The following is a 56,074-nucleotide window of genomic DNA, read 5'->3' as shown; positions in this document are numbered from 1 at the left end:
AGAAATCGCGGTGAAGCTCGGGCTCTCGGTGCATACCGTCAATGCCTATCTCGGCTCAGCGACGATCAAGCTCGATTCCGTCAATCGCATTCAGGCGATCGCAAAAGCCATACGGCTCGGCTATATCCATTGATGGCGGACGGGGCTTTTCCCGTCCTGCTAGTCTGGCCGCCTTAGGCCAGCTGATTGCGGCGTCTCTGCCAGAATGATGTGGCCGCGTCGCTTGTTTCGCGTTTTTTAACAGTTGCTAACTAAAACTGTCTTAGTTTTGGCTTTGGGGAACTGTTTCATGCATAACCGGCTCTTTAAGTCCGTTGCGGGCAAGGTCGTCGCGCTGACGATCGGCCTGATCATGCTCAGCATCGCGGCAGTTGGTTTTTCCACCTACATGCGGTTGAAGGATAATATCATCACGACCGCGTTGCGCGATACCCGCAGCGCAATGCGTGGCATGGCGATCCTCTACGAGATGAAGGTCGGTGGCGTCGCCCTCGATATGGGCGACGGAGAGCTGAAGAGTGTCAGCCGCGCCAGTATCGGGACACTACGCGATAACGACCTTGTCGACCGCACGGCGGCTGGAAACGGCGGCATCGCCACCGTTTTTGAAACCAAGGCCAACGAATACGTCCGTATCACCACCAATCTGAAAAATGAAAAGGGTGAAAGGGCGGTAGGCACCAAGCTTGCTGCCGATCATCCCGCTTTCGAAAAGGTTTCCAAGGGCGAAGCCTACTTCGGCGCGGCCACGCTTTTCGGCACCAGTTACATGACCGGTTACATGCCGGTTCTCAACAAGACCGGAACCACCGTCGGTATTCTTTTCGTGGGCGTTCCCATGGCCGTCTACGAAGCCCAGATCTACGGCCTGCGCGACCTGTTGCTGATCTGCGGCGCGCTCGCCATGGTCGGCGTGGGGCTGCTCGCCTATTTTGTCATCCGGCGCACCCTGCAGCCGTTGAGCAAGCTGACCGATGCGGTGAAGTCGCTTTCGGATGGCAATCTCGACACGCCGATCCCCTATGCCACCAATATCAACGAATTCGGTAACATCGCTCGCGCTCTGGTGATATTCCGCGAGAATGCGCTTGAAAAACTCGCAATCGAGGGCAAAAGCGCCGAGGAACGTTCCGTGGCGGAATCGGAACGTCACCGCAACGATACCGAGAAGCAGGAACTGGACAGCCAGATCGAATTCGCTGTCGGCGAGATCGCGTCCGGTCTCGGCAGGCTTTCGCGTGGCGATCTGAGCCGCACGATCGAGACGCCGTTTGCCGGTCGTCTGGATCGGCTGCGCACGGATTTCAACGAATCCCTTCTCAACCTGCGCGATGCGCTGGGGCAAATCCGCGAGCGCACCCTCATCATCCAGCATAGCGGTTTTGAAATCGAACAATCATCGGTCGATCTGTCGAAGCGCACGGAAAATCAGGCGGCCTCGCTGGAAGAGACCGCAGCCGCCGTCGAGGAAATCACCGCGACGGTCAGATCTTCGGCCGAGCGGGCGCGGGAGGCCAATGAGGCCGTCCGCATCACCAAGCAGAGCGCCGACAGTTCCGGTTCGGTCGTCAGCAACGCCGTTGACGCCATGAACCGCATCGAAGGCGCCTCGCGCAAGATCGAGCAGATCATCGAGGTCATCGACGATATCGCCTTCCAGACCAATCTTCTCGCCCTGAATGCCGGCATCGAGGCGGCGCGTGCGGGCGAGGCGGGCAAGGGTTTTGCCGTCGTGGCGCAGGAAGTGCGCGAGCTTGCCCAGCGCTCGGCCGAAGCAGCCCGCGAAATCAAGCAGCTCATCAACCAGTCGACGCACGAGGTCAGTTCCGGATCGAAGCTGGTACAGGAGGCGGGCACTGTCCTTTCCGCCATCAGCCATCAGATCGTCGCCGTCAGCCAGCATGTCGAAACCATTGCGACGGCGACGCAGGACCAGTCCTCCGCGCTTCACAATGTCAATAGTTCCGTCAACCAGATGGACCAAATGACCCAGCAGAATGCCGCACTTGCCGAACAGTCGAGCGCGGCCAGCAGGGTGCTGTCAGGCGAAGTGGAGGCGTTGCTCGATCTGGTTCAGCGTTTTCAGATGGAGCAGAACTCTGCGACCGGCAGGGAACGACTGAACCGCGCGGCCTGACATCTAGATTTTGAAAGTCAAAAAGCTCCCGGATCGCAAGGTCCGGGAGTTTTTTATTCCGCTGCCGCGCGGACCGTGCTGGATATCTGGTTGATGTAGGCGCGTAGCGCCGCCGGCTTGACCGGCTTGTGCTGGACGGAAATCCCGTATTTCTCCGCATCGCTGCGCACTTCCGGGCTGCGGTCTGCCGTCACAAGCAGGGCCGGGATCGACTTGCCGAAAAATGTCCTGATCAGGCGGATGGCGCTGATCCCGTCGCCATCGTCCAGATGGTAATCGGCAATGATGATATCAGGCGCCGCCGACATGCTGAGGAACGGTTCTTCCAATGCTGCCACGGAACCTGCGGGCAAGACCTCGCAACCCCATCCCGTCAGCAAGAGCGTCATGCCCTCGAGGATTTTCGGTTCGTTGTCGATGCAGAGTACCCTGACACCCTGGAGGCGGTCGCTCGCCGCCGGATTGGTGATCCCGCCGCCGGCCTTGGCGGAGGCCAACCGGTCCGCTTCGCGTGGCAGATGGATGCGGAATGTCGTGCCCTTTCCGGGTGTGGAAATCAGCTGCACCGGATGGTGCAGCATGCGGGACAGCCGGTCGACGATGGAGAGACCAAGCCCGAGGCCGGAGGCTGTCTTCGCCCCTTCGTCCAGCCGGGCGAATTCCTTGAAGACCGTGCGGAATTTGGATGCGGGAATGCCGATGCCGGAATCCGTCACCTGAATGACGACCTCGCCGCCCCGGCGGCGTGCGCCGACGACGACCTTGCCCTTCAACGTATATTTGATGGCGTTGGAGACGAGGTTTTGTATCAGCCGCCGCAACAGGTTGGGGTCCGAGCGCACCGTCAGGGAGGTGGGCATGACCACGAGGTCGAGGTTCTTTTCCTGCGCCATGGGCGCGAAGTCGGTCTCGATGCGTTTCAGCAGCTCGTTCAGCGGCACCGACGTCATGCGCGCCTTCATCGAACCCGTGTCGAGGCGGGAAATATCCAGCACCGCGCCGAGAATAGTCTCGACCGACTCGAGTGCTGAATCGATGTTCTGCACGAGATCGCTTTCTCCCGACGCGCCAAGCCGTTCAACCAGCGAGGAAGAATAGAGCCGGGCGGCATTCAGCGGCTGGAGAATATCGTGACCGGCGGCGGCGAAAAACCGTGTCTTGCCGATATTCGCCTCGTCGGCGGATGCCCTTGCCTCCGCCAGTTCGCGGTTGACGCGGGTAAGCTCGACGGTTCGTTCCGCCACGCGCTGTTCCAGCGTTTCGTTAGCCTGTTTCAGCGCCTGGTCGCTCGCCACCCTCTGCGTGATATCGGTGAAGGTGGCGACGATGCCCTTGTCCGGCATGGTGTTGGAGCGCACTTCGATGATGCGCTCGCCGCCGCCAAGCACCAGTGAGAAAGGCAGGTCCATGGTGAGGAAACTGGTGATCAGCTGCTCCGTGTCGCCCGCCGGCATGTCGCCACGCTCCTGCAACATGGTGACGATATCCGTCAGCGGCACTCCCACCTGCCCGAATTGCTCGGGCAGATCGAGAAGGGTGCGGAAGCGCCGGTTCCAGATCGTCAGCTGCTGCGAACTGTCGAAAACGGCGATGCCCTGGTCCATTTGCGCCAGCGCCGTTTGCAGCATGTCCTGATTATATTGCAGGGCTTCGCTTGCCTGATCGAGCAGCCATGCGGTGTCTGCGCTGGTGTCTTCCGCCTTCTGAAGAATGATCGAAAGCACAAGCCGGGCGGAGGAGGAGCCGATGGCGCTGCCCAGCAATTGTTCGGAGAAATGAATGAGCGCCATATCGGCGGGCTGATCGTCGTTGAGCTTTCTGCCCGCCGTCTTTTCATAGGTCGCCAATGAGCGCAGCATCCGCTCCTCGCCGAGATAACGGGCGATCGCGCTTTTGAGATCGCCGACGCTGACCCGGGTTTTCCAGCCGCGTGTGGCGAATTGCGATTTCGAATGGCGCTTTACGAAAATGCCGGACTGGATGCGCTCCACCGGCCGAGGATTGCGCGAGAGCGAGCCGAGCACAAAGGCCGTGCTGTTGACGAGCAGGCTGAGGATGACCGCATTCACGAAAGGATCGGCATCCGGCCCATTGAAGACCGTGCTGCCGGAAAACAGGAAGCCGAGAATGTTTGCAGCGACCTCGGAATTATCAGGCCCGCCGAAGCTCGGCAGAAACAACAGATAGGCCCAGACGAAAAAGCCCGAACTCAGGCCGGCGATCGCGCCGCGGGCATTGGCCCGCCGCCAGAACAGCCCGCCGAAAAGGGCAGGGGCCATCTGGGCGATGGCGGCGAATGCCAACAGGCCGATAGAAGCGAGCCCCGTGGCGCTGTCGGCGGCGCGGTAATAACCGTAGCCCAGAAGCATCACCGCGAAAATCGCCGTTCTGCGGATATTGAGCAGCGTTTTGGCGAAGTTGTCCCGGTGCGGCGAGCGGTTCAACAGCTTCTGCCGCAGGAAGATCGGCATGACGATGTCGTTGGAAATCATGATCGACAGCGCGACGGAGGCGACGATAACCATCGCGGTCGCCGCCGAAAATCCACCGATGAAGGTGATCAGTGACACCACCGGCATCTGGTGCGCGAGCGGCAGTTGCAGCACGTAGAGATCGGCATCGCCATTTGCGCCGAGGGTGAGAATGCCGGCAAGCGCGATCGGCAACACGAAGATGTTGATCGCGATGAGATAAAGCGGCAGCAGGAACCCGGCCATGCGCAGCTCTTCCGGCGTCCGGTTTTCAACCACGGTGACGTGGAACTGGCGCGGCAAAAGGATGATGGCGAAGCCGGACAGCAGGGTCATCACGATCCAGCGACTGATGGGCGTATGATAGGATATGGCCCGCATCGCCTGTTCATTGCCGGAGGCGAGCTGCCACAAATGCGAGGGGCCGTCGAAGAGGACGAACAGGACGTAAAAGCCGACGGTGCACATGGCGACCAGCTTGACGAGCGATTCCATCGAGATCGCCAGAATAAGCCCGTCCTGATGTTCGGTGGCGTCGGTATGACGGGTGCCGAACATCACGGCGAAGCCCGCCATGACAATGGTGACGATGAGCGGCAGATCGAGGAAATAGAGATTGCCGCTACCGATGCCATAATCGCCCGGATCGACCATCGTCGCCACCGAGCTGGAAACGGCCTTCAATTGCAGGGCGATATAGGGAATGGCGCCGACGAGTGCGATGATGGCGACGATCATCGCCACGGTGGAGTTCTTGCCGTAGCGGGCGGCGATGAAATCCGCAACCGATGTCAGCTTTTCGGTTTTGGCAAGCTCCACGATGCGGCGAATGATCGGCATGCCGATGGTGAAGGCGAGGATCGGCCCGGTATAGATGCCGAGGAACTCCAGCCCCCTGTCGGCCGCAAGCCCGACGCCGCCGAAATAGGTCCAGGAGGTGCAATAGATCGCCAGGCTGAGCGCATAGACGAACGGCCGTCCCTTTTTCGGGGCGTTTCTTTTCCGGCTGTTCCTGTCCCCATAGCTTGCAACCGCAAACAGCAGCAGGACATAGGCGAAGGCCGAACCGAATATGATCCACCCAGGAAGCACGCATCCTCCCCATGCAACAATCCTCGAAAACGAGCATAGGCGAATTCCGGGCTGTTGAGAATGAGCGCGGTCTGATCATAAAGTTCAAGACGAGCGTGCAAAAAAGCTAATAAATGCAATCTTGACGAATTCCAAATGGGGCGGGGAACCTATATGGTTGAGCGCGTAGGGACAGTCACATAGCTTCAGCTCGTGAAGCGGGAGAGGGACCATCTAATGCTTAACGAATTTAAAACGTTCATTGCCCGTGGCAATGTCATGGATCTGGCCGTGGGTGTTATTATCGGAGCGGCGTTCAGCAAGATCGTCGATTCCGTCGTCAACGATCTTATCATGCCGATCGTCGGCGCGATTTTCGGCGGGTTCGATTTCTCGAATTACTTCCTGCCTCTGAGTTCCAGTGTCACTGCCGGATCGCTCGCCGCCGCCCGCGATCAGGGCGCCGTCTTCGCTTACGGTAGCTTTCTGACGGTTCTCATCAACTTCCTCATTCTCGCCTGGATCATTTTCCTGATGGTCAAGGGCGTCAACAAGCTTCGCGCCTCGGTCGAGCGCAACAAGGCCGAGGAAAAGTCGGAAGCGGCTCCGCCGCCGGAAGACGTCAAGCTTCTCACCGAAATCCGCGATCTGCTCAAGACGCGTTAAAACTGGGATTTCCCGGCCCGAGTTCGCGATCTCCTGGCCGGGGATCCATCCATAAAGAAAATCCATGACTGCCTCACGGAATATCATGCATATCGCCCGTTCGATGCGATAAGAAGACACCAAACGGAGTGTCTTTAATGTCCATTTTGAACAGTCTGAGCGCACGCTCTCTGGCGGCTCCCGAGAGCGGCATTGTCGAAGTTGTGAATTATGCCCGGGGACGGGATAATCTTCTGCCGCTTTGGGTCGGCGAAGGCGATCTGCCGAGCCCGGACTTCATCAACAAGGCTGCCATCGACGGGCTCAACAATGGCGAGACCTTCTATACCTGGCAACGCGGCATTCCAGAATTGCGCCAGGCGCTCAGCGGCTATTACGAACGTCACTTCGCGGCCTCGCTGTCGCCGGAACATTTCTACGTGACGGGTTCCGGCATGCAGGCGATCGCGCTTGCCGTGCAGGCGCTGACCTCGCCGGGTGACGAGATGGTGTATCTCACGCCAACCTGGCCCAATATCGTCGCAGCCATCGGCGTGGCGGGCGCGAAGGCGGTTGCAGTCGGCATCGATTTCCGCGATGGCCGCTGGGATCTCGACATCGGCAAGCTGGAAAGTGCGATTACCGGCAAGACGAAGGCGCTCTTCATTAATACGCCCTCCAATCCGACCGGCTGGACGGCCACGCGCGACAATCTTCGCGATGTTCTGGCGCTCGCCCGCAAACACGATCTGTGGATCGTGGCGGACGAGATTTATGCGCTTTATCACTATGCCGGCACTCGCGCTCCGTCGTTCCTCGACATCATGGAGCCGGACGACAAGATCGTTTTTGCCAATTCCTTCTCGAAAAACTGGTCCATGACCGGCTGGCGTGTCGGCTGGCTTGTCGCGCCGCCGGCTATCGGTCAGGTCATCGAGAACCTCATTCAATATTCCACCTCCGGCGTGGCGCAGTTCATGCAGCGCGGCGCGGTGGCGGCCCTCGATCACGGCGACGGTTTCATTCGCGAAAACTATGAGCGCGCCTTGACGTCCCGCGATATTCTCTGTGACACGCTGATCGCCACGAACCGTGTGGAAACGCTGAAGCCGGACGGCGCCCTTTATGCTTTCCTCAAGGTGGACGGCGTGACGGACAGCCGCGCCACGGCGCTGGATATCGTCGACAAGACCGGCGTAGGCCTCGCGCCAGGCACTGCCTTTGGTACAGGGGGAGAGCTGTTTCTGCGCGCCTGCTTCCTGCGCAACCCGAAACAGATCGAAGACGCGGCCGATCGGCTGGCATCTTACATTCTCGGTAGATAAAATCTTCGCCCTGCCGCGCCGCATATCTTGCCGCGGCAGGTGCAAATCTGCCCCAAAAGTCACGACCAACCGCTAAAACTACAACCCCACGGCGTACCCATCGACTGGCGCGCATTTCTATGCTATGCGCTGATTGTTCCTTTTATGAGAACATTTTCATCTAATAAATAAAAAGCACTTCATTGCGCTAACCAATCGTAAGCCACCTTTTAAGAGGGCTGAGGGCGTGGTGGCGTATTTTCTGTGCAAGTAATCAATGATGAAGAATTATTGGCTTTGATGGACCGAACAAAAACAAACAGGGAAGTGGTGTCATGGCTATTCTGGTCACCGGTGGGGCCGGCTATATAGGAAGCCACATGGTGTGGGCTTTGCTCGATGCCGGGGAAGAGGTCGTCGTTGTCGACCGGCTTTCGACGGGATCACGCTGGGCCGTCGCGCCGGCGGCGCGTTTCTATCTCGGCGACGTGGCGGATCGCGCATTGCTCGGCCAGATTTTCGAAGAAAACCAGATCGAGACCATTTTTCATTTCGCCGGTTCCGTCAGCGTTCCTGAATCGATCAGCCAGCCGCTTGAATATTACGAAAACAACACCGGCACGACCCGCGCCCTCGTTGCGGCTGCGGTCGGCCATGGTATCAGCAACTTCATCTTCTCTTCGACGGCCGCGGTCTACGGGAACCAACCCTTTGATGGCCCGGTTCCTGAAACGGCGATCCTCAGCCCCGAAAATCCCTACGGCCTGTCGAAGCTCGCTTCTGAAATCATGTTGCGCGATGTCGTGCAGGCGCATGATTTCAACTATGTGGCGCTGCGTTATTTCAACGTCGCCGGAGCCGACCTGCAGGGCCGTGCCGGGCCTTCCCCCACGGGAGTGGCGAACCTCGTCAAGGTGGCCTGCGAAGCGGCAACCGGCCGGCGCGACAAGGTAGAGGTTTACGGAACGGATTACCCCACGGCGGATGGCACCGGCGTTCGCGACTATATCCATGTCAGCGATCTGATCGACGCGCATATGCTCGCCATGTCGCATCTGCGCGCCGGTGGCGGCACCCGCACGCTGAATTGCGGTTATGGCGTCGGTTATTCGGTGCTGGACGTCTTGCACGCGGTACAGCGGGAATCGGCACGCGAGTTCCCGATCATCCATTGCCCACGTCGCCCGGGCGATATTGCCGCCATGGTGGCGGATTCCACGCGTATCCAGTTGGAGCTGGGCTGGCGTCCGCGCTTCAACGATCTGGCGACCATCGTTCGCACTGCGTTCCAGTGGGAAGCCAAACGCGAAACCCGGTCAAGTGACATGATCCCACCGCTCCGGGGCAAACTGGCAGCGACAGGTTAAGTCGCCTTTTGCATCAACGGATGCGGCTCTACCTGACGGAAGGGTAGTGGACCGGCCGATCCGAAACGGCGGCGGCTGGAAGCCATTTCTCGCTGTCGAAAAAGCTGCGTGTCAGCTTCAGCCCCGGCAATTGTTTCGTTGTGAGTAAAATCACGTTCAGCCGATGCGGCGCGGTCGGCTCCGGCTTTATGGAGACCGAAATACCGAAGTGCTGTGCCTGATAGGGCTTCATCCTGCGCGCCGGCTCAAGCATGCTGGCAAGATCGGCCCAGCGGGTTTGCTCGACGATCAGCGCCAATGCATCCTCGAGCTTCGTCAGAATAACAGTCCCGTCCGGCGTCTCAGGCGCAACCGCCTTCATCCTGATGGAGCGAACCTCGCCGGACGCCTCACCTCTGATGTCAAGGAAGAGCGATGCCCGTTCGGCAGCACTCGCCGTATCCCCCACCACAAGATCGGCCATGCATTCGAAGTTGCGGATGTTCGCCGGGCTGGCGTGCCAGCCCTGCGGGTTGGAAAAACCCTGGGTGATAAAGCGGTCGCAGAGGTCCTTGCCGGAAAGAACGAAGTCGCGTGCGAAGGATGCCCGGTCGCCGCCTTGCTCGAATTTCAGCAGATGCGGCGGTAGATCGAGCTTTTGGGCGACAAGCTTTTGCCGCTTGACGGGCTTTATCCGCGTCGGCGGCTCGGCGGGACGCATGGAGGGGGCGAGGTCGAGGTAGGTCAGCAGGCTTTTGAGGTGCTTTTTGTCATTGGCAAGCAGCACCGTCGTCAATACGGCAACGCAAACGGCAAGCACCGCAAACAGCAGCGCGCCTGGGCTTACTCTTTTTTGCAGGCTTGCGTCCATCGGGGAACCCTAATGGCTGCCGGGGGAGGGGCGTCAACCGGTTTTTGATATGGCTTTTCGGGCTGGTACCCGGTGAATATATATTACGAACGGAAACTTTGAAAAATATTATGCAATCCACCGCCGGAATTTCCGGCGGCGCGGCGTTATTCGGAGGAATTTTCGTCCATGTTCTGCCCGTCGGCGCTGCTTTCATCGTCGGCGACGGGAATGGCGTAGGAGCCGTTCAGCCAGCGGGCGAGATCGAGCGAGCGGCAGCGATCCGAACAGAAGGGATAGTCATCCCGCGTCGATGGCTTCCCGCATTCCGGGCATGGTTGCGATTTGCGAAGCGGCGTGACATTTCCAGCGCCTTCGGTGGACGGTTTTGCCATGGTCTATCCTTCGAGCCAGCCCGAGGTCACCTCAAATCCTTCACCGGACAGAAGCGACATGGTCTCATAAAGCGGCAGGCCGACGACATTGGTGTAGGAGCCGGTCAATTTCTGCACGAATGAACCGGCAATGCCCTGAATGCCGTAAGCGCCTGCTTTACCGCGCCATTGCCCGGACGCGATATAGGCGTCGATCTCGCGCGTGGAGAGGCGCTTGAAGCGCACCTTGGTTTCCACAATCTTCTGGCGGATCTTGCCGCCGGGTGTCACAAGGCAGATGCCGGTATAGACCCAATGACTGCGCCCCGACAGAAGATGCAACGCTGCGGAAGCCTCTTCGGTATATTCCGCCTTGCCCACGATGCGGCGACCCACGGCCACCACCGTGTCGGAACCGAGAACATAGGCGTCCTTCCACGTCTGCTCGCTCTTCAGCGCTGCATGCGCAGCCTCGGCCTTCTGCTGCGACAGGCGACGGCACAGCGTACGTGGATGTTCCAGCCTTGCGGGCGTCTCGTCGATATCCATCGGCATCAGGCGTGCCGGCTCGATACCGATCTGATGCAACAATTCCAGGCGCCGCGGCGATCCGGATGCCAGAACGAGCTTTTGTTTTGAGTTTGTCATTGCGCTGCCCGGGGCGTCCGATGCCGAAAACGGATTACTTGAAGCGATAGGTGATGCGGCCTTTGCTCAGGTCGTAAGGCGTCATTTCAACCAGCACCTTGTCGCCCGCCAGAACGCGGATACGATTCTTGCGCATGCGGCCCGCCGTGTGGGCGATGATTTCATGTTCGTTCTCAAGCTTCACGCGGAATGTTGCGTTCGGCAGCAATTCGGTTACGATGCCCGGGAATTCAAGGACTTCTTCTTTTGTCATGTAAGGGTTTTCTTCCTGTTGATAGTGCCGGACATGTCATATCCGGGAAAATTGCGCGGAAACTACACAATCCCGGCACATTTGTGAACCTCTAAAGCATCGGCTTGAAAATCACTATCGATTTTCATGGGCGGAGGCAGGTTTCATTCTTTTGAAAGCGTATCCGCCACCGGCTGCGGCCGTCCCGGCAGGCGTTCGGCAATCAGTTTCGCAAGATGGTCCCGCACCTCGCGATAGGCATTAAGGATCTGCTCCCGCGTGCCGGTGATCACCGTCGGGTCCATGGTCGGCCAATAGACCACGTCGAACGAGTTCGAGCGCGTCAGTTCCAGCGCGGCGTGATGGGCTTCAGGCGTCAATGTAATGATCAGATCGAAAAAATCATCCTCGATCTCGTCCAGCGTGCGCGGTTTGTGCTTGCCGAGCGAAAATCCCTGTTCTTCCAGCACCGCATCCACGAAGGGGTCTCGCTCTCCTGCCCGAACGCCTGCGGACTGGATGTAGATGCCGGGCGCCACCAGCCGTTTGGCGATGACCTCCGCCATCGGGGAACGGATGGAATTCATGCCGCACATGAAGAGGACCGATTTGGGGGCCCGTCCCTCGTTTGGAGCCGCGGCGGGATCTCTCATCTCTAACCCCGCCAATAAAGCACGCAGACAAGGGTGAAGAGGCGGCGCGCGGTGTCGAAATCCACTTTGATCTTGCCGGATAGCCGGTCCATCAAAGTTTGCGAGCCGTCATTGTGAATACCGCGCCGGCCCATGTCGATCGCCTCGATCTGGCTTGGGGTGGAGGAGCGTATCGCCTCGTAATAGCTTTCGCAGATCAGGAAATAATCCTTGATGATACGGCGGAACGGCGTCAGCGACAGAATATGGGTCGAGACATCCTTCTCGTCCTCGGTTTTTATCGAAAAAACCAGCTTGGCATCGACCAGCGATATGTGCAGCCGGTATGGACCGCCCTCATGACCAACCGGCTCGAACGTGTTTTCCTCGATCAGGTCGAAGATGGCCACGGCGCGTTCATGCTCCACGTCGGGCGTGGACCGGCCGATGCTATCGTCCAGAACCACGTCGCAGAGCCGGAAATCGCCTGAAGCCATCTCTTAACTTTCCGGATTGAGGCGAATGGCGACCGAGCGCGCATGCGCGTCCAGCCCCTCCGAACGGGCAAGGGTGATCGCCGCCGGCGCAAGCTGGCGCAGCTGCTCGGGGCCAAGGCGCAGGATAGATGTGCGCTTGACAAAATCCAGCACCGAAAGGCCGGAAGAGAAGCGTGCCGACCGCGCCGTCGGAAGAACGTGGTTGGAGCCGCCGACATAGTCGCCGATTACTTCCGGCGTATGGCGTCCGACGAAGATCGCGCCTGCATTGCGGATATGCGCCATCAGTGCGTCCGGATCGTCAACGGCGAGTTCCAGATGTTCGGCCGCAATGCGGTTTGCCAGCGGAATGGCATCGGTAAGCTTTTCGACCAGAATGATCGCGCCGAAATCAGCCCAGCTCGCTGCCGCAGTCTCGGACCGCGACAGTCGCTTCAACTGCCGCTCAACCGCCGCTTCCACCGCCTTGCCCAGTTCGGCATTGTCGGTGATCAGGATGGATTGCGCCCCACGGTCATGTTCCGCCTGCGCGAGAAGATCAGCGGCCAGCCAGTCCGGGTCGTTGTCCCTGTCGGCAATCACCAGCACTTCCGACGGGCCGGCAATCATGTCGATGCCGACAGTGCCGAAGACCTGCCGTTTCGCGGCCGCCACATAGGCATTGCCGGGGCCGACGATCTTGGCGACGGGGATGATCGTTTCCGTGCCGTAAGCGAGTGCCGCCACCGCCTGCGCGCCGCCGATGCGATAGATCTCCTCGACGCCTGCGATGCGCGCGGCGGCAAGAACGGCGGGATTTATCACGCCGCCATTGGCCGGCACGACCATGACGATGCGCTCGACGCCGGCGACCTTGGCCGGCACGGCGTTCATCAAAACGGAGCTTGGGTAGCTGGCGGTGCCGCCCGGCACATAGAGGCCAACGGCTTCGATCGCCGTCCAGCGCGAGCCTAAGCCCACGCCGATCTCGTCCTCGTAGATATCGTCCTTCGGCATTTGCCGCGCATGGTGTTTTTCGATGCGCCGCGCTGCGAATTCGAGGGCGTCGATCACGGTCTTGTCCACGGCCGCGACAGCGGCGTCGATCTCCTCCGCTGTCACCCGCATCGAGACCTTCGAGAAATCGAGACCGTCGAATTTCAGGGAGTAATGGGCAAGGGCCGCATCGCCGCGATGGCGGACATCGTTGATGATGTCGCGAACGGTCGCGTTGACGTCTTCGGAAACTTCTCTCTTGGTCGTCAGGAAGGCAGCGAATTTCTGTTCGAAATCAGCCGATGCCCGCTCCAGCCAGATTGCCACGCCATTACCCTCTCATTTTCCCCGCAGGCGATCCCGCGAGGTGCACGAACTCACCGCAGAAACAAATGCGGCTCTGGTATGTGGCATAAATCGAAACAGTGACGAAAGGCAACCGTTGCGATGGCGTGGAGAGCTTATTCGCTGTCCGGATGCTGCGGTTTGGCGGCGGTTTCCCAGGCGCCGCTCACATCGGTCAGCTGCGCTTCGATGCATTCGACGTCGAGCGCGATGGCGCCTCCGCCCGAAAGCGTCAGTTCGACAGCTCCGTCAGGCCCTTCGCCGTTCTGCACGAAGCGGATGGCGAGAAGCGAAAGTACCTGCTCCCTGTCATCGCGGTTGATGCCGTGTGAACGGACGGCCGAGACCCGCTTCAGAAAAACGACGCTGCGGCAACGCTCCGGCGGCAGGCTCTTCTTCTCGGTGCTCTCCCAGACGAAACGGTTGGCGGAAAGCGAGAATTGCCCGTGTTTCGGCTCGAAGGCAACGTCCTTCAGCTTGAAGACGCTGTCCTGCATATGCGTCGAAATGACGGAGAGATCTTCAGTGTCCAGCGCGAGCAATTTCAGGCCGCTCATCATTTTCTTCCTTTTCCTTGGGCCGCAGGCCGGCATGTCCAATTTCCTTGTATTGGAAATAGGCAGTCGCGGCCTGCTCTGCAACGGGGAGAAAACGAATGAGCGGTGATGAAGGGATCAATCGCTGACGCGTTCGACCAGCGCACCGCAGCGGGTGAGCTTTTCTTCAAGGCGTTCGAAGCCGCGATCGAGATGGTAGACGCGCGAAACCATGGTTTCGCCTTCCGCCACCAGGCCCGCAATGACCAGCGACACCGAGGCGCGCAGATCGGTCGCCATGACCGGCGCACCCTTCAGGCGGGTGACGCCTTCGATACGGGCCATCTGGCCGGAGAGCGAAATCTTCGCGCCGAGACGGGCCAGTTCCTGCACATGCATGAAACGGTTTTCGAAAATGGTTTCGGTGATGTGGGAGACGCCCTGCGACCGGGTCATCAGCGCCATGAACTGCGCCTGAAGATCGGTGGGGAAGCCGGGGAAGGGCTCGGTGACGATATCGACCGGCTGGATGCCGTTGCCGTTGCGTACGACCCGAAGGCCGGTCTCCGTGTCATTAATGGTCACGCCTGCAAGCCGCAGCGTGTCCAGCGCATTGTCCAGCAGCGAGGCGCGCGTGCCTTCCAGCACCACGTCACCGCCGGCCATCGCTACTGCCATGGCATAGGTGCCTGTTTCGATACGATCCGGCAAAACTCGGTGGCGCGCGCCGGAGAGCGAGGTGACGCCCTCGATGGTGATGGTGGAGGTGCCGGCACCCTCGATCTTCGCACCCATGGCAATCAGGCAGTGCGCCAAATCGACGACTTCCGGTTCGCGGGCGGCGTTGTGAATGACGGTGGTGCCTCTGGCAAGGCTCGCGGCCATCAGCATCACATGCGTCGCGCCGACGGATACTTTCGGGAAAGTGTAAACCGCGCCGATCAGGCCGCCCTTGGGGGCCGAGGCGTTGATGTAGCCGCCATCGATCTCCATCGTTGCGCCGAGCGCCTGCAGGCCCTCGATGAACAGGTCTACCGGACGTGTGCCGATGGCGCAGCCGCCGGGCAGGGAAACGCGGGCACGGCCTTCACGGGCCAGCAGCGGGCCGATGACCCAGAAGCTCGCACGCATCTTGGAAACCAGTTCGTAAGGTGCTGTAGTGTCCACAATGGTGCGGCAGGTGAAGTGCACGGTGCGGGAATAGGCTTCGCCCTGGCTTTCGCGGCGGCCGTTGACGGAAATATCGACGCCGTGGTTGCCGAGAATACGGATGAGCTGCTCCACATCCGCCAGATGCGGTACGTTTTCAAGCGTCAGCGTATCGCTGGTCAGAAGCGAAGCGATCATCAACGGCAGAGCGGCGTTTTTTGCGCCTGAGATGGGGATGATGCCGTTGAGCTTGTTGCCACCCGTAATTCTGATGCGATCCATGCGTCCCTACGGGCCTGTGCCCGCCTTTCTTTATCTGCCTTGCGGAAATGCGCGTCCTTAGACGAGTTTCCGTGGCGTTTCAATTTTATGCTGGTGAATTCTCTATGAGGATGATTCGTCCGTTTTTGCGGCAGGCAGGCCAATCGTGTCATCCGCATCGCCGGCGCGGCGCGCACGAACCTGCTGTTTACGCTTCATGAGGTTTTCACGAAGCTTCTTCGCCGCCCGCGCTTTCCGCTCCGCCTCGCGCTGCCGCGCCTTTTCGCCGGGGCCGGCCTGCGCGTTGCCGTTTGCGGCCGCGGCGGACGGTTCTGCGGAAGCGCCCGCGGAAACCGCTGCCTTTGCCTGTTTGTCATGATGTTCGTTCATAAATTCAGCAATATCCGAAAAATATGTTTTTCAACAGGGGGCACGCTTTTTTGCCCCGCTTGATGAAGAATATCGTTTTGCGGCTTGCGCTCGTCAAAAACCTATGGCAATAGGCCGCCACGCTTGATGCTGAAGCCAACGCTTCGGTACCGGACGCTGCTATAGCTCAGGGGTAGAGCACTCCCTTGGTAAGGGAGAGGCCGAGAGTTCAAATCTCTCTAGCAGCACCATTTCCCCTAATAAAATTAAATGTTTACGCGACGCCCGCAGCGGGCGGGCATTGCTCACGCAGCATGTAATGTCGATGCGCGTTTTCGGCCACGCCGCACGGGCGTCGGCAAAGGTGGAAACCGCGCCTCTTGCGAAGCGCGGTTTCCATTTCCGAATATTCTGTTGCTGCCAGAGCGGGACGAAACCGCCCGTAGCCAACGGGCGCCGCTTACTGGCGGAATAGCGACAGGATATTCTCGGAGCTGGTATTGGCGATGGAGAGCGACTGGATGCCCAGTTGCTGCTGTGTCTGAAGAGCCTTGAGCTTGGTGGATTCTTCGTTCATGTCCGCATCGACGAGGCGGCCGATGCCCTTGTCGATGGAGTCGGTCAGCTTCGAGATGAAGTCTTCCTGCAGTCCTATACGCATTTTGATAGAGCCGAGGGCGGATGATGCGCTGCTCAGCGCTTGAAACGCAGTTTCAACATCTGTCAGCAGATTGCCGATCGTGTAGGTTGGCGGCGTCGCAGCATCGAAAAGCTTGAGATCGATGTCCCATACGGAAATGCCCGAGGCCGTTCCGGACTGTCCAATGATGCCCTTTGTCGTATCCAGTGTCGCGGGTGTGCCGGTTAACCCGAAAATCACATTGGCGGATTCAGTTGCTGTCGTCGTGTCGACAAGGGTGTAGTCCGTTTTTGTAACGCTGACGGAACCGCTACCGTCACGGGTAAAGCCGGAAACGACGGTCTTGGGGCCAGTACCCAGCAGCCAGTTCTCTCCGCTGAAAGAAGCGCCCTGTGCGATCGATTCTAGCTGTTTTTTAAGTTGGTCAATTTCTTCCTGGATCTTGGTCTTATCGACACCTTCTTCGGTTGCGGCAACGATTTTCGACTTGATTTCCTTGACGACTTCGACGGCGCTTTCCATTGCGGAATAGGCGACATCGATCTTCGCCGCACCAAGACCCAGTGCGTCCTGAACTGCGGAAAGGGCCATGTTGTCGGAACGCATCGTTGTTGCGATCGACCAATAAGCGGCGTTGTCGGAGGCCGACTTGACGCGCAATCCCGAAGAGACTCTGGATTGTGTATCTTCGAGCTGGCCGCTGATGGCGCGCAATGTTTGAAGTGCCGACATGGCGGCGGTGTTTGTCAGAATGCTTGTCATAGTTGCCCCTCTGAGCTGGCTAAATGGGAAGGGACATTCCGGGATCGCCGGAAACGACTGCGCGGCGTGATGCCTGTTAACCTCTTTTTCGTCTTGGTTAACGAGTCGTTTCGATGGCCTGATTTAGGGGTGATTTGGTTAATGAACTCTTAATCAAAATCTCTGAACGTCGCGGGCAAGGTCCAAAACAAAAAAACCGCGCCTTTCGGCGCGGTTGATCTTTTCGGCTGAAGCTTCTGATTAACGGAAGAGCGTCAGGATGCTTTCGGAATTGCTGTTGGCAATCGAGAGAGCCTGAACACCGAGCTGTTGCTGCGTCTGCAGGGCCTTGAGGCGGGTAGACTCTTCGTTCATGTCAGCGTCAACGAGGCGGCCGATACCCTTTTCAATGGAGTCGGACAGCTTGGAAGCGAAGTCTTCCTGCAGGCCGATACGCATGGAGAGCGAACCGAGCTTGGCTGCTGCGCTGGTCATGGCCTTCAGCGCGTTTTCAACAAGCGTCAGGGCTTCGGCCATGTTGGTGGCGCGGTCTGCCGCTGCATAGGCGTTGATGTCCAGCGTGAAGACGGACTGGACAGGAACTGTCGTGAACGTTCCGGTCGTGCCGAGAATACCGTCGGCGCTGGGGACGCCTGCGCCGGATACGGCGCCAAACAGCACGTTGCCGGTGGCGGTGTCATCAAGGGCGTATTTCGTAGTCGTAACGGTAACGGCACCACCGCTGGAGCGAACGAAGCCAGCGACAACCGACTTATCAGGGTCCGTGCCGGGCGTTGTCGCGCCGAGCGTCGAAGCGCCAACGAGCCAGTTTTCGCCGTAGAAGGATGCGCCCTGCGCGATCGATACCAGCTGATTCTGAAGCTGATCGATTTCTTCCTGAACCTTGGTGCGGTCGACGCCTTCTTCGGTTGCCGTAACCAGCTTCGCCTTGATTTCCTTGACGACTTCGATCGCCGATTCCATACCGGCAGAAGCGGTGTCTACCTTAGCGGCACCGAGGCCGAGGGCGTCGGAAACGGAGGAAAGGGCCATGTTGTCGGAGCGCATCGTGGTTGCGATCGACCAGTAAGCAGCATTGTCAGCGGCTTCGCCAACGCGAAGGCCGGAGGAAACGCGTGCCTGGGTGGATTCCATGCTCTGGCCGATGGAGCGCAGGGTCTGGAGCGCAGACATTGCTGCGACATTGGTAATTATGCTCGTCATAGTAGTGTGCCCCTTGAATGGCTGATTAAAGAAGGGACATTCCGGTTTCACCGGGAACGGCGCACAGCATCATGCCTGCTAACTGGCTGATTTTTAACGTTAGCTCGCCGTTTCGATGAGCATTAGGTAACGCGGGTTTGGTTAATGAATCGATAAATGGAGAAAGAAATTCAGTCTCGGCAAAATTAAAAATGCAACTCTCGCGCGCACGCGCGCGTAACCCCGAAAGTTTAAAAAAAAGATAAGGCCGCACCCGTTTCCGGATGCGGCCTCATGGATGCATTCAGTCCGATTCAGCCTTTCGGACGGTTATGCTTTCTATCCCAATCTGCGCTCGGTCAGCCCCCGATTGTTTATGGGAAGAAATGTGTCCCCCAGCCCCGAAGGGCTATGAGAAGTTCAGCTCTTAGCGGAAGAGCGACAGGATGCTCTGCGAGTCGTTGTTGGCGATCGACAGGGCCTGGATTGCCAGCTGCTGCTGCGTCTGCAGAGCCTTCAGCTTGGTGGACTCTTCGTTCATGTCAGCGTCTACGAGACGGCCAATGCCCTTTTCGAGAGCATCACCCAGCTTGTCGGCGAAGCTCTGCTGCAGGTCGATGCGGGAAGAAATCGAACCAAGGTTGGATGCAGATGTCTGCATTGCCTTGAGAGCCGTTTCCACGGTGGTCAGGTCGGCGGCAAGGTCGGTAGACGTTGTAACATTGATCGCGATGGTGTTTGCCAGCAGGCCGCCCGTGCCGGCGCCCGTTGCCGGGTCGACGCTGGCGAAAAGCGGAGCAGTGGTGTAGCTGGCGGTCGTAACCTTGACGCCGGCCGTATCACGGACGAAGCCCGAAACGACGGTCTTGGCGCCTGCGGTGCCGACCAGCCAGTTTTCGCCGTTGAAGGACGCGCCGTTGGCAACGCTTGCCAGCTGAAGGTTCAACTGGTTCAGTTCTTCCTGAACCTTGGACTTGTCAACACCCTGTTCGGTGGCGGTAACGAGCTTGCTCTTGATTTCCGTGACGACCTTGATTGCGGCATCCATGCCGGCATAAGCCGTATCGACCTTTGCGGCGCCGAGGCCGAGAGCGTCCTGGGCAGCGCTGATAGCGCCCTTATCCGAACGCATGGTCGTTGCGATAGACCAGTAAGCGGCGTTGTCCTTGGCGGCGCCGACGCGCATGCCCGTGGAAATGCGATCCTGCGTCGTGGACATATCGCTGGAGATGGAGCGCAGCGTCTGGAGAGCGGACATCGCCGAAGCGTTAGTGAGAATGCTTGCCATAATAAATGTGTCCCTTTGTTTTTACGAGATACTGAGGTTGGGGACATTCCGGACTTGGTATTACCGGTAACAACGTTTCGGCTTCATGCCACTCGGTTCCGAATTACTTGTTTCTGGAAACCAAACCCGCTGTGTGTAGGGAGAATTTCGCAGGGAAAAATTGCGCAATTATTAATTTTAGCGTTAAGAAATACTAGAAAATACTTATGGTTACTGCTAAGTATATTTAAATGGTAAGTTTTTAATTGAAAATTATAGTTATCCGGCCCCTAGCAAAAACGGTAAGCAAAGGGTTAAAACGCGAAAACCCCGCTGCCGTGGGGCTGCGGGGTTAACAAACAGGATTAACAAAGATTATTTCGGCACAAATGCCGTCAGTTGAACGATCTGACCAGGCTGCCGACAAGCAGGTTCCAACCGTCGATCAGTACGAAAAACAGGATCTTGAACGGCAGGGAAATCGAGGTGGGCGGCAGCATCATCATGCCCATGGCCATGGTGATGGTGGCGACGATGAGGTCGATGACCAGAAATGGCAGGATGATCAGGAAACCGATCTCGAAACCGCGCCGGATTTCCGACAGCATGAAGGCCGGGACGAGCACGCGGTAGTCGACGACATTGTCGGTCATCACCACTTGTCCGCGCTCGCGGGCGATATCGACGAACAGCTTCAGATCCTTGTCGCGCGTATTGGCGTTCATGAAGGTGCGGAAGGGTTCGGCGATGCGCCCAATGGCCTGCTGTTCGTTGATCTGGTTTTGCAACAACGGCTGTACGCCATCAGTCCAGGCTTTGTCGAAAGTAGGCGACATGACGTAGAAGGTCATGAACATCGCCATCGACAAAAGGATCATGTTCGACGGGGTTGAGGCAAGGCCCATACCGGAGCGCAGGATCGAAAATGCGATCACGAAGCGCGGAAAACTCGTGACCATGATCAGGATGCCCGGCGCGACGGACAGGACCGTCAAAAGGCCGAAGGTGCGGATGATCCATGCCGCGACGGATCCGTCTATCTGCGTGTTGAACAGATCGGACGGAAATTGCTGGGCATTGGCGAGGCCCGGCAAAGCCAGCAGGACGGCGATGGTTATAAGAAATCGAATCATTCGATGACAAAGGTCCGGAACATGACCTTGGATACGCGCCCTTGAGAGCGCAGGTCAACTCGTTCCTGAATGTCATCCTTAAGATATTGAAAGCCGCGCGGCCCTTCCAGCTGCTGGAGGGAAACGGTGCGGACATAGGCCATGATATCCTGATGAATATCCTCGGCGAGACCAATTTCGACAGGGCCCTTGAACATCAGCGCCACTTCAAGCCGCACCCAGTTTGTCGAGGGATAGGCGAGGTTGGTGGTGATGGGGTCGAGCTGGACGATGCCGTTCGCCTCGGCCGGGATTTTTTCGATGCCCTCGCCCTTTTTCTCGCCGTGTCCGCCGGCGGCAGCTGCGGCATGCGCCTCGGCGCCGGCAATCTTCGGGGCGACCATGCCGCCCACGAGCCAGCCGCCGCCCGCACCGAGCAGGGTGAGGATCGCAACCCCTGCAATGGTCATGACCAGCGAGGAGGACTTCTTCTTGCTCTCGGCCTGTTCGTTTTCCATGGGTCAGTCCCGCTTTCGCATGTCGGCGTCAGAGCGGCGAGAACAGGTCGACGACCTGTTGACCGACCGGGGGTTGCTGCACTTCCGTCAGACGTCCGCGACCGCCATAGGAGATGCGTGCCTCGGCGATGCGCTCGTAGGAGATGATGTTCTGTGCATCGACATCCTGCGGCCTGACGATACCGCCGACGTTCAGAATGCGGATTTCGTGGTTCACGCGCACTTCCTGCGAGCCGCTGATGATGAGATTGCCGTTTTCGAGAATGCCGGTCACGACGGCGGCCACCAGCAGCGTCAGCTTTTCAGAACGCTTGGTCTTGCCCTTCGCCTGGGTGTCGGTATCGGAACCGTAATTGATGCTGGAATCAGCCTTCGGGTTCCAGCCCAGGATCTCCGCATTCGCCTTCCAGTTCAGGCCGCTGGAGTTCGTGCGGTTACGCTCGGTTTCATTGTCGAAATCGGCCTTGTCGTTGATCTGGATGTTGACGGTCAGGATGTCGCCGATGTTGAGGGCGCGCAAATCCTTGAACAGCGCTCCCTGGCTGTCGCTCCACAGCGAATAACCGCTGGCCATGTGCTTCGGCTGCTTCGGATAGCTGCCCATCTGCGGCGACTGGCTGAATTGCAGGCCGCTGCCGATAGGGCTCATCGCAGGCGCGTTACCGATTTCCTTCAGGGTCTGGTTGTTCTGGCAGCCGGCAAGCAGGGCAAGCGGCAGGAGGAGGGCCGGAAGACGCGGGGTCATGAGGGATCCTTCGAAGTGTTTTTGTCGATCGCCTGCGACATGATGCCGGCGACGATTGCGGCTTTCTGAGCATCCATTTCGCTGAGGATGAGGCCCGATTGGCGCGGCGGAAGCTGCATGATGATGGCGGCTGCGATTTCCACATGCATCTTCTCGAGCTGCGGTGCGGCGGCATCCGCCTTCATCGTCTTGTAGATGTCGACCAGATTGCTTTTCGCCTGCTCGAGGAAATGATTGCGGCGCGCCAGCCAGTCCTCATATTCCGCCTTGCGGTCTTCCAGCGCAGAGATGCGCTCGTTGACGTCGGCCTGAAGCTTTTCAAGCTCCTGCTTCTGCATGAGATAACGCTGGTCGCGGGCGGCGTCGGCGATGTTGGTGCAGAATTTCTGGATTTCATCCTGCGTGCTGAGTTCAGACACCACGTTCTGCTGGCTTTCGGCGCCGGCGGCAGGCAACAGGAAAAGCAGTGAGGCGACGGCCGCGAACCGGGTAAGGCCGTTCCTGAAAGCGTTTTTCTTCTGGAGTTCCATCATTGCAGCACAAGCTCCGCCTGAAGGGCGCCGGCGGATTTGATGCCTTGCAGAATGGCGATGATGCCGTCCGCCTTGAGCCCGATGCTGTTGAGACCGGCAACCAGGGTGCGAAGGTCGGGACCATCGACGATGGCGACCTTGCTGCCTTCCTGCATTGCCATGATATCCGTCTGAGGCTGCACCGCCGTCTGGCCGCGCGAGAAGGGCGCCGGCTGGATGACCTGCGGCGATTCCGTCACCTGCACGGTCAGTGTGCCGTAGCTCACGGCGACGCGGGAAATGCGCACATCCGCACCGATGACGATCGTGCCCGTCCGTTCGTTGATCACGACTTTCGCCGGCGTATCCGTCTCGACCGTCAGATTTTCGATTTCCGCCATCAGCCGGGTCAGATCGGCGGTGCGGGGTTTCTGCACCGCGATTTCCTGCGAATCGCGCGGCTCGGCGATGGGGTCGCCATACCGGGCGCGGGCAAAGGCGTTGACGACATCGGCCACCCTGACCGCAGTCGAAAAATCGGGATTGCGCAGCTGAAGGACCAGATTGACCGAATCCTTGAATTTGGACGGCAGCTCGCGCTCGATGATCGCGCCGTTCGGCACGCGCCCGGATGTGGTCACACCCTGCGTCAGCGTTGCAGCATCGCCCTGGGCTGAAAATCCGTTGACGATCACCGATCCTTGCGCGACGGCGTAAATCTGCCCGTCAGCGCCGGAAAGCGAGGTCATGATAAGCGTGCCGCCGCGAAGCGAGCTGGCGTCGCCAAGGGAACTGACCGTCACGTCCACACGGCTGCCGGGGCTGGCGAAGGGCGGCAGGTTGGCCGTCACCATCACTGCGGCGATGTTCTTGGCATTGGACTGGCCGCCCTGCGTGGTGATGCCGAGGTTCTGCAGCATGGCGCGCATGGACTGTTCGGTGAAAGGCGAGGAGCGCAGACTGTCGCCCGTGCCCTGCAAACCGACGACGAGACCGTATCCGATCAGCTGGTTGTCGCGTCCCGCCTGCAGGGATGCGATATCCTTGATGCGGGACGTGTCCGCCTGGGCGGGCTGCGTCGAGAGGAAGGACAGGGCCGAAACGACCAGAGCCGCGGCTAGGATACGAAGCAATCTCATTTCGCCATAACCTGAATGGTTCCGTCCTTCATGACGGTACCGCTGACCATCACGCCGGAATCAATGTTGCGTACCCTCACGACTTCGCCGAGCGAGCCGTCAGTCATCGGCGTTCCCGAAGCCATCAGCGTCATGTTGCCGATGTTGAAAACAAGTTTGACGCTGGTGCCGCGCACCACCAGTGACGGTTCGCGCAGCGCCGCAACGGGGATCGTGCGGCCGGGAAGCAATGTCTGCTTGGAGATCATGCCTTCGACTTCGCTGATATCGGTCGCGTAACCCGAGGAAATATTGGGATTGGTCACTTCCACCGGCTTTACCTGTTCGAGCGAGATCGTCTCGCCCGGATAGATCGTGCGGGTGGGAACCAGCGCCATCGGCGCCTGTGCGATTGCGGGCGCGAAGGCCCCTAGTGAAAAGGCAGACGCCAGGCACATACGGACGAGCGCCGTTCTGCAGCTGTTATTTTTCCGGCCAAACCTCATGTCCGCCTGCCTTTCCGTTCTGTTCTTACTTCAGGTTCTTGCTGACAATCGAAGCCATTTCGTCAGCGGTGGTGATGACCTTGGAATTCATCTCATAGGCGCGCTGCGCCGTAATCAGGTCAGTGATTTCCTTGACGGCATCGACGTTCGAGCCTTCGAGGTAGGATTGCTTGACATAGCCGAAGCTCGGATCATCAGGCACGCCGATAACAGCGGCGCCGGAGGCCGGTGTCTGGGCAAAGAGGTTGTCCCCGAGCGGCTTCAGACCCGCCTCGTTGGCGAAGTTGGCGATGGTCAGCTGTCCGAGTTCCGTGAAATCCGCAGCATTGCCGATACGGGCGGTCACCTGGCCCGTGCGGGTAATGGTGATGTCCTGCGCGTCAGTCGGGATATTGATGTTTGGAATGACATTGTAGCCATCGACCGTCACGAGGTTGCCATCGGCATTCTTGTTGAATGCGCCGGCGCGGCTGTAGAGCGTCGAACCATCGGCGGCCTCGATCTGGAACCAGCCCTGTCCGATGATTGCCACATCGAGCTTGTTGCCGGTCTCGATCAGGTTGCCCTGGGTGTGGATGTTGCGCACCGCCGACGTCTGCACGCCGAGGCCGATATTGGCGCCTTCCGGCACGATCGCCTGGTTGGCCCGGTTCGGCACGCCCTGCATGCGCTCGGTCTGGTAGAGAAGATCGGTGAACTCCGCACGCGCGCGCTTGTAGCCTGTGGTGTTGATGTTGGCGATGTTGTTGGCGATGACTTCCAGATTGGTCTGCTGGGCGTCCATGCCGGTGGCAGCGATGGCAAGAGCTCTCATGTCATTTTTCCTGCTGGGCTAGAGCATTTCCAGTAAAAGCGCGGAGCGATTTTACGTCCGGAAAATGCGTAAAAACAAAGGCCTAGAGCGCGGCCAACGATTGGCTTCAAGCCGGACGCGCTCTAGATCTGCATCTTGGTAATGTCGAGATAGGCGGACACGATCTTGTCACGGAGCGCGATGGCCGTTTGCAGCGACTGCTCGGCCGAAAGCACGGCATCCACCACTTCACGGGTGTTCGCCTTGCCCTGAATACCTTCGAAGGAGGCCACTTCCGCCTTCTTCAGGTTGTTCATCGCGTCCGTCGACATATTGCCGAGAACGCTTGCGAAGCTTGCGCCTGTCTGCTGGGCGGGCGTCGTCTGCTGGCTGCCGAAAACGCTTTCCGTCAGCGAGGAGACGCTGCCTGCGCCGCGCGTGAGCGAGAGGGAACCGAGTTGCTTGATGCCGTCGATCATTGTGATGCTTTCAGAAGGTCGATGGTGGAGGCGACGAGGTCGCGTGTCTGGCGGATGACCTGAAGGTTGGCGTCGTAGCTGCGGTTGGCTTCGCGCATATCCGCCATTTCGATCAGGACATTGACGTTCGGCATCTTGACCATGCCGTGGGTATCGGCGGCAGGGTTGCCGGGATCGTATTCATTGACGAAATCGCCGCGGTCGACGCCCAGCTTTTTCACGGTAACCCGCTCCACGCCGCTTACGCGGTCAAGCTCGGAGCCGAATGTCACGGTCTTGCGGCGATAGGGGTCGGCGCCGGGCGTGTCGCCGGTCGATCTTGCGTTGGCAATGTTTTCCGAAACGATGCGCAGTCGGGTGGACTGCACTTCCAGGCCGCTGCCCGCGATCTTGCTCGCCGCACTCAAGGGATCCATGGTTTACCTCTTTACCGTCATCAGCATCATGCGATGGAAGGATTTGACGAGACTGGCGTTCAGGTCATACTGCCGCTTGATCTCGCCGGTCTTGGTCATTTCTTCTGCCAGAGCGACCGAATTGCCGGATTCCTGCATGCCGATCTCGTTATTGATCGGGTTGTCGCGCACCGCGATATTTTCGCTGAGCTCGCTCGCGCCGAAATGGGCGGGATGGGTCTTCGCCATGCCGACCTGCTGGCTGGTGGCCTGCATGACCGCTTCGAAAGGGTTGACATCCTTGGCGTGGAACTTGGGTGTGTTGGCGTTGGCGATGTTGGTCGCCACGACTTCCTGCCGCACGCTCAGCCATTCCGCTTGGCGGGAGGCCAGATCGAACAGTTGAATCGGTTGCATAGACTTCTCCATCTCGTATGGCCCGAACCTAAGGGGCTAATCTTGCGTCAGACTTGCGGAGAGGGGAGAAGGACGGGAAGAGATACAAAAACGACCGTTCCAGTCATTCGAAAACAAAAAAGCGCGCCTGAAAACGAGGCGCGCCTTTGTGATGAAGAGGAGAGACCGTCCTATTTTTCAGGACGATAAGTCTTCCCGGAGGAAGTCTCTATCGTCCATTCGCCATCGCGCTGCTCGATCTTGGTGAGAAGTGCATTGTCGGGCAAGGGAGAGCCGACCCGCACCATATACATGCCCGACCCATCCTCGATCAGTGCACGGCCGTTGGAGACATGCAGCAGGCGGAAGGAGTTCTGGCCGGGGAAGGGCTGGTCCTCAAGCGCGGCGGCGAGATCGTTCTGTTTTTCCTTGCCCTTTTCGCTGATTGTCGCGGTCGTCAGCATGTCCGGCAGTTCGGCCGGCGGCGGCATGTCTTCCTTGTTGCGATTGGTCATGGCCATGGGCGAAACGCTGAAGACTTCCCGTGGGCCGGTATGGGGCAGGTCGCGCGTACGGTCGCCATCCGCCACCCTCGTTCCGAACTTGTCCTCGTTGAAGAAGACGTACCAGGGGAAAAAGGCAGCGGCGGCGGCAAGCCCTATTCCCGTCCAGGCCAGAATACGGTCGGGCGTGAAGAAGGGAGGCTGCGGCTGCGCGTTCTCGACGTCGCTATTATCGATCTTGTCGATCTGTTTCTTTTTCACGGGTCAGCCTCTCATTCTCGGATTTACCTGCGGCTGATTATTTTGCACTCCGCCGCGCAGCGCGGTCGCCAGATCGGCATAGGCGTCCTGCGCCGCCGGTTCGCTCGGAAGCTGTTTCAGCGTTTCGTAGATGATCGGAACCTGCTTCACCGCCATGTCGAGATCGGGATCGGTGCCGGGGCGATAGCCGCCGATGAGGCGCAAATCCCGCGTTTCTTCAAAGCGGTGCACCAGCGCCTTCAGGCGCGATACCAGCTTTTCCTGATCCGGCGTCCATGCCTTCTTGGCAAGACGCGAGATCGAGGCCAGAGGATTGATCGGCGGGTAGCGGCCTTCTTCGGCAAGGCTGCGATCCAGCACAATATGGCCATCGAGAATACCGCGGGTCGAATCGGCGATCGGATCGTTGTGATTGTCGCCGTCCACCAGAATGGAGACGATGGCGGTGATGGTGCCGGCGCCTTCGGCGCCGGGTCCCGCCCGCTCCAGAAGGCGCGGCAATTCGGTGAAGACCGAAGCCGGATAGCCGCGCGCCACCGGCGGCTCGCCCGAAGCGACCGCCACTTCGCGGATCGCGTGGGCAAAACGAGTGACGCTGTCGATGATGAGAAGAACGTTTTCGCCCCTGTCACGGAAATATTCGGCAATGGTGACGGCGGAAAGTGGGGCCATCTTGCGCAGCATCGGGCTTTCATCGCTGGTCGCGACGACGGCGACGGACTTGCCCATGTTCTCGCCCATCGTATCCTCGATGAACTCGCGCACTTCGCGGCCGCGCTCGCCGACAAGCCCGATGACGACCTTGTCGAAGGCGTCGGCTTTGGCAAGCATCGACAGCAGCGTCGATTTGCCCACACCCGAGCCGGCAAAAATGCCGAGACGCTGGCCAAGGCACAGCGGCGAAAAAATATCGATTGCCCGCACCCCGGTCTTGAACGGCGTCTCCACCCGCTTGCGCGTCATGGATGGCGGTGCGTTGCTGGAAATCGGACGGCGCTCGGTGCCGGAGACAAGCGGTCCCTTGCCGTCGATAGGTTCGCCAAGCGCGTTGATGGTACGCCCGCACCAGCTTTCATCCGGCGCGACGCGGAAGGCGCCCTTGCGGATGACGGTGTCGTGAATGCCGATCGGTTCACCCGGTTCGATGGGGCAGACGTAGCAGATATCCGGTTCCACGCGCACCACTTCGCCGAGATGGATGCCGGTCGCACTGCGATGGGCGACGAATTCGCCGAGCCTCACATGCCGCGACAGACCGGAAACCGTATAGTGCCCGGCGGCGATGGTGCGGACATGGCCACCCGGCGACACCGAAAACTCCGGATCGGCATAGTGTCCGGCAAGGCTGGCCAGTTGGGCGAGCTTCGGTGAAATCGCCTCGGCCGTGAGCGTGGATTCCGGCATTGTCATCGCTCAGTTCCTCAACGTGCGCCGCCAAGCGTCTTGATGGCGTCGCCGAAGGTGGATTCGGTATCGCGCATCAGCGACGAGATGCTCTCGAAGGCCCGGTTGACCTGAATGAGCTGCGTCATCTGGGAAATGCCGTTGACGTTCGATTGCTCGAGATAACCCTGGACGACGCCGACCTCGTGATTGTTGACGACCGGAATCGGCGGGACCACGGGTTTCACGCCGCTATTGGGATGGCGCAGGAATCCTTGCGAGAAATCCGCCTGGAAGATGCCGAGCGTCGCGACGATGTTGTCGTTCTGCCGGATGGCTCCATCGAGACCGACAGTAATCGGGCCGCCATTCGCATTGAGCTGGATGGGGCCGCCGCCCGCGTCAAGAACCGGATAACCGCTCGAGGAGATGAGCGCCCCGTCCGGACGCATGGTGAAACGGCCATCGCGGCTTAGGATCTGGCCATCGGGCGTATCCAGCGAGAACCAGGCGTCGCCCTTGATGGCGAAATCGAGAGAATTGCCGGTCTGTTCGAAGGCACCCTGGCGGGTGGAGAGATAGTCGTTGCCCTGCGACACGAACGCCACCTTGGCATTCATGGAATTGTGGTTCTTGGCGACCATTTCGTCGAATTTCACTTCGGAACCGCGGAAGCCGACTGTGTTGGCATTCGCCATATTGTCGGAAATGGTGGTGAGACGACGCTCCAGCGCAATCTGCGAGGACAGCGCGACGTATAGTCCGGACTGCATATCATTTGCCTCCGAGTTTCAGGGAATTGATGGAAATCAGCAGGTCCGGGGAAATGCCGTAGCCGCTGGAGGAGCCGAAAACGGCCAAGGGATCGTAGGTCGTCGAGGGGTTTTGCATTTCCCACATGATGGTGAAACGCTCGAGCAGCTTGCCGACCTTTTCAGGATCTTGCAGATCCTTGATATTGATGGATTTTTCGATGAGTGCAGCCTGCTTTTCGACATTTGCCGCAGCAAATTCGTCAGGCAGGTTGTAGGCCGTGCGGAACACCTGCGCGAGCGCGTCGTCGGCCAGAAAGTCGAGACCCGATTTGATCGTCGGCGCCTTGCGCTCGAAATAAAGAGCGAGCCGGACACCGTTATTGTCGCCTCCCGCCTCTTGTTCCAGCGTCTGGCGGGTGTACTTGCCGATGATGCCGGACTGGGCCGCCTCGGTGGCGGTCGCCGCTGCACCCAGGCTTGCGAAGTCGAGCGATTTCGCAAGATCCGCATACCGGCTGTCGGAAAGTTTGTTGGCGAAGGCTTCCTTGTCGGTCGTGCCTTCCGTCAGCACCTTGCGGATGAAGGCTTTCGCATAGGCCATATCCTCGAGGCCATGGGCTTTCAGCGCATAGTTATAAAGACGGATATCGGCCATGAAGTCGTCGACGGATTTCACGTTGCCGATCTTCGACCGGTAATATTCGGTTTCGCGCACCACATCGGGCTGCTTCGACACCCGTTCAAGGGATTTGCCGATGTCCTGACTGATCAGTCTGTAGCTGGTGTAGGTGGAAGTCACTGAACCGCCGCTCTCGTTTGATCCCGATCTCAAGGCGCACGTCCGCCTCTGTCGGGATATTGCCTCAGGTTGCTTGTGCGAAACTGGCTGCGGCGGATGCGTCAAAAGGGGCTTTGCGGACAGGTTCACGCAAGCCACATTTTCTAGACATGGCGGCATGGAACACAGTTCGGGCGTGGTCGATCAATGAATATTATAATTGGACTTATAATCACCTTCGGCTGCATCATCGGCGGCTACATGGCGATGGGCGGCCATCTGGACGTGCTGATTCAGCCGTTCGAATTGTTGATTATCGGCGGCGCCGGCCTCGGCGGCTTCATCATGGCGAACCCCATGAAGGTCGTGAAGGATTCCGGCAAGGCGCTCGGCGAGGCTTTCAAGCACTCGGTGCCGAAGGAGCGCAACTATCTCGACGTGCTCGGCGTGCTTTATTCGCTGATGCGCGACCTGCGCACGAAATCGCGCAACGAGATCGAGGCGCATATCGACAATCCGGAAGAATCCTCGATCTTCCAGAGCGCGCCCTCGGTCCTGAAGAACAAGGAACTGACGTCGTTCATCTGCGACTATGTCCGCCTCATCATCATCGGCAATGCCCGCAGCCACGAAATCGAAGCGCTGATGGATGAGGAAATCGAGACCATCCTCAGCGACAAGCTGAAGCCTTACCACGCGATCACCACCATGGGCGATTCCTTCCCCGCCATCGGTATCGTCGCGGCGGTTCTCGGCGTCATCAAGGCCATGGGCAAGATCAACGAATCGCCGGAAGTGCTTGGTGGCCTCATCGGCGCGGCGCTGGTCGGCACCATGCTCGGCATCATCCTGTCCTATTCGATCTGCAACCCGCTCGCTTCGCAGGTCAAGATCGTCCGTACCAAGCAGCACCGTCTCTATATCATCGTCAAGCAGACGCTGATCGCCTACATGAACGGTTCGGTGCCGCAGGTAGCGCTTGAATACGGGCGCAAGACCATCTCCAACTACGAACGGCCGTCCATCGACGCCGTCGAACAGGAGATGATGAACCCCGGCGGCGAAAACAAGGCGGCATGACCATGGCTAAAGCTGCACAGCAAAAAGCACCCGCCATCGACACCTCGCTGCTTGCGAGACTCACGGGCGGGCTCTCCGACCGCAAGACCATCGCGAAGGTCGGTGCCGATATCGGTCATCTCTACAGCGAATTCCTGCCGGACATCTTTCACAGCGAGACCGGCATCGCGATCGACGTCGAATATATCGGCTCCGAATCGGGGCTGATGACTGACCTCATCGCCAATATCGGGCAGAATTTCTCGGTTGCCGATTGTTCCCTGCGCAACTGGTGCCCCAATTTCTTGATGGCCGTCGGCAACGGCTTCGTCATCGCGCTCATGGAGCGCATGCTGGGTGCGGCGCCCGATACCATCGGCGAGCCGGACGAGCGCAGCCTGTCCCATATCGAACTCGATCTTGCGGCCATGGTTCTGGGGCGCATTGCAGGTGTCCTGCGCTCAGGCGTCAACGCGCCGGGCGGTTTCGAGGCGACGATCGAGCCGCCCTTCAAGGCCAATGGAAAAAGCGCTTTCGAGGAGGCGATCGCCGGCCTTTACGGCGTGACCGTCCGCATGAAAATCGAGATCGGCAAGGTTTCTTCGGAATTCGCCCTCATCGTGCCGCAGCGGCCGCTCCTCAAGACCTCCATCGCCGCCCCCAAAGCTTCGGCCCAGGCGCTGAAGAAGCAGGAGGAATGGGTGGATATGATCTCGGAGCAGGTGAAGAGATCGCAGGTAACGCTCGAGGCGCGCATCAAGCTCGAAACGATGACCCTGCGGACGATCTCCAGACTGGTCGCCGGCGACGTCATTCCGTTTCAGGATCTGAAGCAGGACGATATCGCCGTCGAGGTCAGCGCCAACGGCTCCAAGCTTTATAATTGCGAATTCGGCAAGTCCGGCGACCGCTACATGGTTCGGGTGAAGAACAATGTCAGCACGGACGACGAGATTCTGCGACATCTGATGGGTTAAATCCTGTCCACCCTTTTTTGGGGTCTGGGCAGGCTGACGCAAGTTTCAAAGGGAATAATCAGCGCATGGCTACGAAGAAAACTCCTGTGACCGACGATACGGCGCTGCCGTCGCTTGAAGACGGCGGCGACCTCGACCAGGCTATCGGCGATCTGCGTGGCGTCCTCAAGACGGATGCGGAAGGTTCGCTGTCCGATTTTGGCGACTTCGGGGATTTCGGAAGCACCGACGACGCTTCCGCCGACAGCGACCTCTCCGCCTTTGGTGGCGGAGCGGGCGATTTCGCAATGAATGACTTCGCGGCCCCTTCACAGGTCGCGGGCGTCAGGGCGCCGCTTGGCAGCGGCTTGTCCGACAATATGGACATGATCATGGATATCCCGATCGATGTCCAGATCGTTCTCGGCACCAGCCGGATGCTCGTCTCGGGTCTGATGAGCCTTGAGGAAGGCGCGACGATTGCGCTTGACCGCAAGATCGGCGAGCCGGTCGAGATCATGGTGAATGGCCGCCGTATTGCGCGCGGTGAAATAACTGTTCTGGAAGATGACGATACGCGCTTCGGCGTAAAATTGATTGAAGTACTGAGTACGCGAAAAGCCTGATCCCTGTGGGGACGGAGAGGAAAGACCATGATGGACTTCGAGGATTTCGGTAACCCCCTGGCAGGGAAGCCGTTGTCTCAGACCGACAAGGCGGCCGCAGTGCTGCTTGCCATGGGCAAGGGCGTCGCCGGCAAGCTGCTGAAGTTTTTCACGCAGCACGAATTGCAGATGATCATTTCCTCGGCTCAGACGTTGCGTGTCATTCCTCCGGACGAACTTGCCCAGATCGTGGCCGAGTTCGAAGACCTGTTCACTGAAGGCACGGGTCTGATGGACAATGCCAAGGCGATCGAAAGCATTCTCGAAGAGGGGCTGACGCCTGAGGAAGTCGACAGCCTTCTTGGCCGTCGTGCGGCCTTCCAGGCCTATGAGGCGTCGATCTGGGACCGCCTGCAGGAAGCGGAGCCGGAATTCGTCGGCAAGTTCCTGCTGCGCGAGCATCCCCAGACCATCGCTTACATCCTCTCCATGCTGCCCTCGTCCTTTGGAGCCAAGGTTCTTCTGATCCTCCCCGAAGAACAGCGCGCCGATATCATGAACCGCACGGTGAACATGAAGGAAGTCAGCCCCACGGCTGCCCAGATCATCGAGAAGCGTGTGGTCAATCTCATCACCGAGATCGAGGCCGAGCGCAATGCGGGCGGTTCCGCCAAGGTTGCCGATCTGATGAACGAACTGGACAAGCCGCAGGTCGACACCTTGCTCAGCTCGCTCGAGACGCTCAGCAAGGAAGCTGCCAACAAGGTCAAGCCGAAGCTCTTCCTCTTCGACGACCTCATGTTCATGCCGCAGCGCAGCCGCGTCCTGCTGCTCAACGATGTGTCGGCGGATGTTCTGACCATGGCCCTGCGTGGCGCCACGATGGAAATCAAGGAATGCGTGCTGTCCAGCATCAGCCCGCGCCAGCGCCGCATGATCGAGTCGGATCTCGTGGTGCCGCAGGCTTCCATCAACACCCGCGAAGTGGCGATCGCACGCCGCGCCGTGGCGCAGGAGGCGATCCGGTTGGCCAATTCCGGCCAGATCCAGCTGAAGGAAGCCGCAACAGACGAACAATCGGCGGCGGCCTGAGCGGAAGCCGGTTGATAACCCGCCCTTACGGCATAGCCGGCCATTGCGATGGCCGGCCCCGGACGCTAGTTTCGGAATGATAGCCTGCCGCGATCGGCGGGCCTTTTTTTGATCCCGGGAACGTGCTTTGGCAGACGACGAGGACAAGGACAGTAAAACAGAAGACCCCACGGAGAAAAAACTCCGTGATGCGGCCGAGAAGGGCAATCTTCCCTTTTCTCGCGAAGTACCGATCTTCGCCTCGTCACTTGCCTTTTATTGTTACCTGGTTTTCTTTTTGCCCGAAAGCGCCGGTCGCCTCGGCGTAACGCTGAAGGACCTGTTCGGCCAACCTGAACAATGGGACCTCAGCACCCGGCCGGACGCGCTGTCGCTGCTCTATTTTCTCGGCGCGTCCATGGCCTATCTGCTCATGCCGGCCATGATCATGTTCATTGTCTTCGGCCTTGCTTCGTCGTTTTTCCAGAACCTGCCGTCGCCGGTGCTCGAGAGGGTGCGTCCGCAATGGTCGCGCATCTCGCCTGCAAAGGGGTTCTCGCGCATCTACAGCAAGCAGGGTTTCGTGGAATTCGGCAAATCGCTGTTCAAGATATTGATCGTTTCGATCGTCATGTACCTGTCTCTGCGCAGCGATTTTTACAGCCTCATCGACCTGATGTTCTCCGATCCGCAGGTCATTTTTGTGAGGGTCGTCGAGATCGTCAAAAAAATGATGGTCGTGATTTTGCTTTCGACCGCGCTGCTTGCCGCCGTCGACATTTTGTGGACGCGCCACCATTGGTTCAGTCAGTTGAAGATGACGAAGCATGAGGTGAAGGAGGAATACAAGCAATCGCAGGGCGACCCGGTGGTCAAAGCCCGCCAGCGTTCTGTCGCCCGTGACCGTGCCCGTCGCCGCATGATCGACAATGTGCCGCGCGCGACACTGGTGATCGCCAACCCGACACACTTTGCGGTGGCGTTGCGTTACGTGCGCGAGGAAGGCGACGCGCCTGTTGTCGTTGCCAAGGGCCAGGACCTTATCGCATTGAAAATCCGCGAGATTGCGGAAAAAAATAATATCCCCGTTTTTGAAGATCCGCCTCTCGCACGCTCCATGTTTGCGCAAGTCTCGATCGATAGTGTGATTCCACCAGCTTTTTACAAGGCGGTAGCTGAGCTCGTTCATCGGGTTTACGCCATGAAGTCATCGAAAATACGGGTTCAATAAAACCAATGAAAAAATCCGCCTATTCTGAAAAGCGGGAAATGATCGTCGCAGAGGCGATCAACCCGATCGCCACTGAATTACGCCTGCTCGATCCGGCCGACCTGATTTCGTTGCTGAGATTCGAGTGTAATGGCAGTATCGCCGACCTCGTCTCGTCGGCCGCGGAGCTTTATTATCATCCCGGTACGATCAACTTCGGCGCGGGCGGCGAATACAAGCTCGAATGGGAAGGGTCGCCGGAGATCGTCCTCGATCTTGAACTCAAACCGCAGGGCGCCACGGTTTATGCGCGATTGATTCTGGCCAACGAACATGCTGCGGTCGAGATCAATCATGTTTCGTTTCAGAACCCCTCGGACAATCCGGATGAGAACACCGAGTTCCTTCGCCGGAGCCTGATGGCTGCCCGATTCGTGTCGACCCGTCAGGGCGAAGCCGCCTGAGCCAGATCATCTGAGCCGGACCACCGACATTTTCATCTATTTTTCCGTTGCGCCCGCCGAAGTCGCGGGCGCAACGGCTTCGTTCGAGTGCTTTTTCACCCGACCTTGCCTGAAGCCTGCCGGTTTATGCAAAACCGGTCTGCGAAAGCGAGGAACGCCTTGCAAATCAGCGTTGTTGTTTGGTACCTATAGAATTAACGATTTGTTAACGAACGGCAGATCGCGGTGGCTCTTTTTTTGCTATCGCCGATGCGCATGATGCCTCTGCTCGTTTTCGGCGCAACGCCGGATTTTCCTGACAGTACAATTGGGTGGACCCAGTGACCAGCATTCTGACCAATGCGGCGGCAATGGCCGCGCTGCAAACTTTGCGCATGATCGACAAGAATCTGGAAACCACGCAGGCGCGTGTGTCGTCCGGCTACCGTGTCGAGACCGCAGCGGATAATGCGGCCTACTGGTCGATTTCGACGACCATGCGCTCCGACAATGCGGCACTTTCGGCCGTGCAGGATGCGTTGGGGCTGGGCGCCGCCAAGGTCGATACGGCCTATGACGCGATCGAGAATTCGATCGAGGTCGTCAAGCAGATCAAGGCCAAGCTTGTCGCCGCCTATGGCGTGGGGGCGGACCGGGGCAAGATCCAGGACGAGATCAAGCAGCTTCAGGAGCAGTTGAAGAGCACGTCCGAATCGGCGTCCTTCTCCGGCGAGAACTGGTTGCAGGCCAGCATCAGCAACGGCGGCACGCCGCCGGTCGAAGAGCCGATCACCAAAAAGATTGTCGCATCTTTCACGCGCACCGGCTCGGGCAATGTCGGCGTTACCACGGTTGATTATGTGCTGAACGGCAGCGCCGTGCTTTTCGACCTCAGCGGCGGAAAACTCGGTATTCTCGACAAGAGTGCCATTTTCGCCAGCAAGACGGAGCAAGAAGTTACTCAGGTGTCAACGACTGCCGGAGCGGTCACGAACACGGGTTATGTCGTCAAGAAGTTGACCGATGCGGAAATCGGCGTGCTGAATGCAGCGACGGCGGATACGAATGCCGACCCGAGCGTTTATAGCAATGGCACTGTGAACTATCTCCGTCTGGCTGAGAATACCTGGGTCAAGGTGACGGCAACGGACCCTTCGAGCGGCAGCACGACCGTCTCGGCGGCCTATCGGGACACCGGCGGTGACGATTGGTTCTATGACACGGCTGCTGCGGCGACATCTGTTTCGAGATCCCTCGGGTTTTCCGTCTCCACCCTTAATCTCGACAATCTCGATGTCGTTGCCGCGGCGATGAGTGGTTTTGCCGGCGCCGGCGCCGCCTATACCGCTTCCGACGCCATCGATGTGATGATGAGTTTCGTGGACAAGCAGCTGGAAGCGATGACCAGCACGGCCTCTAGCCTCGGCTCCCTCCAGAGCCGTATCAGCCTGCAGGAAAACTTCGTCTCCAGCCTGATGGACGTGATCGACAAAGGCATAGGCCGTCTTGTCGATGCGGATATGAACGAGGAATCGACCAGGCTGAAAGCATTGCAGACGCAACAGCAACTCGGCATCCAGGCACTCTCCATCGCTAATGCCAATGCGGAAAATATCCTGCAGCTCTTCAAGTAAATGGCCTTGGCCCGGTCGGAGGGCGGCTGCGCGGGTGATGCGGACGGAAGCGCTGCCAAACAGGGCCCGCCTTCATCCTCGCACAAGTTTGAACGCCTAACGTCGGGGCAACATCGGGTGGATCGCATGGCGTGGTCCGTCCGGGAACAATGGAAGAGACGGGCAGGGTAGCAAGGATGACGGTTGTGCCGCCAAACGGCTTTGATCGCAGGCAACGAAACATGTCTCGCCCCTTTGGCCTGTTTTGCCGGGGGCGGGCATGAGTGCGTCCATTGCAAGATATCTCAAGGATTTCGGTGACGTACAGCCCGCCGGGCTGACGTTCGGCGACCCGCTGGCGGATGCCGACGGCGTTTCCGATTTTGCCGATGGAACGGCCGGTTTCGACGAATTCCAGACAGTCGATGTGGAAAGCGAAAAGCAGGCGGCCTATGACCGTGGCCACGCGGATGCGACCCGCGAGATCACGGAGAAGATGCAGGCCGAGCGGGAAGAGCTGCACGCCGCCCATGCCGCCGAGCTGGAGGGTCTACGGTCCGTCTATCTGGAAGAGATTGCCGTTTTCCTGTCACTACGGCTGCGCGAAGGCATCGATGCGATCGCGACCAATCTCAGCGAGCAGACCGCCGCTATCCTTGCCCCGGTTCTGACCGAAGAGCTGTCGTTGAAGGCGGTTTCGGCGCTGGCGGATGTCGTTCGCGCTTCCATGCCGGATGGCGAGGCCGTCACACTTGTCGTGAAAGGCCCGAAAGATTTGTTCGAGCAACTGAAGACACAGCCGGGCTTTGAAGAAGAGACGATGAAATTTACCGAGACTGCGGATATCGACCTTTCCATTGAGTTGGGTGAAAGCGTGTTCGTCACGCGCATGTCCGCCTGGGCGTCCAGTCTTCGCAAGGTGATGAAATGAGTGAAGGCGAAAATCACCACCACGGCAAAAACGAGATCATCATCGTAAAACGCCACAAGGGCGGACACGAGGGCTCCCATGGCGGTGCCTGGAAAATCGCCTATGCCGACTTCATGACGGCCATGATGGCGTTTTTTCTCGTCATGTGGCTGGTGAACGCCGCCAATGAGGAAACCAAGGCCTCGGTCGCCAGCTATTTCAATCCGATAAAGCTGTCCGATGAGAAACCCGCGTCCAAGGGGCTGGAAAAGCCGGTGGACAAGGAAGAGGGCGTCCAGAAGAAGGACCAGTCCAACATCCAGGCGGAAAAGGTTACCCAGGGCTCCGCTGCCGCGACAGGCGAAGACCTGACGTCCCAGACCGGCGAACAGGCGAATTTCTCGGAAGCGGACTTTTTCGAGAACCCCTATTCGGTGCTGGCGGAAATCGCCCAGCAGGTCGGGCAGCAGGCCAATGTCAGCGCCAAGGGCGAGGGCGGTGCAGCCGATTCCGGCCCGGCGACGGGCGCGAGCGGCGGTGAGGCTTATCGTGATCCCTTTGATCCCGATTTCTGGACCCAGCAGGTGAAGATCACCCGCGCGGACCAGCAGCAAAATCCCGCCGAGCCGCAGCCGTCCGCCGAGAGCAAACAGCCGGATGCGGCAAAGGACAATGTGGCGGTAGCAGTCAACGCGTCGCAGCAGCCGGCCGATCGTCCGGATGGCGGCAAGGCGATGGAAGTCGCCGCCATTGTGCCGCAGCAGCGCCCGGGTGTCGCCGAGCAGGCTGCACTTGCGCAACCGCAACCGGAAAAGCAGAAAGCCACCGACGCCGAGTGGGAAAAGGCTGACACTCTGCGTGAAGAGATCGAAAAGCAGATATCCGGAATTACCGGCAAGCTTGCCGAAGGCCTGGTCGTGATGCCCGCCGAAGGCGGATTGCTTCTCACCATTTCCGACCAGACGGAAACGCCGATGTTCAATGTCGGGTCGGCCGTGCCTCGGGGCGAATTGGTTCTGGCTATGGAAAAGATCGGCAAATTGCTTCAGGACCGTGGCGGCAGCGTGGTTATCCGCGGCCATACTGACGGACGGCAGTTCAAGGGCGAGGCCAACGACAACTGGCGGCTTTCCATGGATCGCGCGCACAGCGCCTATTACATGCTGGTTCGCGGCGGCCTGTCCGAAGAGCGGGTGAAGCAGGTCTCGGGGTTTGCGGATCGCAGATTGCAGGTGCCGGCGGACCCCTTGGCGGATGCGAACCGCCGTATCGAAATTCTGCTTGAGGCCGATCGGGGGTGAGTGTGACGAAATCCTCGAAACGCTGGCTTTTTCTTGCGGCGACACTGTGCGGTCTCGGTGCCGAGCCGATCAAGGCGTTTTCGCAATCGCAAGACAATCTCATGCCCTATGCCATGCTGCGCTCCCTGCAATTCGTGCAGGACTCGGTCGCCATGGGAGATCACTCGGCGACCGAAATGCAACGGTTCCTGCTCCAGACCATCGACGAGCGGCTTAAAAGTGCGCCCTCCGCGATCTTCAAGGATCCGCGCAATGTCGATGCGGCGCTCATCTATGCGATGAGCGGCGGTAATCCGGCCACGCTCGAATTGCTGGTCGCGCGCGATGTGGATGGCAATTTCGACAGCCGCGTCGCCGACATTCTGCGCAAATATCTCTCCGGCAAGGGAACGCTGGTCGCGCAAAGCATCGCCGCCATGGTGCCGGAATATCGTGGCACGAGGATCGGCGCCTATCTTGCGCTGATCGGCGGCAATGTGACGATCCCGCGCGATCCGCTGGCTGCCCTCGGTTTCTATGACATAGCCCGGCTCGAAGCGCCCGGCACCATCGTGGAAGAGGCAGCGCTCCGCCGCTCGCTCGCAATCGCCGTGGAAGACGGTGATGCCGGACGCGGCGTCGAATATGCGCAGCGCTACGCGCGGCGGTTCCTGCATTCGCCCTATGCTAGCCAGTTTGCGGATCTTCTGGTCTCGCTGGTGGTCAAGCGGGCCGATTCCATCGGCGACGAGGCGATACAGGACACATTCGCCATGATGGACACCGAGAGGCAGAAGGAAGCTTATCTGCGCCTCTCCCGTCTTGCGGCGATCAGCGGCAAGGATTCGCTGGCGCGCATGGCGGCGCTGAAGGCAAAAGCGCTATCGGCAGACGTGCCGGATCAGCCGGAAGTGCAGGCAAATCTATATGAAAGCCTCTCCAACATCGGTACGCCCGACGTGGTGAGCGCGATCGAGACAATCGGACAAATTCCGGAAGCGCAGCTTTCGGATCGGGACAGGGCCTTGCGGGATGCTGCAAGGACGATCGCCGAACAGGTGGTTCGTCCTCCTTCCTTGCAGCCTGGCGTCGATGTTGGCGCTGCGGCAGGGCAGGACGCGTCTTCGAATGAGACGGCCGGCGCCGGGGCGAAGAGCATATGGCGGGTTGAAAACCACAAGGCTGATGATGAGGGCGAGAACGTCCGGCAACTCGTGACGAGTGGCCGCAGCAAGCTCGATGAAATCGACAGCCTGTTGAAGAAGGGCGAGGGGGCACCATGATCGACGGAACCAGCGGCGCGATAGTGAATGCGCCATACAACGATCCACGCGCCGGCAGCGCCAACGTGCGGGACGACGCCAAAGGCGGAAGTTTCGGCGATACCCTCGCCACGGTCCGGGACGAGCGCCCGCCGCAGGCGCAGCATTCGCGGCAGCAGCAGGAGACGGGATCGGCCGAGGAGCAGCATGCGCACCCGGATGACGAAGCGGAAAAGACGGATGTCCCGGTCAAGCGGGGGCCGACTTTCGCCAATATGATCGTCAAGGACCATTCCGAAGAGGACCGTGGCCACGAGGCCGTGGCCGAGCTTCAGAACGCGATGAAGACGGCGCGTACCTCGTCCGAAAACGGCAAGACCGGCATGAAGGCCAAGGGCGATGCCGACAAGGACAACGAGACGGCGGCGGATGGAATTGATCCGAAGCTGGCGGAGTTGCAGACGCTCACGGCCAACGTCGGCGATATCGTGACGGCCAAGACGCCGCTTGAGGAAATTGCGCAGGCGATTGCCGGCAAGGCCGATGTGAAGTCCGACAAGGCCGAAACCACCAGAGGCAAGGGCGAAGTTTCGCCCAAGGACATGCCGACACGGACCGAACTGGCCGGCAATGAAGCCGGATCTGGCTCGGGCAATGAGGGCGATGCCTCGGCGTTCCGCTTCGCCTCTCCGCGTTCCGGCACGGCCCGCGCGCTCGATATGAACACGGTTCAGCGTGAAGGTCGCGTCGAATTCGATGCCCGGGAAAGCACCGGCAAGGCTACTGACACCATCACGGTCCTCGATTCGCGGCGGTTCATCGGCCTGGCGCCTTCGACCAACGCTTCGGCCCTGACCGGTCTGATCGCCAATGACCCGGAATGGGTCAGCGCCATGCAGCCCGGTTCGTCGCTGTCCAACGCAGCGGCCCAGAGCAGCACCGGCAAGGTCGTCCATACGCTGAAGCTCCATATGACGCCGATCGAGTTGGGATCGGTGACGATGTCGCTGCGTCTTGCCGGTGATGAGCTCGCCGTTCACATGACAGTGGAGAGCGTGGCGGCCTACAAAAAGCTCCAGCAGGACAGCAACAGCATCCTTGAAGGTCTCAAAGCGCAGGGTCTGACGGTCGATAACATCACGATCAGCATCGCTTCTTCTGACAAGAGTGACCAAACGGGCACACAAGGCAACAATCAGCAAAATCAGCAGGCGCAGCAGCAGGGCCAGCAGGCCGCTGCCGGGCGCAACCGTGACGAGTCCGGAGCACGGGGCGGACGGCAAGGCAATGGCGATAATTTGGGGGTGCATAATGAAGGCATGGACGGCGCTCTTGGCTCTGCCCGCTCTTCTGCTGATAATGGCGTCTACCTCTGAAAACGCCTCCGCTTCGGCAACATCAGGTGTGTGTGAAAGGGAAATTCAGTCCGCCGCCCGCAAATACGGCGTGCCGGAGGGTATTCTCTATTCCGTGGGTCTGACGGAGACGGGCCGCAAGGGGCGGCTCGACCCCAATGCCATGAATATCGAGGGAAAACCGGTATTTGCCTCATCCACGGAAGAGGCGCTCGCCACTTTCGAGGCGGCCAAGCGCAACGGCGCCAAGCTGATCGACCTCGGTTGCATGCAGATAAATCACTATTTCCATGGCGAAAACTTCGCATCGGCGCGTGAAATGTTCGATCCGCGCCGCAATGTCGAATACGCCGCAATGTTTTTGCGCAATCTTCACAACAGGCATGAAACCTGGACCATGGCGGTCGCCCGCTACCATGCAGGCCCGAACAACGACCCTGCGCAGAAGAAATATGTCTGCCGGGTAATCGCCAATCTTGTCGCCACAGGTTACGGGAAATGGACCGTCAACGCGAGAAATTTCTGCGACGCATAGCAACCCTTGATTGTTTTAACAGAGGTGGGGACTCGCAATTTGAAATGTGGCGAGAGAAGGCCCAAAAAAAGGCGTTGCAAGCGATTTTTCCGGATTTTTAGATTCTTTGCACAAAAATTTTGTACCGTATATGGTTAACAACCACTATATATAGATCAAATCGGCACAAAATGGTTAATCAATTATTAATAACTATCGATGATTTCCTACAGTTGTCGCTGAATCCCCCGATTCGTACCAATGCCTCATTGGAAAACACCACACTGATTCGGAGGCGGACGAATGATCGTAGTGGTTGATGAGCGCGAGCTCGTTAAAGACGGCTATACTTCTCTATTTGGGCGCGAGGGCATCCCCTCGACCGGTTTCGATCCGGTCGAATTCGGGGAATGGGTCTCGACGGCGGCGGACAGCGATCTGGCGGCCGTGGAGGCCTTCCTGATCGGTCAGGGCGACCGGAGCTTTTCTTTGCCGAAGGCGATCCGGGATCGCTCGACGGCCCCGGTGATCGCGGTCAGCGACCAGCCCTCGCTGGAATCGACGCTGGCGCTGTTCGACAGCGGTGTCGACGATGTCGTGCGCAAGCCGGTTCATCCTCGTGAAATCCTTGCACGTGCGGCGGCGATCCGTCGCCGGCTGCAGGTCATTTCGAACTACACCGATGCGGGGCAGATCAGGGTTTTCTCCGATGGTCGCGATCCTGAGGTGGGTGGTGAGGTATTTCCCCTGCCGCGCCGCGAGCGCCGCATCCTTGAATATTTGATCGCCAATCGCGGACGCCGCGTTTCCAAGGCGCAGATTTTCAATGCCATTTACGGCATCTTCGATGACGACGTCGAAGAGAATGTCGTGGAAAGCCACATTAGCAAGCTGCGCAAGAAACTGCGCAAGAAGCTCGGCTACGATCCGGTCGATTCCAAGCGTTTCCTTGGCTACAGCATTGACTGGCAATGATCCCCATTGATCCGCGTGGTCTTTTTCAAACGCGGTATTTCAGACAGCTTCACGCAAGCCAAACGTTTTACCTTCTCCCTGAAGATGACCACGAGGGTTTTTGAATGAGTATTTTCGGCACTATGCGAACCGGTGTGTCCGGCATGAATGCGCAGGCGAACAAGCTTGGAACCGTTGGCGACAACATCGCCAATGCAAGCACCACCGGCTACAAGCGCGCATCGACGTCGTTCTCCTCGCTCGTTCTGCCCTCGTCGTCGGGCAGCTACGCCTCTGGCGGCGTGCAGTCCAACGTTCGCTACAGCATTTCGGAGCAGGGCAACCTCTCCTACACCACGTCGAGCACCGACCTTGCCATTCAGGGCAACGGCTTCTTCGTGGTTCAGGACGGCTCAGGCACGCCTTATCTTACGCGAGCCGGTTCCTTCGTGAAGAATTCGGAAGGCTACCTGGAAAACGCGGCAGGTTTCCAGCTGATGGGTTACCCCTACGGGTCCAACCCGCCGGCCGCCGTCGTCAACGGTTTTACCGGTCTTGAGGCCATCAACGTCAACAACTTCGGCCTGACGGCATCTCCTTCCACGCAGGGCAGCTTCCCGGCCAACCTCAATCGCGATGACCCGATTGTAGCTGCAGCATCACTTCCGAGCGCCAATGCCGCAACTGCGACGATCGGCAACAAGACTTCGTTGACGGCATTCGACAGCGGTGGCGCAAAGGTGCTGTACGATTTCTATTACACCAAGACTGGTGCCAACACCTGGGAGGTGGCGGTCTATCGTCAGGATCAGTCAACCAACGGCGGTTTCCCGTATACGGCGACTGCACCGGCTACTCTTGTTCAGGAAAAGGTGGATCTGGTCTTCGATCCCGCCACCAACAAGCTTACGACCGCATCTCCAAAATCAATTACCATTGATGACAGTAACAGCGGCGTTGCGCAGTCGATCAATATCGACCTGTCCGACATGTCGCAGTTCTCGACGAAGTTCACGCCCGGCACCGCGATCCTTAACGGCAATGGCCCGAGCCAGATCAAGGATGTCGAAATCGGCAAGGACGGCGTGGTGACGGCGGTCTATCAGGATGGCGGCCGCCGCAACATCTACCAGCTGGCGCTGGCCACGGTGCCGAGCGTCGACAATCTCAGCCCGCAGAACGGCAACGTTTATCTGCCGAGCAACGAGTCGGGTGTCGTCACCATCGGTTTCGCGCAGACGGGCAGCTTCGGCTACATCCAGAAGGGTGCGCTTGAGGGTTCGAACGTCGATATCGCCAGCGAACTCACCGACATGATTGAATCCCAGCGTATCTACACGGCGAATTCGAAAGTCTTCCAGACCGGGTCGGATTTGATGGATGTTCTGATCAATCTGAAGAGATAATAATTCTCACGAGGACAAATGAATGTCGCTCACGTCAGCAATGATTACTGCGCAGTCGATTTTCAACAATACAGGTAAGCAAACCGACGTTACTTCGAAAAACATTGCCAATGTCGGCAATGCGAACTACGTCAAGCGAACCGCCATTCTCGGCACGACCATGTATGGTGCAAATATTGTCACCAATGGCCGTGCCCAGAATGAAAGTCTTTTCAGGCAGACGATCGCCAGCTCATCCTTCGCTTCCGGCCAGAAAACCGTTCTGACCGGGCTTGAGGAAATGAAGAGCCTTTTTGGTGGCAACGACTACGAAAGCTCGCCAGCCCAATATATGAAGAAACTGCGCGAGAGCCTTGACGGTTACGCGGCCAAGCCGAGTGATGCCGCTCTGGCGGCGACGGCGGTGACTTCGGCCACGGACGTTGCCAGTTCCCTGAATAAGGCTTCGTCCGAATTACAGGCGATGCGTCTGCGCGCCGACAAGGAAATCTCCCTTCAGGTCGATAAGCTGAACGGTCTCCTCGCGAAATTCGAGGAAGCCAACAACGAGGTCAAGGCGCAGACCGCGATGGGCGGCGATGCCAGCGATGCTCTCGACCAGCGCGAAACGCTCCTGAAGGACATCTCGTCCATTATCGGGATCAATGTCGTCAATCGCGAAAACAACGATGTCGCGCTGTATACGACAGAAGGCGCGACCCTGTTCGAGGTCGTGCCGCGTAAGGTGACCTTCAAGGCACAGCCGGGTTACGATGCGACGACCACCGGCAATGCGATCTATGTCGACGGCGTTGCGCTCAAGGCGAGCACCGGCAGCAACACGACGGCGGAGGGTTCGCTTCAGGGCCTGATGCAGGTTCGCGACGATTTGGCGCCGACCATGCAGAGCCAGCTCGACGAAATTGCTCGCGGCCTCATCTCCATGTTTGCGGAAAAGCCGATTACCCAGCCGCTGCCGCCGGCGACGCCGCTGACGGCGAAACCGGGCCTGTTTACATGGTCGACAGCCACGCCGACAAGCGAGATTCCGTCCGCCGGCGTCATTGTTCCCGGGCTCGCTGCCAGCATTAACGTCAACTCCGCGTTAATTATCTCCAAAGGTGGTAACCCGGAATTGTTGCGCGACGGCGGCATCAACGGTACCGCTTATGTGGCCAATCCGTCGTCTGCGGGCGGAACGGGTTTTTCCAAGCTGATCGACAGCTATGTGACTGCTTTTGACGCGCCCATGAGTTTTGCCGCGTCGACACGTATCGATACGAATACCAGCATCCTGAAATACGGCACCAATTCGATGGGGTGGCTCGAACAGGAACGGTCCGGCGCAACTTCGGCAAATGAAGCGAAAAGCGCGCTGTATGAGCGCTCCGCCTCCTCCTATTCGAACAACACCGCCGTCAGCCTGGATGAGGAGCTTTCGCTGCTCATGGATATTGAACAGTCCTACAAGGCGGCGACGAAGCTCGTGAGCACCGTTGATGAAATGCTCAAGTCGCTGATGGACATGGTGAGGTAAAATGAAAACGTCCTTCATTTCGTCGCTGGCGATGCAGAACAGCATGCGCAGCACCATCCTCAAGGCCCAGCTTGAGATGACCAACCTCAATACCGAGCTGACGACGGGCAAACATGCCGATCTTGGCGTGACCCTGGGCGCCAACACGGCCCGCAGCCTCGATCTCAATCGCGATGTCGATCGCCTCTCCTCGCTTGTCAGCATCAATTCCATCGCCACGCAGCGCCTCAAGTCCTCCCAGGCGGCACTTGATGGCATGGCGAAGGCCGCGCAGGAAATTCAGAAGGTTCTCGTCCCAAATACCAGTAGTGAAGCTCCGACGCTGGCAACGGTCAACAAAGCCATTACGAATGCGTTCAACACTTTCACCGGCTTTGCCAATACGGCAGTCAGTGGCGAGTTTCTGTTTTCCGGCATCAATACGGATGTGAAGCCTGTCGACGACTACTTCGCCGAAGGCTCGACGCTGAAGGCAGCCTATGAGGTGGAGCTGAACGCATTCATGGCGGCGCAGACACCGGCGGTCGGCAATATTGCCAACCTGTCCAAGGATCAGGCCGCAGCGTTCATGACCCATATCGAAGGTGTATTCAACGGCACCACGACGGTGACAAACCCGCCGCACAGCGATCTGACGGCCGGCCAGAACTACGATTTCTGGACGACCTATGGATCGAAGGCGAGCGACACGAACATGACGAGCCGCATCAGCCAGAACGAAGTGGTCGATACATCGACCAACAGCAACTCTCAGGGCATGCGTTACTTTGCGATGACGGCCATGACGGCGATGACGTTCCTTGACGACAAGGTCCCGAGCGGTGTTCGCGAAATGGTGGCGACAAGGTCGGTGACCAATATCGGCACGGCCATTAGCGGTTTGAACCAGCAGCAGAGCGTCCTCGGTCTCTCCGAAAGTCGTGTTTCGAAAGCGAACGACTCGCTCGCCGCCCAGAAGAAGATCATCGAGACGCATCTGCTGGATATCGAGGGGATCGATACCTACGAGGTGAAGACACGTCTGGATCTGCTCCAGCAGCAGATTGAAATCGCATACAGCCTCACGTCGCGTCTGCAAAAAATGAGTCTGGTAAACTACCTCTGATGAACAGGGGTGGCGGCAGATAAAGGATACATGAATGTACCAGTTTTCCTACGCCGAAATCATGGAGGATGGTGTCGCGGACGCGAAAGATCGCGAGCGGCAGGCGTTGACGAAATCGATCGAACTTCTGGTGGAGGCAAGAGACTCATCTTCCCAGCGCCATACGATCGAAGCGCTTTTTTACACTCGACGGGTCTGGATCCGCTTCATTGAGGACCTCAAGCAACCCGATAACCAGCTCGCCATGGAACTCAGGGCAAATCTGATTTCGATCGCGATCTGGATATTGAAAGAGTGCGAACTGATCCGGAAACGTCAGTCGACGAATTTCCAGGGCATAATTGACGTGACAACCATCATCAGGGATGGACTGAAATGAAAAGTACACTTCGAATCTCGCTGAAATCGGGCGAAAAGATCTTCATCAACGGAGCTGTTTTGCGGGTGGATCGCAAGGTGGCGCTTGAATTCCTGAACGATGTCACGTTCCTGCTCGAAAACCACGTTTTGCAGCCGGAGCAGGCGACGACGCCGCTCAGGCAGCTTTATTTCATCGCGCAGATGATCCTCATCAATCCGGAAGGACGCGAACAGTCGACGAACCTGTTCCGCAAATCCGTGAGCATGCTGTTGAATTGCTTCCAGCATGAGGAGATCTTGGCGGAACTCAAGCGGATCGACGGGCTGGTTGCCGTCGGCAAGGCTTTCGAGGCGCTGAAGGCCATTCGCGGTCTTTATCCGACCGAGGAGAAAATCCTCAGCAATCAGGAAATGACCCCCGCAACGATCGAACAGATTCGCAAGGAGATAGCACCATGGCGGTAGATGCAGTCAGCTCGGCAGCGTCAAATCCCTGGGCCAATGCCGGTGCGAGCAGCACCGACGGTAACGCGGCATCGCTGAACTACGACAGTTTCCTGAAGCTCCTCATCGCCCAGATGAAGAACCAGGACCCGACCAGCCCGATGGATGCCGGCCAGCAGATGTCGCAGCTGGCGAGCTTCTCGCAGGTCGAGCAGACGATCAAGACCAACACCCATCTGAAGAGCATGTTGCAGGCCGAAGCCCTGACGCGCGCTTCCGATCTGGTCGGCAAGACGGTCAGGAGCGCCGACGACAAGGTCACCGGTGTGGTGAAGGAAGTCGAAGTCTATTCGGATGGCGTCGTCGCCATTACCGAAGCTGGTGACAAAGTGTTGTTGCAGGCCGGTGTGACCTTCTCGAACGGCCCGATCACGAGTACACCTACTGGCGGTACCGATTCGAATAAGCCGGCCGGTTCCTGATATTGAAGAGGCGGCATAAAGCCGCCTTTCCGTGATAGAGGTTGCGACGATGAACGAGGCCGATGCGCTTGATATCATGCAGGCTGCAGTCTGGACGGTTCTCGTCGCGGCCGGTCCTGCCGTTCTGGCGGCAATGATCGTCGGTGTCGCCATCGCCTTCATTCAGGCCCTGACACAGGTTCAGGAAATGACGCTGACCTTCGTCCCGAAAATCGTGACGATCATGATCGTTCTCGGCGTCGCCGCCCCTTTCGTGGGCGCGCAGATCGCTCTTTTTTCCAATCTCGTCTTTTCGCGCGTTCAGTCCGGCTTCTGACATTCGTCCGCTTCGGATGCCATCCTCGCGCAAGCTTCAGTGGCTAGTGATAGGCTGAAGCATCGGACCGAATTGCGTGCATATTTTCGGAATCCGATGCCGCGGAACCGTGCGGCGGCTTTTCCGTCGCCCTTCTCATGAAGAGACAGGACGATTTTTATGGCGCAACCACCAGTCATCACCTTGCCCAAAGTCACTCCGAGCTTGCGGGATGTCGGTTTCGCATTGGGTATCGTGGCGATCCTCTGCGTTCTGTTCCTGCCCATTCCGGTGGTTCTGGTGGATATCGGGCTTGCGTTTTCGATCGCGCTTTCGGTCCTCATCCTCATGGTGGCGCTCTGGATCCAGCGTCCGCTGGATTTCTCGTCTTTCCCGACCGTATTGCTGATCGCGACCATGATCCGCCTGTCGCTGAACATCGCGACGACGCGCGTCATCCTTTCGCACGGCAACGAGGGACCGACGGCTGCGGGCGGCGTGATCGCCGGTTTCTCCAGCCTCGTCATGTCCGGCGACTTCGTCATCGGTCTGATCGTCTTCATGATCCTGATCACGGTCAACTTCATCGTCATCACCAAGGGTGCGACGCGTATCGCCGAAGTCGGCGCGCGCTTCACGCTGGATGCCATACCCGGCAAGCAGATGTCGATCGATGCGGATTTGTCCGCCGGCATCATCGATGAAAAGGAAGCACAGCGCCGCCGTCGCGAGCTGGAAGAAGAAAGCTCGTTTTTCGGTTCGATGGACGGTGCCTCGAAGTTCGTGCGCGGCGACGCGATCGCCGGCCTGATCATCACCGCGATCAATATTTTCGGCGGTATCATCATCGGTTATTTCCGCCACAGCATGCCGATCGGCGAGGCGGCCGACGTTTTCGTCAAGCTTTCCGTCGGCGACGGCATCGTCTCGCAGATTCCCGCCCTCATCGTGTCGCTTGCCGCCGGCCTTCTGGTGTCGCGCGGCGGCACATCCGGTTCGACGGATCAGGCGGTCGTCAATCAGCTGAGCGGCTACCCGAGAGCGCTGATGGTTTCGGCCATGCTGATGGGTTTGCTGGCGGTTATTCCGGGTCTGCCCTTCCTGCCGTTCATGATGCTCGGCGGCATCATGGCCTTCGGCAGCTGGTACATCCCGCGCCAGGCGGAGGCAGAAAGCACTCTGCGTCGCCAGGAGGAGGAGGACAAGGTTTTCCAGACCAGCGAAGCGGAAAAGGATTCGGTCAAGCAGGTCCTCAAGACCTCCGAAATCGAACTGGCGCTCGGCAAGCAGGTATCGACCCGTCTTCTCGGCGCGCATCAGGAACTGGCTTTCCGCGTCGGCAAGATGCGCAAGAAATTCGCGACCCAGTATGGCTTCGTCGTCCCGGAGATCAAGGTTTCCGACGACATCATGATCCCGGAAAAAGCCTACCAGATCCGTGTTCATGGCACGACGATCGCGTCGAGCAACCTGCGCGTCGGCGATGTACTGGTGGTCACGGGGGCAGGGCGCAAGCCGAGCATTCCGGGCGACGAAATCCGCGAACCCGCCTTCGGCATGCCGGCCGTTTCCATTCTCGAGACCTTTACCGAGGACTTGAAGCGGGAAGGCTTCCACCCCATCGACAATGTTTCGGTGGTACTGACGCATCTGAGCGAGGTCATTCGCAACAATCTGCCGCAATTGCTGTCCTACAAGGACGTCAAGATCCTCATCGACAGGCTGGATCCGGAATATAAGAAGCTGGCCGACGAAATCTGCTCCTCACATATGTCCTATTCCGGTCTGCAGGCGGTGCTGAAACTGCTGCTTGCCGAGCGTGTGTCGATCCGCAACCTGCATCTCATTCTGGAAGCGGTCGCCGAACTTGCCCCGCATGTGCGCAAGACGGAGCAGATCGTCGAACATGTGCGGGTGCGCATGTCGCAGCAGCTCTGCGGCGATCTCGCCGACAACGGCGTGCTGCGCGTGCTGCGGCTCGGCAACAAGTGGGATATGGTCTTCCATCAGGCGCTGAAGCGCGATCAAAAGGGCGAAATCGTCGAATTCGACATCGATCCCCGCCATCTCGAGGAGTTCTCCGAGCAGGCGTCGAAAGTTATCCGTGAATTCATGGACCGCGGACTGCCCTTTGTCCTTGTCACGTCGCCGGAAACGCGATCCTATGTGCGCATGATTATCGAGCGACTCTTTGCGACCCTGCCGGTTCTTTCGCATGTGGAACTTGCCAAGGGGCTGGAGATCAAGATTCTGGGCGCCATTTCATGATAACCGACCCGCAAGGGACAATTATCGCATTGTTCCTTGCCATTTGCCGTATTGGCGCCTGTTTCATGACGATGCCGGGCTTTTCCAGCTCGCGCATTTCACCGCAGATTCGCATGTTGCTGTGCGTCGCGGTGTCCATGGCGCTTCTGCCGGTGCTGTGGGACACGATCTACCCGAAAATCTCCGGCGCAAGCCAGGGCGCCGTCGTCGGCCTTATCTTCACCGAGATCGTCATCGGCGCCATGTACGGCCTGATCGCGCGGTTCTATACGCTCGGCTTCCAGTTCACGGGCGCGCTCATCGGCGCATCCATCGGGCTCAGCGCTCCGGGCGGTGCGGATGTCGTTGAAGACGTGCAGGAAAACCAGATATCGAACTTCATCACCTTCGGCGGACTCATGGTGCTGTTCATACTGGATTTCCACCATATCGTGCTGCGGGCACTGGTTGATTCCTACACGACGACACCGGTCGGCGCGCTCATCAGCGGCCAGAAGATGCTGATTACGCTCACCGACACGCTGCGGGCGTCCTTCTCAATCATGTTGCGGCTTGCGAGCCCCTTCGTGATCTACGGCCTGATGTTCAACGTCGCGGTCGGTCTCATCAACAAGCTGGCGCCGCAGATACCGGTCTATTTCATATCGACGCCCTTCGTTCTGGCTGGCGGTATTTTCATGCTCTATTTGTCGATCGCGGCCCTCATCCGCCAATTCGTGGATGGGTTCGGCCCGGTCTTCATAGGCTTCTGATCTGGAGAAAACGCCATGGCTTCGGACAAGCGTTCGGCCAAACTCAAACGCCTGGTAACGGTTCAGCGCCATATGGAAAAAATGGCCGAAGTAGAACTGGCCGATACCACCCGCGTGCGCGCGGAAGTGGCGCAATCCATGGAGAGCGTGCTTGAAGCGATGAGTTCCATGGAACCAGTCCATCAGACGTTTTCCAAACACTATTCGGACCGCTACGGCCGTCTCGTGGTCAAGGACCGCCAGCTCACCGGCGTACAGCAATTGCAGGAACACAAGGTGCTGAAGGAAAAGACCAAGGCCGACCGGCTGGAGGACAGAATGCACATTGCCCGCGATCTCGAGGATCGCGAGGCGGACGACAATGCAATCTATGATTTGTTAGAAATTACAAATGTATCTCGGACACCAGCCTCCAGCAAGGTTGGCGATCCATAGTCTGTCCCGTTGTTGCATCGCGATCGTCCAGAAGGACGTATTGAGCGATGTTTCTTGATTGAGCGAATGCGCCGGCTTTCAGTGCCGCCCTTTCGTCAGCTCGGGAGATCTGGACGTGGCGATATCGGTTATAAGTGATCTGGTGATGGATGTGGTTCGCGCTGCGGACCCTCAGGAAGTACAGGTCGCCCAGGAAAAATTGAAGGCGAACAAGGCGGCTTTCGCTGCGACGAGTCTTGCTGATTCGGGCAGGGGTTTTGGCGCGGCGGTTGATATGCTGGACAGCGCCACATCGAAGGCGGGTCTCGGCGACACCAACATTCGTTCGGCTCGCACCGAGATTCCGGAAACATACCGCAAGTATGAAGCTTCCGTGCTCCAGACCTTCGTTGCCAACATGCTGCCGAAAGACAGCGAAGAGGTCTACGGCAAGGGCAATGCCGGCGAGATCTGGAAAAGCATGATGGCGGAACAGTTTGCCGACACGATTTCCAGAAATGGCGGCGTCGGCATTGCGGAACAGGCCTACAAGGATGCGTTGCGGAAAGCCGAGAGCAAAGGCATTATCGACGTATCCATGAATGAAAAAGACCATAATGCTGCAATTCGGATGGTGGCGGAGTTCGAAAGGCAGGTCCTCGGCGTTTCCAATGATAAAACGGATGAGGCTTGAGAATGCAAAATCATAACGAGGAGACAAGCATGGACCTTATGTCGAACGACCACCGCATCAAATCCGTTCTCGGCCGTCTTGAAATGATCATCGACAATGAGAACGACAATATCGGTAAGGATCCCCAGTTCGATTTCAAAGTCTCCAATGCCCATAAAAGCCGTTGCCTCTATGAGTTGACCATGCTGTTCCGCGATACGCCCCATGAGGAAATCGCCGCTGGACATCTCGATCAGGTGCAGGGCATCAAGTCCAAGCTCGCGACCAATGCCAGCCGCGTCGAGGCGCATCTGAACGCGGTGCGTGCTGTCGCGGACCTGCTGAAGACCGCTATCCAGGAAGCCGATACGGACGGCACCTATTCGCAAGAACAGTTCCTGTACGGTGCAGCCTCCTGATGTTGAAGCTTCTCCTTACCGGCGTCTGGGTTTGCGCCGTCACGCTCGGCGCGGTGTATTTCTCCGTCCAGATGGCGACGGCACCCCCGCCGGGGGATGAGGCGGGGGCGAAAAAGGCCAGCCTGCAACTGGTCAAAGGCGAGAGCATCACCATTCCCGTCATCAACGATGGCAGCGTGAACGGTTATTTCCTCAGCCGCATTTCCTTGCGTGTCGACAAGGACAAGATGGCGAAAATCGAGCTGCCGGCGACGCAATTGATGACCGACGAATTGTTCACGCTTCTGGCGGGTTCTTCCATGGTCAACATCGCCAATATTTCCACCTTCGATCCCGAGGTCTTCAAGCAGCGCATCCGTGATGGGCTGAACAAGAAACTTGGCGACGAGGTGGTCGAGGACGTGCTGATCGAACAGCTCGATTATCTGTCGAAAGCCGACATTCGCGAGCAGAAGGGCAACGGCTCTCCCCATTCGGTCAAGATCGTCGAAGGCGAGAAAACCGACGCCGGAAAAGAAGCGGCCCCGAGCCACTGATGTCGCGGGACGTGATGCTGGCCACCGGCCTGGTTAATCGTCCCTTTCTATTTCCCGAAGCATTCGAGCGGTTGCTTTCAAGGTAACTTCAACCAGCACCTGTATAAACAGACCCATGAACCGCCATCCCGCAGACCTTGCGCCGGATTGGCGGCGGGGTCTGGCATTTGGGGGTTGGCATGAATTTCGCGGCAAGTTTTGCGCGGCCGGGATTGCAACGGAACATTCATGGACTGCGCGTCTGTGATCTGGACTGGAACGCTGCGCTGGAAATGGTGAGCGGCCGGGCCTCGGCTTGCGAAGGCCACACCATGCTCTCGTTTCTCACCATCCAGAATGCCAGGCTGTCTCTCAAGGATGCCGTCTACCGGCAGATTCTGGAAAGTTGCCTGCTTCTGCCGCAGGGCAGGGCGATGAATGCGGCGGCACGCGCCGAACATGGCAAGCCTCTGCCCGTCACCATCGATGGTGTTGCCTTCGTCATGGCGCTTCTGACCTATATGGCGGTGCCGAAACGTATCGGCATTGCCGGAGATGATGCGGCACAGGCCGGAGAGGTCCTTGCCAGACTGCGCGCGCACGCGCCCTGGCATGATTTCGTGATGCTGAACCCAAATGCGTCTGGTGTGAAGGTGGATGTCGTGCTGGCGGGCATGCTTGGGGAAAACCAGGAGAAATGGCTGCATCGCAGCATCAACCGCAGCGATGCGCGTGTCGTCATCGCAGTCGGCCCCTTGTTCAAGGTGCTGGCGTCCGAAGTGGCCGGCATGCCGGAAATCTTCCGCAAGCTGCATATGAGCTGGCTTTACAGCCTCTGCGCCGAACCCTGGCATGTCGCGCCCGGCAAGGGTTGAGACTGGTCCCCGCAGGTTCCGCGTTAACCATTTGTTTGCCACGATCCTTTAACCTCCCGTAAGGTTTTGAAAGCCGCCTGATGCGGGCGGCGCCGAGCGTGGCAGACGGCTTCAGATGGTTGATCACAATCCGGATATGATGGCGACGCGCCCCGATGAGGATGGTGTCGCCGTGCCTGTATCGCAATGGCGCAAACATTGTCTGCGGCTTCTGACGGCCGGTTGTGTCGCCGCGGCCACCGTTGCGGGCGCTGCACTTCCTCTCCTGCTCATCGATTCCGGTTTTCGCGGATATGTTTCGCAAGCGCATGTCGAGGTCACGCAGACCGGCTACGATGCACCCGATGCTGCCCGCTTTCTTGCGATGGCCCGCCGCACCCTGCTTTCACCTGCCGGGCTGGACCGGGTAACGGGCGACCTCAAATTGAAGCCCGCCGACATGGTCGGCGTTCGTAATCAGGGTGAACTCGGCCTGCTTCTCGACCTTTTGACGGGGGCGGACACACGGTCGCTTTCCCCGCGCGAAGCACTCAATGGTGCGGTCGGCGAGGCGATCCGGCTGGAGCTGACGCCGGACGAGAATACGCTGGTCGTAACCTCGAAGGCCGCAACGCCGGAAGCCGCGATGCGGCTTACAGATTATCTTTCGATGCGCGTCATGGCGGACGGCAAGGCCGGCACCATGACGCCCGCCATGCGCGAGACGGAGAGGGCACGGACCCGGCTGGATGAAGCGGAAGCCGCGCTGAACGGATTCCAGATGCGCCACAATGATGCCGTGCTGTCGGAAGTGCAGCAGCTCGAACAGCAATTGCGCGACGTAGATGACAGCCTTGCGGGGACGACCCAGCAGCAGCAATCGCTTCAGACGGACCTGGCAGTGGCCTCCGCCCTCAAGCCGAATGACGTGTTGTCGAAACCTTTGCCGGCCGGCGCGGCTTTTTCAGTGCTTGAGGACATCAGGCAAAGACATGCGAGCGCCAGCATGGCGCTTGCCGGGGTTTCGGTCGATTACGGCCCGAAACATCCCCGCCGCATCGCCGCCCAGAATGCGGTGGATGCCGTGCAGGCGCTTGCAGCCCCCGCACTCCGCCAGTTGGTCGACAGCTTGCGGGCGGATGAAAAACGTGTGGCTCAGGAGATCGCAACCGAAAATGGTGAGCGCAAGAAACACCTTGATCGCCTGAATGACCTTGGTGTCACTCCCGGTGAATTCTCCAGATTGCAGGGTGAATTGGAAACGGCACGAAATGCCTATCTGGAGGCGAGCGAGCGCCGCGATCTGTCCTCATCCACCACGCCCGCCGTTGAAACCCGCCTCACCAGGAAGGCCGGACCGGGACAATTGTCGCGCGATCTGACGCAGGCCGC

Annotated in this window: 61 protein-coding genes and 1 tRNA gene (2 of these 62 only partly in view); 34 read left to right on the top strand and 28 right to left on the bottom strand. The window is 58.8% G+C overall.

All coding sequences use genetic code 11. The annotated features are described in order from the left end of the window. Both visR and QSK43_RS00820 read left to right on the top strand, forming a co-directional pair. On the top strand, positions 1-133 hold the 3' portion of the coding sequence (gene visR, locus QSK43_RS00825) for a transcriptional regulator VisR (RefSeq protein ID WP_045022300.1). 569 nt of this gene lie to the left of the window's left edge; the window shows 133 of its 702 coding nt (coding positions 570-702); the start codon falls outside the window, past its left edge; the stop codon is at positions 131-133. A 156-nt stretch (positions 134-289) separates the two neighbouring features. Next, positions 290-2,137, top strand: coding sequence for a methyl-accepting chemotaxis protein (locus tag QSK43_RS00820; RefSeq protein WP_332301960.1), 1,848 nt, complete (start codon positions 290-292; stop codon positions 2,135-2,137). Positions 2,138-2,190: 53 nt separating this feature from the next. Here the strand turns inward: QSK43_RS00820 and QSK43_RS00815 are convergent, their stop codons facing one another. Beyond that, a complete protein-coding gene (locus QSK43_RS00815) occupies positions 2,191-5,700 on the bottom strand; it encodes a PAS domain-containing hybrid sensor histidine kinase/response regulator (protein WP_332301959.1) in 3,510 nt (1,169 codons plus the stop codon). 216 nt (positions 5,701-5,916) lie between these two features. On the opposite strand from QSK43_RS00815, the gene mscL reads away from it, so the two are divergent. The 3 genes from mscL to galE all read left to right on the top strand — a co-directional run bounded on the left by mscL (position 5,917) and on the right by galE (position 8,995). Next, a complete protein-coding gene (gene mscL, locus QSK43_RS00810; RefSeq protein ID WP_045022305.1) occupies positions 5,917-6,345 on the top strand; it encodes a large conductance mechanosensitive channel protein MscL in 429 nt (142 codons plus the stop codon). A gap of 137 nt (positions 6,346-6,482) precedes the next feature. Beyond that, a complete protein-coding gene (locus QSK43_RS00805; protein ID WP_332301958.1) occupies positions 6,483-7,649 on the top strand; it encodes a pyridoxal phosphate-dependent aminotransferase in 1,167 nt (388 codons plus the stop codon). Between the two features lie 314 nt (positions 7,650-7,963). Beyond that, on the top strand, positions 7,964-8,995 hold the full coding sequence (gene galE, locus QSK43_RS00800) for a UDP-glucose 4-epimerase GalE (protein ID WP_332301957.1): 1,032 nt from the start codon (positions 7,964-7,966) through the stop codon (positions 8,993-8,995). A 28-nt stretch (positions 8,996-9,023) separates the two neighbouring features. On the opposite strand, the gene QSK43_RS00795 is transcribed toward galE, so the two are convergent. From QSK43_RS00795 to QSK43_RS00750, 10 genes are all read right to left on the bottom strand, one after another. Then, on the bottom strand, positions 9,024-9,845 hold the full coding sequence (locus QSK43_RS00795; RefSeq protein WP_332301956.1) for a DUF6030 family protein: 822 nt from the start codon (positions 9,843-9,845) through the stop codon (positions 9,024-9,026). 146 nt (positions 9,846-9,991) lie between these two features. Further along, a complete protein-coding gene (gene yacG / locus QSK43_RS00790) occupies positions 9,992-10,219 on the bottom strand; it encodes a DNA gyrase inhibitor YacG (RefSeq protein ID WP_045022312.1) in 228 nt (75 codons plus the stop codon). Between the two features lie 3 nt (positions 10,220-10,222). Beyond that, positions 10,223-10,846, bottom strand: coding sequence for a Maf-like protein (locus QSK43_RS00785; protein ID WP_332301955.1), 624 nt, complete (start codon positions 10,844-10,846; stop codon positions 10,223-10,225). A 34-nt stretch (positions 10,847-10,880) separates the two neighbouring features. After that, positions 10,881-11,099: a translation initiation factor IF-1 gene (gene infA, locus QSK43_RS00780; RefSeq protein WP_003493814.1), complete on the bottom strand. Its 219-nt coding sequence runs from the start codon at positions 11,097-11,099 to the stop codon at positions 10,881-10,883. 143 nt (positions 11,100-11,242) lie between these two features. Next, the gene (locus QSK43_RS00775; protein ID WP_045022316.1) at positions 11,243-11,731 is read right to left on the bottom strand and encodes an arsenate-mycothiol transferase ArsC; all 489 of its coding nucleotides are present in this window, start codon (positions 11,729-11,731) and stop codon (positions 11,243-11,245) included. 2 nt (positions 11,732-11,733) lie between these two features. Then, positions 11,734-12,207: a UPF0262 family protein gene (locus QSK43_RS00770; RefSeq protein ID WP_332301954.1), complete on the bottom strand. Its 474-nt coding sequence runs from the start codon at positions 12,205-12,207 to the stop codon at positions 11,734-11,736. A 3-nt stretch (positions 12,208-12,210) separates the two neighbouring features. After that, positions 12,211-13,509, bottom strand: coding sequence for a histidinol dehydrogenase (gene hisD, locus QSK43_RS00765; protein ID WP_332301953.1), 1,299 nt, complete (start codon positions 13,507-13,509; stop codon positions 12,211-12,213). A gap of 134 nt (positions 13,510-13,643) precedes the next feature. After that, on the bottom strand, positions 13,644-14,084 hold the full coding sequence (locus QSK43_RS00760; protein WP_332301952.1) for a DUF2948 family protein: 441 nt from the start codon (positions 14,082-14,084) through the stop codon (positions 13,644-13,646). Positions 14,085-14,201: 117 nt separating this feature from the next. Further along, positions 14,202-15,494, bottom strand: coding sequence for a UDP-N-acetylglucosamine 1-carboxyvinyltransferase (gene murA, locus QSK43_RS00755; RefSeq protein WP_045022042.1), 1,293 nt, complete (start codon positions 15,492-15,494; stop codon positions 14,202-14,204). 102 nt (positions 15,495-15,596) lie between these two features. Then, positions 15,597-15,863: a hypothetical protein gene (locus tag QSK43_RS00750; protein WP_332301951.1), complete on the bottom strand. Its 267-nt coding sequence runs from the start codon at positions 15,861-15,863 to the stop codon at positions 15,597-15,599. 155 nt (positions 15,864-16,018) lie between these two features. Between QSK43_RS00750 and QSK43_RS00745 the strand changes: the two genes are divergently transcribed. Beyond that, positions 16,019-16,093 (top strand) — tRNA-Thr (locus tag QSK43_RS00745). 209 nt (positions 16,094-16,302) lie between these two features. On the opposite strand, the gene QSK43_RS00740 is transcribed toward QSK43_RS00745, so the two are convergent. From QSK43_RS00740 to QSK43_RS00660, 17 genes are all read right to left on the bottom strand, one after another. Beyond that, complete coding sequence (locus QSK43_RS00740) at positions 16,303-17,244, bottom strand: flagellin N-terminal helical domain-containing protein (RefSeq protein ID WP_332301950.1); 942 nt, start codon at positions 17,242-17,244, stop codon at positions 16,303-16,305. A gap of 240 nt (positions 17,245-17,484) precedes the next feature. Beyond that, entirely contained in the window at positions 17,485-18,447 is a 963-nt protein-coding gene (locus QSK43_RS00735) for a flagellin N-terminal helical domain-containing protein (RefSeq protein WP_045022036.1), read from the bottom strand. Positions 18,448-18,853: 406 nt separating this feature from the next. Further along, positions 18,854-19,714: a flagellin N-terminal helical domain-containing protein gene (locus QSK43_RS00730; RefSeq protein WP_045022034.1), complete on the bottom strand. Its 861-nt coding sequence runs from the start codon at positions 19,712-19,714 to the stop codon at positions 18,854-18,856. A gap of 374 nt (positions 19,715-20,088) precedes the next feature. Next, positions 20,089-20,826 carry a flagellar type III secretion system pore protein FliP gene (fliP, locus tag QSK43_RS00725; protein WP_045022031.1) on the bottom strand — a complete coding sequence of 246 codons (738 nt, stop codon included), beginning with the start codon at positions 20,824-20,826 and terminating at the stop codon, positions 20,089-20,091. Further along, positions 20,823-21,323 carry a flagellar basal body-associated FliL family protein gene (locus tag QSK43_RS00720; RefSeq protein ID WP_332301949.1) on the bottom strand — a complete coding sequence of 167 codons (501 nt, stop codon included), beginning with the start codon at positions 21,321-21,323 and terminating at the stop codon, positions 20,823-20,825. The genes fliP and QSK43_RS00720 overlap by 4 nt, the downstream gene beginning before the upstream one ends. A gap of 28 nt (positions 21,324-21,351) precedes the next feature. Further along, the gene (flgH, locus tag QSK43_RS00715; protein ID WP_332301948.1) at positions 21,352-22,068 is read right to left on the bottom strand and encodes a flagellar basal body L-ring protein FlgH; all 717 of its coding nucleotides are present in this window, start codon (positions 22,066-22,068) and stop codon (positions 21,352-21,354) included. Continuing rightward, positions 22,065-22,601: a MotE family protein gene (locus QSK43_RS00710; protein ID WP_045022026.1), complete on the bottom strand. Its 537-nt coding sequence runs from the start codon at positions 22,599-22,601 to the stop codon at positions 22,065-22,067. The genes flgH and QSK43_RS00710 overlap by 4 nt, the downstream gene beginning before the upstream one ends. Next, positions 22,598-23,719: a flagellar basal body P-ring protein FlgI gene (locus QSK43_RS00705; RefSeq protein WP_434785093.1), complete on the bottom strand. Its 1,122-nt coding sequence runs from the start codon at positions 23,717-23,719 to the stop codon at positions 22,598-22,600. The genes QSK43_RS00710 and QSK43_RS00705 overlap by 4 nt, the downstream gene beginning before the upstream one ends. Further along, the gene (flgA, locus tag QSK43_RS00700) at positions 23,716-24,204 is read right to left on the bottom strand and encodes a flagellar basal body P-ring formation chaperone FlgA (RefSeq protein WP_332301947.1); all 489 of its coding nucleotides are present in this window, start codon (positions 24,202-24,204) and stop codon (positions 23,716-23,718) included. Before flgA ends, QSK43_RS00705 begins: the two co-directional genes overlap by 4 nt. A 25-nt stretch (positions 24,205-24,229) precedes the next feature. Then, a complete protein-coding gene (gene flgG / locus QSK43_RS00695; protein ID WP_045022020.1) occupies positions 24,230-25,018 on the bottom strand; it encodes a flagellar basal-body rod protein FlgG in 789 nt (262 codons plus the stop codon). Positions 25,019-25,140: 122 nt separating this feature from the next. Further along, the gene (locus tag QSK43_RS00690) at positions 25,141-25,476 is read right to left on the bottom strand and encodes a flagellar hook-basal body complex protein FliE (protein WP_045022018.1); all 336 of its coding nucleotides are present in this window, start codon (positions 25,474-25,476) and stop codon (positions 25,141-25,143) included. After that, positions 25,473-25,892, bottom strand: a complete 420-nt coding sequence (gene flgC, locus QSK43_RS00685; RefSeq protein WP_045022016.1) for a flagellar basal body rod protein FlgC — start codon at positions 25,890-25,892, stop codon at positions 25,473-25,475. The genes QSK43_RS00690 and flgC overlap by 4 nt, the downstream gene beginning before the upstream one ends. 3 nt (positions 25,893-25,895) lie before the next feature. Next, on the bottom strand, positions 25,896-26,288 hold the full coding sequence (gene flgB, locus QSK43_RS00680) for a flagellar basal body rod protein FlgB (protein ID WP_045022014.1): 393 nt from the start codon (positions 26,286-26,288) through the stop codon (positions 25,896-25,898). Positions 26,289-26,458: 170 nt separating this feature from the next. After that, positions 26,459-27,031 carry a hypothetical protein gene (locus tag QSK43_RS00675; protein WP_052679702.1) on the bottom strand — a complete coding sequence of 191 codons (573 nt, stop codon included), beginning with the start codon at positions 27,029-27,031 and terminating at the stop codon, positions 26,459-26,461. A gap of 3 nt (positions 27,032-27,034) precedes the next feature. Beyond that, complete coding sequence (gene fliI, locus QSK43_RS00670) at positions 27,035-28,441, bottom strand: flagellar protein export ATPase FliI (protein ID WP_332301946.1); 1,407 nt, start codon at positions 28,439-28,441, stop codon at positions 27,035-27,037. An 11-nt stretch (positions 28,442-28,452) separates the two neighbouring features. Continuing rightward, on the bottom strand, positions 28,453-29,187 hold the full coding sequence (gene flgF, locus QSK43_RS00665) for a flagellar basal-body rod protein FlgF (RefSeq protein ID WP_332301945.1): 735 nt from the start codon (positions 29,185-29,187) through the stop codon (positions 28,453-28,455). Between the two features lies 1 nt (position 29,188). Further along, complete coding sequence (locus QSK43_RS00660) at positions 29,189-29,968, bottom strand: DUF1217 domain-containing protein (RefSeq protein WP_332301944.1); 780 nt, start codon at positions 29,966-29,968, stop codon at positions 29,189-29,191. Positions 29,969-30,154: 186 nt separating this feature from the next. Here QSK43_RS00660 and motA point away from each other — a divergent pair, with 186 nt between their 5' ends. The 28 genes from motA to QSK43_RS00520 form a co-directional block, all read left to right on the top strand. Beyond that, positions 30,155-31,027: a flagellar motor stator protein MotA gene (motA, locus tag QSK43_RS00655; protein WP_045022007.1), complete on the top strand. Its 873-nt coding sequence runs from the start codon at positions 30,155-30,157 to the stop codon at positions 31,025-31,027. Further along, entirely contained in the window at positions 31,024-31,983 is a 960-nt protein-coding gene (locus QSK43_RS00650; RefSeq protein ID WP_332301943.1) for a FliM/FliN family flagellar motor switch protein, read from the top strand. The genes motA and QSK43_RS00650 overlap by 4 nt, the downstream gene beginning before the upstream one ends. A gap of 65 nt (positions 31,984-32,048) precedes the next feature. Further along, positions 32,049-32,588: a flagellar motor switch protein FliN gene (fliN, locus tag QSK43_RS00645; RefSeq protein ID WP_045022003.1), complete on the top strand. Its 540-nt coding sequence runs from the start codon at positions 32,049-32,051 to the stop codon at positions 32,586-32,588. A 27-nt stretch (positions 32,589-32,615) separates the two neighbouring features. Further along, positions 32,616-33,659, top strand: coding sequence for a flagellar motor switch protein FliG (fliG, locus tag QSK43_RS00640; protein WP_045022000.1), 1,044 nt, complete (start codon positions 32,616-32,618; stop codon positions 33,657-33,659). Positions 33,660-33,786: 127 nt separating this feature from the next. After that, positions 33,787-34,869, top strand: a complete 1,083-nt coding sequence (flhB, locus tag QSK43_RS00635; protein WP_045021998.1) for a flagellar biosynthesis protein FlhB — start codon at positions 33,787-33,789, stop codon at positions 34,867-34,869. 5 nt (positions 34,870-34,874) lie between these two features. After that, a complete protein-coding gene (locus tag QSK43_RS00630; RefSeq protein WP_045021997.1) occupies positions 34,875-35,312 on the top strand; it encodes a hypothetical protein in 438 nt (145 codons plus the stop codon). 320 nt (positions 35,313-35,632) lie between these two features. Beyond that, entirely contained in the window at positions 35,633-36,925 is a 1,293-nt protein-coding gene (locus QSK43_RS00625; RefSeq protein ID WP_332301942.1) for a flagellin N-terminal helical domain-containing protein, read from the top strand. Positions 36,926-37,184: 259 nt separating this feature from the next. Beyond that, the gene (locus tag QSK43_RS00620; RefSeq protein ID WP_332301941.1) at positions 37,185-37,835 is read left to right on the top strand and encodes a hypothetical protein; all 651 of its coding nucleotides are present in this window, start codon (positions 37,185-37,187) and stop codon (positions 37,833-37,835) included. Beyond that, entirely contained in the window at positions 37,832-39,115 is a 1,284-nt protein-coding gene (locus tag QSK43_RS00615) for a MotB family protein (protein WP_332301940.1), read from the top strand. Before QSK43_RS00620 ends, QSK43_RS00615 begins: the two co-directional genes overlap by 4 nt. Continuing rightward, positions 39,112-40,377: a chemotaxis protein MotC gene (gene motC / locus QSK43_RS00610; RefSeq protein WP_332301939.1), complete on the top strand. Its 1,266-nt coding sequence runs from the start codon at positions 39,112-39,114 to the stop codon at positions 40,375-40,377. Before QSK43_RS00615 ends, motC begins: the two co-directional genes overlap by 4 nt. Continuing rightward, a complete protein-coding gene (gene fliK, locus QSK43_RS00605; protein ID WP_332301938.1) occupies positions 40,374-41,732 on the top strand; it encodes a flagellar hook-length control protein FliK in 1,359 nt (452 codons plus the stop codon). The genes motC and fliK overlap by 4 nt, the downstream gene beginning before the upstream one ends. After that, positions 41,668-42,246, top strand: coding sequence for a lytic transglycosylase domain-containing protein (locus tag QSK43_RS00600; RefSeq protein ID WP_332301937.1), 579 nt, complete (start codon positions 41,668-41,670; stop codon positions 42,244-42,246). Before fliK ends, QSK43_RS00600 begins: the two co-directional genes overlap by 65 nt. Positions 42,247-42,528: 282 nt before the next feature. Beyond that, positions 42,529-43,200 (top strand): response regulator transcription factor, encoded by a 672-nt coding sequence (locus QSK43_RS00595; RefSeq protein ID WP_045021983.1) that lies wholly within the window; start codon positions 42,529-42,531, stop codon positions 43,198-43,200. 104 nt (positions 43,201-43,304) lie between these two features. After that, positions 43,305-44,585 carry a flagellar hook protein FlgE gene (locus tag QSK43_RS00590; RefSeq protein WP_045021982.1) on the top strand — a complete coding sequence of 427 codons (1,281 nt, stop codon included), beginning with the start codon at positions 43,305-43,307 and terminating at the stop codon, positions 44,583-44,585. Positions 44,586-44,607: 22 nt separating this feature from the next. Then, positions 44,608-46,101, top strand: coding sequence for a flagellar hook-associated protein FlgK (gene flgK, locus QSK43_RS00585; RefSeq protein ID WP_332301936.1), 1,494 nt, complete (start codon positions 44,608-44,610; stop codon positions 46,099-46,101). A gap of 1 nt (position 46,102) precedes the next feature. Next, complete coding sequence (locus QSK43_RS00580; RefSeq protein WP_045021980.1) at positions 46,103-47,206, top strand: flagellar hook-associated family protein; 1,104 nt, start codon at positions 46,103-46,105, stop codon at positions 47,204-47,206. Positions 47,207-47,240: 34 nt separating this feature from the next. After that, complete coding sequence (flaF, locus tag QSK43_RS00575; RefSeq protein WP_332301935.1) at positions 47,241-47,585, top strand: flagellar biosynthesis regulator FlaF; 345 nt, start codon at positions 47,241-47,243, stop codon at positions 47,583-47,585. Then, complete coding sequence (gene flbT / locus QSK43_RS00570; RefSeq protein ID WP_045021978.1) at positions 47,582-48,031, top strand: flagellar biosynthesis repressor FlbT; 450 nt, start codon at positions 47,582-47,584, stop codon at positions 48,029-48,031. The genes flaF and flbT overlap by 4 nt, the downstream gene beginning before the upstream one ends. Further along, positions 48,022-48,492, top strand: coding sequence for a flagellar hook assembly protein FlgD (flgD, locus tag QSK43_RS00565; RefSeq protein WP_045021977.1), 471 nt, complete (start codon positions 48,022-48,024; stop codon positions 48,490-48,492). Before flbT ends, flgD begins: the two co-directional genes overlap by 10 nt. Before the next feature lie 49 nt (positions 48,493-48,541). Then, complete coding sequence (locus QSK43_RS00560) at positions 48,542-48,808, top strand: flagellar biosynthetic protein FliQ (protein WP_003515115.1); 267 nt, start codon at positions 48,542-48,544, stop codon at positions 48,806-48,808. Positions 48,809-48,967: 159 nt separating this feature from the next. Then, the gene (flhA, locus tag QSK43_RS00555) at positions 48,968-51,055 is read left to right on the top strand and encodes a flagellar biosynthesis protein FlhA (RefSeq protein ID WP_332301934.1); all 2,088 of its coding nucleotides are present in this window, start codon (positions 48,968-48,970) and stop codon (positions 51,053-51,055) included. After that, positions 51,052-51,807: a flagellar biosynthetic protein FliR gene (fliR, locus tag QSK43_RS00550; RefSeq protein WP_045021975.1), complete on the top strand. Its 756-nt coding sequence runs from the start codon at positions 51,052-51,054 to the stop codon at positions 51,805-51,807. The genes flhA and fliR overlap by 4 nt, the downstream gene beginning before the upstream one ends. Before the next feature lie 15 nt (positions 51,808-51,822). Further along, positions 51,823-52,242, top strand: coding sequence for a hypothetical protein (locus tag QSK43_RS00545; RefSeq protein WP_332301933.1), 420 nt, complete (start codon positions 51,823-51,825; stop codon positions 52,240-52,242). Positions 52,243-52,357: 115 nt separating this feature from the next. Further along, positions 52,358-52,915, top strand: coding sequence for a rod-binding protein (locus QSK43_RS00540; protein WP_332301932.1), 558 nt, complete (start codon positions 52,358-52,360; stop codon positions 52,913-52,915). 29 nt (positions 52,916-52,944) lie between these two features. Further along, positions 52,945-53,313 (top strand): hypothetical protein, encoded by a 369-nt coding sequence (locus QSK43_RS00535; RefSeq protein WP_045022062.1) that lies wholly within the window; start codon positions 52,945-52,947, stop codon positions 53,311-53,313. Continuing rightward, positions 53,313-53,849 (top strand): hypothetical protein, encoded by a 537-nt coding sequence (locus QSK43_RS00530; RefSeq protein ID WP_332301931.1) that lies wholly within the window; start codon positions 53,313-53,315, stop codon positions 53,847-53,849. Before QSK43_RS00535 ends, QSK43_RS00530 begins: the two co-directional genes overlap by 1 nt. Before the next feature lie 179 nt (positions 53,850-54,028). Then, entirely contained in the window at positions 54,029-54,703 is a 675-nt protein-coding gene (locus QSK43_RS00525; RefSeq protein WP_332301930.1) for a WecB/TagA/CpsF family glycosyltransferase, read from the top strand. A 115-nt stretch (positions 54,704-54,818) separates the two neighbouring features. Further along, positions 54,819-56,074, top strand: partial view of a hypothetical protein gene (locus QSK43_RS00520; RefSeq protein WP_332301929.1) — the 5' portion only. 490 nt of this gene lie beyond the right edge of the window; 1,256 of the gene's 1,746 nt are visible here — the first part of the coding sequence; its start codon is at positions 54,819-54,821; its stop codon lies beyond the right edge, outside the window.

Source organism: Rhizobium sp. GR12 (assembly GCF_036596185.1).
Taxonomy (GTDB): domain Bacteria; phylum Pseudomonadota; class Alphaproteobacteria; order Rhizobiales; family Rhizobiaceae; genus Agrobacterium; species Agrobacterium nepotum.
This window is presented reverse-complemented; position numbering and strand designations above follow the sequence as displayed.

What these genes read in the sequence shown, in the direction of transcription:
- QSK43_RS00820 (WP_332301960.1), top strand. Translation starts at nt 290, where the DNA reads ATGCATAACCGGCTCTTTAAGTCCGTTGCGGGCAAGGTCGTCGCGCTG.
- mscL (WP_045022305.1), top strand. Translation starts at nt 5,917, where the DNA reads ATGCTTAACGAATTTAAAACGTTCATTGCCCGTGGCAATGTCATGGAT.
- QSK43_RS00805 (WP_332301958.1), top strand. Translation starts at nt 6,483, where the DNA reads ATGTCCATTTTGAACAGTCTGAGCGCACGCTCTCTGGCGGCTCCCGAG.
- galE (WP_332301957.1), top strand. Translation starts at nt 7,964, where the DNA reads ATGGCTATTCTGGTCACCGGTGGGGCCGGCTATATAGGAAGCCACATG.
- QSK43_RS00795 (WP_332301956.1), bottom strand. Translation starts at nt 9,845, where the DNA reads ATGGACGCAAGCCTGCAAAAAAGAGTAAGCCCAGGCGCGCTGCTGTTT.
- yacG (WP_045022312.1), bottom strand. Translation starts at nt 10,219, where the DNA reads ATGGCAAAACCGTCCACCGAAGGCGCTGGAAATGTCACGCCGCTTCGC.
- QSK43_RS00785 (WP_332301955.1), bottom strand. Translation starts at nt 10,846, where the DNA reads ATGACAAACTCAAAACAAAAGCTCGTTCTGGCATCCGGATCGCCGCGG.
- infA (WP_003493814.1), bottom strand. Translation starts at nt 11,099, where the DNA reads ATGACAAAAGAAGAAGTCCTTGAATTCCCGGGCATCGTAACCGAATTG.
- QSK43_RS00775 (WP_045022316.1), bottom strand. Translation starts at nt 11,731, where the DNA reads ATGAGAGATCCCGCCGCGGCTCCAAACGAGGGACGGGCCCCCAAATCG.
- QSK43_RS00770 (WP_332301954.1), bottom strand. Translation starts at nt 12,207, where the DNA reads ATGGCTTCAGGCGATTTCCGGCTCTGCGACGTGGTTCTGGACGATAGC.
- QSK43_RS00760 (WP_332301952.1), bottom strand. Translation starts at nt 14,084, where the DNA reads ATGAGCGGCCTGAAATTGCTCGCGCTGGACACTGAAGATCTCTCCGTC.
- murA (WP_045022042.1), bottom strand. Translation starts at nt 15,494, where the DNA reads ATGGATCGCATCAGAATTACGGGTGGCAACAAGCTCAACGGCATCATC.
- QSK43_RS00750 (WP_332301951.1), bottom strand. Translation starts at nt 15,863, where the DNA reads ATGAACGAACATCATGACAAACAGGCAAAGGCAGCGGTTTCCGCGGGC.
- QSK43_RS00740 (WP_332301950.1), bottom strand. Translation starts at nt 17,244, where the DNA reads ATGACAAGCATTCTGACAAACACCGCCGCCATGTCGGCACTTCAAACA.
- QSK43_RS00735 (WP_045022036.1), bottom strand. Translation starts at nt 18,447, where the DNA reads ATGACGAGCATAATTACCAATGTCGCAGCAATGTCTGCGCTCCAGACC.
- QSK43_RS00730 (WP_045022034.1), bottom strand. Translation starts at nt 19,714, where the DNA reads ATGGCAAGCATTCTCACTAACGCTTCGGCGATGTCCGCTCTCCAGACG.
- fliP (WP_045022031.1), bottom strand. Translation starts at nt 20,826, where the DNA reads ATGATTCGATTTCTTATAACCATCGCCGTCCTGCTGGCTTTGCCGGGC.
- QSK43_RS00720 (WP_332301949.1), bottom strand. Translation starts at nt 21,323, where the DNA reads ATGGAAAACGAACAGGCCGAGAGCAAGAAGAAGTCCTCCTCGCTGGTC.
- flgH (WP_332301948.1), bottom strand. Translation starts at nt 22,068, where the DNA reads ATGACCCCGCGTCTTCCGGCCCTCCTCCTGCCGCTTGCCCTGCTTGCC.
- QSK43_RS00710 (WP_045022026.1), bottom strand. Translation starts at nt 22,601, where the DNA reads ATGATGGAACTCCAGAAGAAAAACGCTTTCAGGAACGGCCTTACCCGG.
- QSK43_RS00705 (WP_434785093.1), bottom strand. Translation starts at nt 23,719, where the DNA reads ATGAGATTGCTTCGTATCCTAGCCGCGGCTCTGGTCGTTTCGGCCCTG.
- flgA (WP_332301947.1), bottom strand. Translation starts at nt 24,204, where the DNA reads ATGAGGTTTGGCCGGAAAAATAACAGCTGCAGAACGGCGCTCGTCCGT.
- flgG (WP_045022020.1), bottom strand. Translation starts at nt 25,018, where the DNA reads ATGAGAGCTCTTGCCATCGCTGCCACCGGCATGGACGCCCAGCAGACC.
- QSK43_RS00690 (WP_045022018.1), bottom strand. Translation starts at nt 25,476, where the DNA reads ATGATCGACGGCATCAAGCAACTCGGTTCCCTCTCGCTCACGCGCGGC.
- flgC (WP_045022016.1), bottom strand. Translation starts at nt 25,892, where the DNA reads ATGGATCCCTTGAGTGCGGCGAGCAAGATCGCGGGCAGCGGCCTGGAA.
- flgB (WP_045022014.1), bottom strand. Translation starts at nt 26,288, where the DNA reads ATGCAACCGATTCAACTGTTCGATCTGGCCTCCCGCCAAGCGGAATGG.
- fliI (WP_332301946.1), bottom strand. Translation starts at nt 28,441, where the DNA reads ATGACAATGCCGGAATCCACGCTCACGGCCGAGGCGATTTCACCGAAG.
- flgF (WP_332301945.1), bottom strand. Translation starts at nt 29,187, where the DNA reads ATGCAGTCCGGACTATACGTCGCGCTGTCCTCGCAGATTGCGCTGGAG.
- motA (WP_045022007.1), top strand. Translation starts at nt 30,155, where the DNA reads ATGAATATTATAATTGGACTTATAATCACCTTCGGCTGCATCATCGGC.
- QSK43_RS00650 (WP_332301943.1), top strand. Translation starts at nt 31,024, where the DNA reads ATGACCATGGCTAAAGCTGCACAGCAAAAAGCACCCGCCATCGACACC.
- fliN (WP_045022003.1), top strand. Translation starts at nt 32,049, where the DNA reads ATGGCTACGAAGAAAACTCCTGTGACCGACGATACGGCGCTGCCGTCG.
- fliG (WP_045022000.1), top strand. Translation starts at nt 32,616, where the DNA reads ATGATGGACTTCGAGGATTTCGGTAACCCCCTGGCAGGGAAGCCGTTG.
- QSK43_RS00630 (WP_045021997.1), top strand. Translation starts at nt 34,875, where the DNA reads ATGAAAAAATCCGCCTATTCTGAAAAGCGGGAAATGATCGTCGCAGAG.
- QSK43_RS00620 (WP_332301941.1), top strand. Translation starts at nt 37,185, where the DNA reads ATGAGTGCGTCCATTGCAAGATATCTCAAGGATTTCGGTGACGTACAG.
- QSK43_RS00615 (WP_332301940.1), top strand. Translation starts at nt 37,832, where the DNA reads ATGAGTGAAGGCGAAAATCACCACCACGGCAAAAACGAGATCATCATC.
- fliK (WP_332301938.1), top strand. Translation starts at nt 40,374, where the DNA reads ATGATCGACGGAACCAGCGGCGCGATAGTGAATGCGCCATACAACGAT.
- QSK43_RS00600 (WP_332301937.1), top strand. Translation starts at nt 41,668, where the DNA reads ATGAAGGCATGGACGGCGCTCTTGGCTCTGCCCGCTCTTCTGCTGATA.
- QSK43_RS00595 (WP_045021983.1), top strand. Translation starts at nt 42,529, where the DNA reads ATGATCGTAGTGGTTGATGAGCGCGAGCTCGTTAAAGACGGCTATACT.
- QSK43_RS00590 (WP_045021982.1), top strand. Translation starts at nt 43,305, where the DNA reads ATGAGTATTTTCGGCACTATGCGAACCGGTGTGTCCGGCATGAATGCG.
- flgK (WP_332301936.1), top strand. Translation starts at nt 44,608, where the DNA reads ATGTCGCTCACGTCAGCAATGATTACTGCGCAGTCGATTTTCAACAAT.
- QSK43_RS00580 (WP_045021980.1), top strand. Translation starts at nt 46,103, where the DNA reads ATGAAAACGTCCTTCATTTCGTCGCTGGCGATGCAGAACAGCATGCGC.
- flaF (WP_332301935.1), top strand. Translation starts at nt 47,241, where the DNA reads ATGTACCAGTTTTCCTACGCCGAAATCATGGAGGATGGTGTCGCGGAC.
- flbT (WP_045021978.1), top strand. Translation starts at nt 47,582, where the DNA reads ATGAAAAGTACACTTCGAATCTCGCTGAAATCGGGCGAAAAGATCTTC.
- flgD (WP_045021977.1), top strand. Translation starts at nt 48,022, where the DNA reads ATGGCGGTAGATGCAGTCAGCTCGGCAGCGTCAAATCCCTGGGCCAAT.
- QSK43_RS00560 (WP_003515115.1), top strand. Translation starts at nt 48,542, where the DNA reads ATGAACGAGGCCGATGCGCTTGATATCATGCAGGCTGCAGTCTGGACG.
- flhA (WP_332301934.1), top strand. Translation starts at nt 48,968, where the DNA reads ATGGCGCAACCACCAGTCATCACCTTGCCCAAAGTCACTCCGAGCTTG.
- fliR (WP_045021975.1), top strand. Translation starts at nt 51,052, where the DNA reads ATGATAACCGACCCGCAAGGGACAATTATCGCATTGTTCCTTGCCATT.
- QSK43_RS00545 (WP_332301933.1), top strand. Translation starts at nt 51,823, where the DNA reads ATGGCTTCGGACAAGCGTTCGGCCAAACTCAAACGCCTGGTAACGGTT.
- QSK43_RS00535 (WP_045022062.1), top strand. Translation starts at nt 52,945, where the DNA reads ATGGACCTTATGTCGAACGACCACCGCATCAAATCCGTTCTCGGCCGT.
- QSK43_RS00530 (WP_332301931.1), top strand. Translation starts at nt 53,313, where the DNA reads ATGTTGAAGCTTCTCCTTACCGGCGTCTGGGTTTGCGCCGTCACGCTC.
- QSK43_RS00525 (WP_332301930.1), top strand. Translation starts at nt 54,029, where the DNA reads ATGAATTTCGCGGCAAGTTTTGCGCGGCCGGGATTGCAACGGAACATT.